This window comes from Mesorhizobium sp. M1163, assembly GCF_040318415.1.
GTDB lineage: Bacteria > Pseudomonadota > Alphaproteobacteria > Rhizobiales > Rhizobiaceae > Mesorhizobium.
Window position 1 is genome coordinate 1 of the sequence record NZ_JAMYMF010000037.1, and the last position, 57,671, is coordinate 57,671.

Genomic DNA, 57,671 nt, shown 5'->3' on the forward strand with positions numbered 1-57,671 from the left:
GGGCAAAAAGAGGGGCTATGAAACTGGGAGCAAACGATGACTGTCCAAAAAGAAGACTATCGAACCAACAGAGCCGACTACGCCATAGCTGCGATGCATAGCCGAGCGACCGCTGAGGGCGATCGTGACGATTTGGTGGCGAGGAAAAAGTCCCTGTGGGTAACAGATCGGCGATCTGCAAAATTGGCTGCAAACCCCTCCGAAAGCTCGCCAGAACCCAAGGCAAAACCGCGCGGTAAGTGAATCGGACGCCAGCCACTTTCTTACCGCCGCGTACTTCGTTCGCATGGTTCGATTATATTAGATTTATCTAAAATACTAACCGGCCAGTCGAGCATTCCCGAACGCTCGCTGGTCAGGCCCAGCGGCCCCCCTAACCCAAGCTGCTGGGCCGCCACTCAGAGCAAAGCGCGATGTATGAGCATACCTAGCATAACGGTGATCGTCTCCACCTTGCCGGCCTTGCTTAGCACCACCTGAAAATCAGCTTCGAATCCCCGAATGTGCGGGGTCCCAGTGGCCATCACTAGACATTTCGAGATTTGCGGTTCAAGCCTCCCTTCATCGGCATGAGCGGTGACGGAGTACATCATCTTGCCAAATCAACACAGCCGACATCCTCGTCCCCTCGTTCGGTCGAAAGCCAGGTGGAACAATCAGGGTGCGCAACTTGTCATGACTGATATTGCCGCTTCACCCCAGCTTTGAGCGTGCGCCCTTCCGCCTGTGCGTGGTTCACCGTTTTTTACATTATTAGCGCACGTTTATAAACGGACATGTTGGTGTAGCTTGTACGTGCCCAAAGCCTCGGCGCAACGACCCAGCGCCGAGGCTTTTTTGCGGTATCCTTGCTCAGCATGTGCCAGATGATCATTGCAAGCTTGCGCGCAGTGGCGACGGCCGCGATGTGCTTCCCGCGGCGCGAGGCGATCCGCTTGTGGGAGGCGCGAAGAGGTCCTGGCGATCGCACAGCCGCCCATGCCGCCTCGACCAGCATCCCCCGCGCATGGCCGCGGCCCTGCTTCGTGATGCGCCCGTCATAGGCTGGCCCCTCACCGGACTGCCGCACGCTCGGATTGAGGCCAAGATAGTCAACGAGCTTCTGTGGATCGCTGAAGCGCCGTATGTCGCCGATTGCCGCGGCAACGCTCGCAGCCACGGTGACGTCGAGGCCGGGCAACGTCATCAGGCGGCGGATTGTCGGATCCTGAAGGGCATGTACGGCGATATCCGCCTCGACCACCGTCAACGTCTCGTTGATCTGGTTAATCAAGCCGAGGTGGCGCTCGATGGCGGCGCGCTCATCCGCAGGCAATATTTGCCTCGTCAGCCATTTGCGCCCGCTGATCCCGACGAGGTTCCCATGCGGACACGGCGGGATCAGGTGGGCGTGGAGGATTGACTGGATCAGGTTCTTCAGCCGCGAACGCTGGCGAACCAGCTGTGTCCGCCTGGTGACCTGTCTTCGGAGGGCAAGGGTCCCCGGATCCGGAACCCAGACCTCCGGCAGAAAGCCCGAGGCGTAGAGCTTCGCAAGGACAGTGCGTCGATCGTGTCAGTCTTCACCTTCGCGTGCGCGATCATGTGCACCTGCTTGGGATTGGCGATCACGATCCGATGGACGTAGGGCGACAGCACTTCAGCGACGGCAGCAGCATTGCCTGTCGCCTCGATCACCACATGATCATCGTGGGTGAGTTCCTTCCTGGCGAACTCCTCGAGCTTATTGCGCAGCATTTGAACGCGGCCGAGCTTGACGATCTCGCCATCAAGCAACGACACGACCTCGGCGGTTACGCGGTGTATGTCCATGCCGATAATACGCACGGTTCCCTCCATCGTTGGTCACGAACAGGGAGCGAGCGGGCAACACGACAAATACGGATCCGCACTCGCAGCGCATCCGGGCGAGTCGTAGGGGCGGCCAGATAATGTGCTCGAACTCGCAGTTCATCTGCATACGCCGGCCTGCCCGCACTTGCGTGCTCCCGGTGCCCCGTGGCCCGGATGCGCCAAGCTTAACGAACCTGACGTACCGAACAAACGATGGCACCAAGAACATCATGCCGGATACGGCTTCATCGAGAGCTTCAACGGCAAGGAAGGCGCGTCAACACTCTACGCTACGATTGCTGGCCGCCCGTCGTCACGGCGCATATGCGACGTTCCGTTAGCCGCCGATCGCGTTCCTATCCACGACAATCGCGTGGTGGTACATTCGGTTGATTTGGCGAATGTTTTTTGTCGTCAACTCACCGGGAAACCGGGAAGGTGGTCATGAGAATTATTACCGCTCTAGCATGCGTCGCCCTCCTTGCAGGTTGCACAACGGCAGGCCCCCCAGGGCCCCAAGGGCCTGTCGGTCCACAAGGTCTTCCCGGCAAGCAGGGACCTAGAGGTGCAATGGGGGCTGAGGGTCCGGCGGGGAAGGACGGCGTCGGCGGTTGGGAAATCACCCAGTATGCAAGCGCGAGTGATACAAGCCCAGACAAATCCGCACAGGCTTGGTGTCCCAAGCCAAAAGTCGTCATAGGTGGCGGTGCCAGCGCGTCAAATTCAAATGCTCTAATTTCTAGGAGCTTGCCGGTTACTTCCCCAGCTCCAGGGTGGGTAGCACAAGCGCATGTAGCCGCTACGTCCCCAACAGCTTGGACGCTGACAGCATACGCCATTTGCGCGCTTGTCAAATAGTCGGCGCTTGGCCGGGCCGGTGAACTTTGCGTTGTCGCGTCTTGGAGACACAAACGGCGTTCTAGTCTTCATCCCAAAAATCCTGCAGCGAGGCGTGCCGAAGGTCTTCCTCGCCCCGGAGGTGCTTCACGCGGACCTTGATGCCCGCTTGCGAAGGCCATAGTTGAGACGGTTGAAAGGCTGAGCCGGTGCCCCCCGCGTTGACCAGTTGCCGACCGGCTAGTGCAGCTTCTGGACTCTCGCCCGGAATGGCGGCATTCTCTCTTCCGGGAGAGCGGGCGTGGGCAAAGGCCACCGTTATCAAGGCGCCAATCAGGCTGACCGCTGGCGAAGGCGCGCCGGCAGAAGAATGCCGTTACGGCGGCTGCCGCGACCCCTCTTGGGGCTGATCTTCCTCGGCGCCGGCACGCTTGCCGCCGCAGTCACCCAATTCGCGATCCAGAGCACCGCCGGCCAACAGAGCACGATAACAAACTGGACAGAACCATTGCCTGGCCACATGGAAGGCCGCGCCTCGGTGATCGATGGCGACACAGTAGAGATTGCAGGCCAAAGGATTCGTTTCAATGGCATCGACGCGCCCGAGAGCCGTCAGCACTGCGACGACGCCAAGGGCTTTGACTACCCATGCGGGCGCCGCGCTGCCCAAGCCTTGGACAAGTTCCTGGCAGCTTCGCGACCGCTGCATTGCAGTTTTGTCGATCGTGATCGGTACGGGCGTCTTGTCGGGAACTGCGATCGGGCGGGCGGTCGTAGCGTTCAGCGCTGGCTTGTCGAGCAGGGCTTGGCACTGGACTGGCCCCTCTACAGCCACGGCGCCTATGCGGGGCAGCAGGCGAAGGCAGAGGCGGCAAAGCTCGGTCTGTGGGCCGGAACTTTTCAGGCGCCTTGGGTGTGGCGTCTAGCGCATGCCGACAACCGGCCGCTTTCTAACCAGCCGCTTGGCTTAATCAACCGCCATCAGGTCGCACAAAGCGGCTATTCATGCGAGCCGCGGCGCACCTGTTCCCAAATCAGCTCGTGCGATGAAGCAAGTTGGTACCCAGCCAACTGCTCTTGGGGCCGCAAGCTAGACCGCGACAAAGACGGCATCGCCTGCGAAAGCCAGTGTTGAACCTGCAGGTGCTGCCGCTTCACGGTCGCACGCACGTCGGTGTTGGCGCCGCGGCGCGTTGGGGTGGGTTTGGTCATGTGGAGGGGTTCCTAATGAAAGGGCCGCCTCGACGGGTGGCTTTTGAACGGTGACGGACTGCCGTTCCAAGCGGACCAGCTATTGTCGACTAAATGAAAGCGGGAAGATCCAACGATGCCTCCAAAATACGTGCAGCCCTCCGTTCATGAGACAGCTTTCAGCGGCATTCCAAATCGGCAGGGAGTTCGGCAGAGCCGAGGCCGAAGTTATGTTGCCCCGCCCATCGATTATGATCGCCACCCATCGACAACGAGCGATGCAGAACACGGCGAGCCGACCTGACGTTATCATTCGCTGGCATCAAGTCCGGCCTGATTTTCCAGAACTCGTTGCAACTGATGCGGCGAACTTTGACGCTGCCGTCTCAACAATGACCGTGCGAGATGTGGTCATATGGCGTCTTCGGGAAGGGCGCTCGCTGCGCGGTTCCGGCAAGGCCGGTCTTCATCATCGCCAACGCGGCGAAGGTCTTCTATCACGCTATATAGGAACGGAGTGCGTCAAAATTGACACGGGCTCGGCACGAGCTGCTCAAGTGCGGACGATGATGGGAGCCACGGCCGGCTGGCTGCTTTTTGCCGCGCGCGAGATGGGAGGAGGCGGCTGGAGTGATGTTTGGGCTCCGGCGACCTGATTCCGTTCTTTCGGATACGGAACGGAAACTTTGCCACATTTTTGGTTTCGACGCACGCTACGTCAGGAAGCAGCTAGGGCAATGAAGAGCGATTGTCCTTGCCTGTTTATGCCCAACAGAATGGGCTTGTGCTGCTGCCGGGATCTTGCCCACTCCTCCTGGATATCTGACGGCTGTGCCACATCCCGGTTGTTGGCCGAGACAATCACGTCGCCAGGTCGAAGGCCGTTCTCGGCGGCGGGGCTATTCGGCGCCACTTCCTGGATAAACACGCCGGTGGTACCCGGCTGCAGACCGAGTTGCTGGCGGGCTTCGTCCGGAATGGTGCTGAGCGACAGCCCGAGGCGTTGGTCCGCCGCTTCCGGACTCGGAACGGCACCGGTCTGCACCTCCTCGTCCTTGCGTTGGCCGACGGTCAGCTCCACCTCCTGCTGGGAGCCGCCGCGGTTCCTTGTCAGCGTCGCTTTCGACCCTGGCTTTTCGTTCGCTGCCGCCAGTGTCAAGTCATGGACGCCCTGGATGTCCTTGCCGCTGAACCGGGTGATTACATCGCCCGATTGTAGGCCGGCCTTCTCCGCCGGACTGCCGGGCTCGACCGAGGCGACCAGCGCTCCCTTGGTGCTCGATATCCCAAGCGCTTGGGCAAGCGACGGCGTCACCTCCTGGAGACGCACTCCGATGAAGCCGCGGTCGATCCGGCCGGTACGGATCAGCTGATCGGCGACGCTTCGTGCAGTTCGGGACGGCACGGCGAAACCGATGCCGATGCTGCCGCCCGATGGCGAGACGATGGCCGTGTTGACGCCGATCACTTCGCCGCGCGCGTTAAACAGCGGGCCGCCGGAATTGCCTCTGTTGATCGAGGCGTCTGTCTGGAGGAAATCGTCGTAAGGGCCGGCCTGGATGTCGCGCGAGCGGGCGGAAAGAACGCCGACGGTCACGGTTCCCCCGAGCCCGAAGGGACTGCCAATCGCGATCGTCCAGGCACCCGGCTGCATTGCGTCAGAGTCACCCCAGGCGGTGGTCGTCATGTTGGGGCGTGGATCGACCTTCAGCACCGCGATGTCGGTTGCTGGATCGCGGCCCACAAGTCGCGCGCGCGAAGTCTTCTTATCGGAGAATACGACGTGGATTTCGGTGGAGTCGGCCACGACATGATTGTTGGTGACGATGTAGCCCTCCGGACTGACCACGAAGCCGGAGCCGAGAGCTTCTCGCACCTGCGGCTGGGCAGGCCCGCGGCTGTCGAAGGGGTTGAGAAAATCGTCGAGCATCGTTTGGTCCTGGATGATCTGCCTCGTCGTGATCGCGACCACGGCCGGCAGCTTCTGACGCAGGATTGCGCTGAAGTCGTTCGGGATTTCCTGTGCTGAAACCGGAGCAAAGCCGCCAGCCGAGAGCATCAAGATTCCTGCGACGAGGCCCATGCTCAGTCGCTTCCTGGCAATGTAAGACATGATTGATTCTCCTGCCCGACCGCCCTGGCGCTGCCGCGCGACTTTTCCCAGACGCAACAACTGACATTCACGCCGATTGTTTCACCGGTTCGAAAAAATGTTGATCGTGGGCTGAACTGCGAGGATTTGGCCTTGTCGGGCCATTGAAATTTGCTCGAAACTCTCCAAAATTTTGGCTGGTGAAAATCGCGAGAGCCACCAAAGATGACATCAACAAAGGAGACTATTCAAAGCGGAGGACCATCGATGGAAGGAGCCATTTCGACGAGTTTTCCCCCAATCGGGCCCGAGGGTCCTGATGTTTTTCTTGACCGGTTGCTCCATCCAGCACGGCATTTCGAGCGACCTCAGGACGTGCTGACTGACGCGACGCTGGACGTCCAGGAGAAGCGTGCAATCCTTTCGTCCTGGGCATCGGATGCCTGTGCGGTGGAATCGGTGCCGGCGCTACGCATGCCGCCGGGAGCAACCGAACCGGTCAGCTCCATGTTGGGGACAAGACGATGCCTCCGTCCACTTGCTATGCATCGGAATGTGCATATATTGTGCATATGAGAGGTCGGAGATTTGTCATGGCCCACGCACAGCTCGCACATTCCACGGTGATTTCCGGCTTTGTCGATAGCCTGCAGGAGCCGCGCACGCCTTATATCTCGCCGAAGCGCCTGTCGCAGGCGCTGGGCGTGAAGGTGGCCAACTTGGCCCAGCTGACCGGTGTCCACCGCAACACGCTCCGCAATCCCTCATCGGAGCGCCTGCAGGGCCGGATGCGCGAGATGGTGAAAGTGATCTCGGCGGCGACGGAACTCACCGGCGACGTCAACAAGGCGATCTTTTGGTACCGCAATGAACCGATCGCCGACTATGGCCATCGTACCGCAGCCGAGCTCGTCGCGGGCGGCCAGGTCGAGGCGGTTCTGGCCTTTATCCGGGATCTCGAGAATGGTGCGCGCGGGTGAGGATCACCCGCATCGGTCCAGACGAAATCTTCCATCGCTATCTGACTCCCAAATGGGCTTTCCTGCCCACCAGCGGTGCAGGCGCAGCGATGGACGGCGGTCGTTTCAACCGGCCAGGCATCGAAGCGCTTTATCTGTCGCGTGCGACCCAGACGGCGCTTGATGAATACAAGCAGGGAGCCAGCATCACCCCGCCCGCCACCCTTGCCGCTTACAAGATCACGCTCGCCGAGGTAGCCGACCTTTCGCAGGGTTTCGACCCGGACATCTGGGACGGCCCGTGGAAGGAGTGGGATTGTGCCTGGCGCCAGGTCGCTCGCATCGACAAGAAGATCCCGCCATCGTGGAAGCTCGCGGATCTGGTCATCACCGCCGGACTTCGCGGCATCCTGTTTCCGTCGCTGCGTCACGCCGGCGGCACCAATCTGGTGATCTTTCCGGCCAATCTTGTCGACGGCGACCATGTCGCGGTTCACGATCCCGATCAACGGTTGCCGCACGACCAGTCGTCCTGGTGCTGAGTTATCGACCGTCTCTGGGATCGCAACGCGACGACGTCCCCCGTCACGGCGCTTGGTCCCCAACGACATCGTCCTCGCCGTCGCCCTCCCCGCTCGCCAGCCCGGCTGGAATATCGCCGGCCAGCAGCTTCTCCTTCGACAGCAGCCCTGCGTCCTCAAGCGCCTCGAAATCCGGTAGCTGGCGCAGCGTGTCGAGCCCGAACTGCGAGAGAAAAGTTTTCGTCGTCACATAAGTATAGGGCGCGCCAGGTTGCGGCGAGCGCGGACCCGAAGCGATAAGATCCTGCGCGCGCAGCACGCCGATCAGGTCGCGCGACACCTCCTTGCCGAAGAAAGAAGACAGCTCGCCACGCGTGATCGGCTGGAAGTATGCAATGCACATCAGCACGAGCGCCTCCGACTGCGACAGTTCTTTCGGCCCCTGCCCCGCGGCCGTGCCGAAGGCTGCGTGAATGGCATCGCCAAAAACCTTTCTGGTCCGGTGCTGCCAGCCGCCAGCGACTGACACCAGCTCATAGGGGCGGCCGGCGAGTTCGGCGCGGATGTCATCGATGATCAGCTCGAGATTGCAATTTCTCCCAACAACCCGCGCCAGCACCTCTCGCTGCACCGGTTCATTTGCGGCAAAGATCGCCGCTTCGACGCGTCCCATCCACTCGCGCCAGCGCAATTCCGCCGGCAGATGTTCCAGCTCGGTGTCGAGCAACGCCGGCTGATCGTTTGCCTTGCGGCGGGCGGACGCTTCGCTCATCGCTAAAGTCCAAACAGGCGGAAGGTGGGGCGGCCGGACAGCTCACGCACGGCGTCGAGCTGTTGCAGCCGCTCGAACAGGCGGCGCGCCGCAAACCGCGACAGGTTTTTCGTCGTCAGCGAGCCCGAGACGGCGTCTTCACTGAGCAGCAGAAAGATCACGTCGCCGGCGCCTTTGGCGCGCAGTTTTGGTGCCGCCGCCAGCAGCTTTTCGGCGCGGCGCAACAGCTCGGTCGCCAACCGGCAGGCCTCCGTCGCAGCATGAACCAGCGCAATGCAGACCGCGCGCTCAAACCCCTTTTCGCCGGGCCGGATCCGTTTGCCGCCGCCGGCCTCGCCGCGAAAAGCCGGACCAAAGGCCTGAGCCAGCAGCAGCGGCAGCGGCCGCGGCCAGCGCAGGTTTTGCGCCAGTACCAGGTCGGCGAGCCACCAGGCAAAAAGCTCGGCATCGGGCCGCATGGCAACGACGTGAGCGGCGATCGCTGCCGCGGCGAACGGCGCCGGCCGCCCCGAGCGCGCCAGGTCGTCGATGTGTTCACAAAGCGCGGTCAGCGCCTCGACGTCTCGATGGAGACCCAGTTGCTCGGTGACCCGTGCCAGGCGATCGACAGCGGCGGCTGGCGGCATGAGCGCGAGCTGCCGCCAAGCGCCGAAGATGGCGCCGGCAGGACCAGGATCGGCTCCAGCCGGGCGCAGGTGCCACGCGTCGCGCAGGGCGGCCTCATCCTCCGCGCGCCCGGCCAGCCGCATGCTGGCGGCGGCGCATTTCAGCGCCAGCCGCTGGCGCCAGGCGCCGGACCAGGCAGGCTGCGCGCGGGCGAGGCTATCGAGCGAAGCCAAGGCGGCGCCGGCCTGGAAAGCGGCGTCGGCGTCGCAAGCGTTACGGCCGGGCGCGAGCGCCCAGGCCGGAAGGGCAGGGGGCGCGGCTGGGGCGGCGGTCGCGGGATTGAGGCGAATCATGATTTCGAGGGTAAAGCGCCGGTGCGCTTTGCGCTAGAATTTTCGCGCCAAAACGCACAACCTGTCGGCGTAATAAAACGAACGATAATTGCATTATCGTTCGTGTTTGTCATTACGTTAGAAATGGCCGCTGTCGCCCGCGGTTCAACGGTCGCAGGAGAGTGTCAGCGACCTTTTTGAAGACTGGTGGTCATTAAAGGAGGTTGGACGATCACGGTGCACGGGCATCTGCCACAGACGCTTTCAACCCTGCGGGCGCAAGTCTGTCACCGGCCGGTAGAAGATCACACGCACCGACGGAACAAGCTGGTTGAGGTAATCGAAATCCCCAACATTGCCGGTCAGGACCGTCGCGCCCAGCAGACCGGCCTGGTGAAAGATCAGCGCATCGTTGAGGAAGCGGCGTGCATGGCCCTCCCCTTTCGGCAGACGGCTCAGCCGGAACAGCAGGCCGGCAAGCATGCCGGCGCGTCCCCAGGCGGTGGCGTCGGGTGCATGCAGCCGGTGCACTGGAATGTCTTCAATCGTGCCTGCAACCACTTTCAGGACCGACTTCGTCGTGGGGTGCGCTGGGTCGAGCCGGCCGAACAGGTGGCTGAGCTCGGCAAGGCAGACGGCCGAGTGCTGACAGAGCCTATAGATCAGAAGGTCATCGACCACTTTGGGCGTGCGCCCCTGAAGGACATCCAGATAGACGCTCGTGTCGAGAAGCAATGCACCGCCGACAGGCGGCTGGTCCCCTGCCCAGGACAGAGCGGAATCCGGCCGCCGTTCCAGCCCGCCGGCACGCCGCTGTGGTTTGAGGGAACGCAGTGCGCTCCCGAGATCAAACGCCAAGATCAATGTCTGCGGAGATGCTGCCCTTGCGGCGGACGAGCTGGGCGCCAAAATCGTCCTCGAGGGCCAGCCGCGACAAGGCGAGCTCCAGCAGTTCAGTGTCGGAGGTCACATGAGCGCGCTTTTTTGCCGCCTCGATCAATTCCGACGGCACCCTCCCGGAAAGGCGTGTGTTCTTGGCCGCGCCGAGAAGGCCGACCGCCCTCGCCTGCTCAAGCACCAGACGGTTCCGGGTGTGGGCGATCCGCTCCTCGCTTTCGGCTGCCGTTGCGCCACGTACGCTCATCCTGGATTCTCCTGTTGAACGAAACATAAGGGATGTTGAACATGAAGGCAAGGATCGGCACTGAGAAAGAGGGCCCTAGGAGGGTCAACACTGGATCGGACATGGTCCGTCGCCCGGTCATGCTAAAGCACGACCCAGCGTGTGGTCGTACGCGACCGGCGCAAATCTCGGGAGCTACTGGTCAAGCACCTCGCGGTGGACAATTGGGCGCTTTGGTCGCACGTTGGGGCTCTCAGAATCGCACCACTGTGACATTCAAATGATCGAGAGTTTCGATGGGCAGTCCCCGTAATTTCATGACGCCCATCGACGCGGTCGACACCAGCGACCTGCCTGACATTGTCGACGTCGTCATGGAAATGGGGCATCCGGATGAGGCTCCCGCTCCTCCCACGCAGGTCCTCGACTCGCGACGAGCATCACTGCCTGCCCATCTCGAAAAGCTGGCCGACCGCGCGCGCGATTACGTCGAGGCGGCGAGTTCGGCAAACACCCGTCGCGCCTATGCCGCCGACTGGAAGCATTTTTGCGCCTGGTGCCGGCGCCAGGCGTTTGATCCGCTGCCGCCAGATCCACAAGTCGTCGGCCTCTACATCACGGCCCAGGCCTCAGGATCGGAACGGGACAAAAAGTCTGTGTCGACCATTGAGCGCCGCCTGTCGTCGCTGACCTGGAACTATACGCAACGCGGTCAACCGCTCGACCGGAAGGACCGGCATATCGCCACCGTGCTCGCCGGCATCCGCAATAAACACGCCTCCCCTCCCCGTCAAAAGGAAGCCATCCTGCGCGACGATCTTGTCGCCATGCTGGAAACGCTCGATCGTGGCACGCTGCGCGGTCTGCGCGGCCGCGCCATGTTGCTTTTGGGCTTCGCCGGCGGCTTGCGCCGCTCCGAAATCGTGGGCCTCGATGTTGCGCGCGATCAAACCGAGGACGGCTGCGGCTGGATTGAATTTTTCCCGGACAAGGGCGTGCTGGTTACGCTGCGAGGCAAGACCGGCTGGCGCGAGGTCGAGATTGGCCGCGGCTCGTCCGATGCCACCTGCCCGGTCGTCGCCCTGCAGACCTGGCTGAAGCTGGCCCGCATCGCGCATGGCCCCCTCTTCCGCCGCGTCACGGGGCAGGGCAAAGCTGTGGGCGCCGAGCGGCTCAACGATCAGGAGGTGGCGCGGCTGGTCAAACGCGCGGCCTTGGCCGCCGGCGTGCGCGGTGATCTTTCCGAGGGCGAGCGCGGCCAAAAGTTTTCCGGCCATTCGCTGCGCGCTGGCCTCGCCTCCTCTGCCGAGGTTGACGAGCGCTACGTGCAGAAGCAGCTTGGTCACGCCTCGGCAGAGATGACACGCAAATACCAGCGCCGGCGCGATCGCTTCCGCGTCAATCTAACTAAGGCGTCAGGATTGTAGAGTGCGGTACGCCCCCCAGCCGCAGGTGCCTCTGGATGCGCCAATCCACCCCGGCGCCACAGATCCAACCATCAAGTTGATGGGTTTCTAAGGTTTATTGGTGCGGGCGCAAGCCTCCAACTTGAAGAGCTGTTCCCAGCTGGGAACTCAAAATACGGGTTGTGCGAGAAGTTGCTTCTCGATGAGTTCTCCAGGATCCTTCGCCGACACTTGGACTAGCCCCCGAGGGAAGTTGCCTGGCGACTGCAGGAGCCTCTTGCTCGACGCTGGAGGAAAGTGCGCGTGGACAGGACGCCCACGTGCCAAACGGTGCTGATTGCTGTCAAATCGCGTGGGACGCCTGGCGATAGATCCTAGCCGCTGAGTTGCCATTCGCGAGAGTCGCTCGGCCCGGAAGGAATGCCTCGTTGCAGGGTAGGGGCCGTGGGGCGTCTAACTTGTCTGCCTGGGGGCGTTCACCGAAGTGACATCGGAAGCGGCGCGGCATGGCTGCATTACAAACACAACCCATCGTCCCCGACGCAAAGGATGGTGACTTCCCTAGGACTGCGCGAGCTCAGTGCCTCCGTCACAACGGGAATTTCGCCGCCGCGCCAAAGTGGGGGGAGGGGGTATCTCTCCATGCGCCGAAACCTACCTGCGCTTTTGTAGGTCGCTCGCGGCCGTACGCGGAAGCCAGAGGCCAACCGGTACACCAACGTCGACTATCTACGAGAACAAAACGGGCAACGGGGCCCGCCCGTGCCCCCATGCTGCGTAACCAACTTCATAGCTGTCTTTTTCAATGCCTGATGCGCAACTTTGACGGCACAGGGAAGCCAGCGATAGCGAAAAGTTCCCAGCTGGGAACTGCCCTGTGTCCATTTGCTCGAATTCTCCGAATCGGGCATACCTCCAGTAACGGAAAAACCGCGTAATTCGAAAAGTTGGCGTAGTTGGCGTGGCGTTAACAGCTTGTTAACCACAGTCGCTATCAATAGGCGCTGGGTGCAAGAGGAGAATCTGGGTGACGCGGCATCTAAGTAGCCTTCAGTTCATGAATACCTTTTCGACGAAACTCGAGAAGGCACTCAACAATCTTTCGCTGGCTCAGTATCCTCCAGATGCGATTCGTACGATGCGCAAATTCACTTCGACGGAAGTGGCAGCATTGCTAGGAGTGACTGAAGCTTACATACGGCAGGTCTCCTTAAAAGGGCAGGGGCCTGAGCCAGAGACAACGACCACCGGAAAGCGCTTATATTCTGTGGAGCAGGTGCTGGACCTTCGGATGCACCTGGCGGAAAAGGCACGGAAGAAATGGATCAATCCTCGTCGTGTTAAAGGCGAGGATTGCCAGATCATCGCGATCACGAACTTCAAAGGTGGATCGTCCAAGACAGCGACCACTATTCACTTGGGTCATTGGTTGGCACTACGTGGATATCGCGTTCTCGCAGTCGACATGGATCCCCAGGCGTCGTTGACAAGTCTGCAAGGAGCGTTACCCGGATTTGACTACCGAGAAGGTGACACCCTTTACTCAGCGATTCGGTTTGATGATCCGGTGCCAACGGAAAAGATTATTCATCAGACGCATATCATCGGATTCGACGTCATCTGCGCCGGTCTTGAGCTGACAGAATTCGAGACGGCCGTCACCCTTGAGATGCGCAAGAGCGGTGGAACCAGTTTTCTGCTTCGAGTGTCACAGGCGCTCGAACAGATCGTCGATAACTACGACATCGTCCTTCTCGACTGTGCGCCGTCACTCAATTTCCTGACACTTTCGTCGCTCACTGCCGCTACCGGAGTCCTAATCCCAGTTCCAGCGCACATGCTCGATGTCGACTCCACAGGGAAGTTTTTGGAGCTGGCCGCATCTTATATGCAAATCCTGGATGAGGCTGGTGCAGGCGCACGTTGGGATTTCGCCAAATTCCTCATCACAAAGTTTGAGGCCAACGACCACCCGCAAGCCAACATGCAGGCCCTAATGCGCCAAGTGTTTGGCGAGGATTTACTTCTGAATTCAGTCTCCAAATCCACTGCGGTTGCGGACGCTCTCACTTGGAAGCAGAGCCTCTATGAAGTGCAACGATCGAGGTTTTCGGCACCTAAAACTTATGATCGTGCAATCGAATCGATCAATGCCGCGAACGCGGAAATAGAAAGCCTCATCACAATGGCATGGAGGCGTGAACAGTGAGCCGTAAAGATTCTAAGGGCATGTTTGCTGCTGTTTTGGGGCAACTCGGGGAGGACAATTCGGAGGAGGGCGTCAGCCGCCGCACGTCATCGCCGCACCTGATGAAGGTGGCGGCTGGTGTTCGCCAAATGCAAGAACGTAGCGATATCGCCGACAAGTTACTGAAGTCAGGCGAACAGATCATTGAACTCGATCCCGACAAAATACGGCCGTCGTCTATTACCGATCGATATGATGACGCCTACGAGATTTCCGCCATTGCTGAGATCACTGAATCCATGCGGGAGCGCGGTCAGATTGTGCCTGGACTGGTTCGGCCAGTACAAGGCAAGGATGGCGAGTTTCAAATCGTCTATGGTCGCAGAAGATTAGCGGCAGCTAAGCAGCTTGGGATCGGATTCAAAGCGGCCGTCCGCGAGTTAACTGATGAACAAGCAGTCATTTTCCAAGGCGAAGAAAACACCGCTCGAGAGGATCTTTCATACATTGAGAAGTGCGCTTTTGCGCTTGCGCAGCAGGAAGCGGGATACAAACGGGACACCATCTGCGCTTCGCTGTCGACAGGAAAATCGCATGTCTCCGAGATGATCAAAATCGCCTCATCGGTCGACAAGGAGATACTGCAATCGATTGGTAAAGCTCCCGGGATTGGTCGAGGACGATGGCAGGAATTCTCGAACCGCTATTCCATAGACGGCTTACCCGCAAAAGCTTTCGATCTTATTCGCAAAAACAAATTCCGCGAGGCAACGTCCGACGACAGATTCATTATTCTGCTTGAGACGCTTCCATCGGATCATAATGCGATCAAAGAACCTGCGGGTCCGGCCAAGCCATCAAAGCCCAAGATTGCTATGAAATCCTGGGCTGCTCCAGACAAAACAGTCAGCGTCAGCCTCAAAGACAACGGAAAAACTACCATGATTGCGGTGGGAGAGGCTGAAGGATCGCGTTTCGCAGCGTTTATCGCCGGACAACTGGACGACCTGTTTGAGGCCTTTCGGAAGTCCATCACGAAACAAGGAGTCTGAAACCGCAAAAGAAAAAGGCCCCCGAACGGCAAGCCGTGGAAGCCTCTCTCTGAACTAAGCACTCTGAGAATCGCATCTCCACGAATCACTGTCAAGAGTCATTGGCGTCGTTTTGGCGAGCAGGTTTCTTTTGCCTAATCGAGGGTGAAAGAAAATGGAGACGAATATTGCGACGACGCCCTTTGGGCGGCGGCCGATGACGCTTGGCATGATTTCAAGCCAAGTCACCGCAAGGGCCGTGCCGAAGGACGCGATCGTCCACAAATGGCATGTCTTCCAAGATATCAAGGATGCCAGGATCGCTCTGGGCGCCACTGATCGCGCTTTGGCTATTCTCGACGCGCTGTTGTCGTTCCATCCGGACACGGCACTTTATGGCGACAGTGAACTGGTTGTATGGCCATCCAACGAGCAGCTGATCCGCCGCGCCAATGGCATGCCCCCAACGACCTTACGGCGACACCTGGCCGTTCTGGTCGAGTGTGGATTGATCATCCGTCGGGACAGCCCAAACGGCAAGCGCTTCGCCCGGAAAGGGCAGGCGGGCGAGATCGAGCAAGCCTATGGCTTTGACATCTCGCCGATCGTGGCGCGCGCTGAGGAGTTCAAGGATCTTGCGGAAGCGGTCAGATCTGAGAAGAAGGCCTTTCGTCTCGTTAAGGAGCGGCTAACCATATGCCGCCGTGACATCGTCAAGATGATCGACGCGGGGATTGAGGAAGGCGTTCCGGCGAACTGGGGCAGGGTCCAGCAGGCCTACCAGGCGATTGTTGGTCAGATACCACGCACTGCACCTAGGCAGACTCTCGAGGTGATTGCCGAAGAACTTGAAGGCCTTTGGGCTGAAGTGCGTGAAGCATTGGAATCATTTGTAAAAACACAGAAAGTGGACGCCAATGAGTCCCAAAATGGGCGCCACATACAGAATTCAAAACCAGACTCTAAATTTGAATCTGAAAGCGGCTCAGGAAATAAAGATGAAGCGGGCGGAAACGTTGCGGACACCGACAACGTACGGAGCCTACCGAAACGCGAACTGCCGCTAGGGATCGTGCTGGATGCCTGCCCGAACATGCTTTGGCTGGTGAAGGGCGGCGGCGGAATCCGCAACTGGCGTGAATTTCTGGCCGCGGCCGAGGTTGCCCGACCGTCCATGGGCGTCAGCCCGAGCGCCTGGGAGGAAGCGCGAACGGCAATGGGTGAGCAGCAGGCGGCAATTTCCATTGCCGCGATCTACCAGCGGCAGGACCAGATCAACAGCGCCGGCGGCTATTTGCGCAGCCTGACAGATCGAGCAAAGGTCGGAAAGTTCTCGGTCTGGCCGATGGTGATGGCCTTGTTGCGGGCCAAGCTTGACGCGTCGAAAATGACCGGAACCGGAGCTGAAGCCGCTGCCGTCGATTTGGAGATGGCGGGCAAGGTCGTGCGCACCGAATCCCGGCTGGAAATCAGCAATGCGTTGCGCCGCAGCCTCGACAAGCCGGGGCGCGGATCATGATGAGGTGGGCGGGTTTCGATCCGCTTTATGAGCTTGGGCGGGTCGCTGCGGCGCTTGTCGGGACGAGCGTCTTATGCGAGCATCGAAGGTATGAGAAAAGAACATGACCCGCAACCGACGCCCGATGAAACCGCCGGGATGGTGTGGTGGAATTCGCTTACCGAATCCGATCGTGCGGCTTGGCTGGCGCGGGCCGGCAGCGCCGTTCCAGCTGATGCCTGGGCCGCGTACAAGCGGCTCGGGAACGTTGAGCGTCAGCCACAGACCGTAAACTGAGGACTGTTCTGCAGCGGGATGGCGGTCAGTTCGCAGGTAGTTCGGCGACGAGTCCAAGCCGTCGGGCTCGATCGAGCAGGTTCTTGACTGAGGAGGCAGACCATTTTGCGCTTCCTCGTGGGGTTCGCTCATGCAGACGCTCGAGCTGGCCAGCGATGTCGCGGAGCGACAGGTTTGGGTTAGACTGCGAAATCCCTGCCACGAGAGTCATCAGGCGATCTTCGGGAGACAGAGGAGACGCCCGCTTTAGCAGTGTGGAGTCGGCCAGGTGCTCTGTGACGAGCCACCTCACTGCCCGCCGCAGTCGTTCAGGCGTCCAGTCGAGGCCGCGCTGCTTCAAGACCCGAACGATGTCGTCCCAGTTGTGGTCGGGTCGCATCCGGCGGACCGTCGGAAGCCACTGGTTCATCGTTGATTGTAGCCGTCGGCCATAGGCTGCCTTTTGTACCGCTGTCATCTTCGCCAGGGCTTCGGGCCTGCGCTCCCGGATACCAGGATTGCCTGGCAGCCGCCCCTTCGATCGTGCAGCGATAATGCCGGCCTTGGTCCGCTCTGAAATCAGCGCACGCTCGAGTTGGGCAACGGCGCCGAGTACCTGTAGCGAAAACATGCCCTGTGGCGTCGACGTGTCGATCGGATCTCGGAGAGATCGGAAATGCGCGCCCTTCTCAGTCAGATCCTCGATCACCTGAAGAAGATGGCTTACCGAGCGCGCGAGGCGATCGAGGCGCACCACGACCAGGACATCGCCGGCGCCGATATCGCTCATCAACCGCAGTAGGGCAGGGCGAGCTCTTGAGGCCCCGGATCCATGTTCCTGAACGACCACGTCGCAGCCAGCCGACCGCAGCTCAATTTCCTGCGCTTCCGTCGCTTGTTCGTCCGTCGACACGCGCGCGTACCCGATTTGTCGGCCCTGTGGTCGTCCGGAGCGTCGATCTTGCGCTTCACGGGCCATTTGCGGCGTCTCTCAGCTTAGGAAAGGGCGTTTGTACAAACACCGAAGATATCAACAAACGATCGTTTGTAAACGTCTCTAGTGGCCCTTTGGGTAGCTCCTACGGCTTCGATGAGGCTGAAAATCAACCATTTCTAGCCTCCTGACCGCCCCAGGGCGTGGTGCTGTACAGTCCCGATATGAGGTCATTATCGATAGTGAGCTTTCTTGCCGAAGATATCGCCTGTGACTGTCGCTTTTATTTCCCGATTTCAATTGAAGTCGTAAGCTGAAGTTCAGTACCGCCGTTTACACCTTACGGCTTCAAGCGCGGGGAGGGGACCTTCAGAGCCTTTGGTGAGGTCGACGCGGAACCGATCGCGCCACCGCCGATCTCGCCCTGCGGCTTCGTAAGGGCGAGACGTGCCGGAGTCGTGCTTCCGAAGATCAGTTCGCAGCTGGCCGAATGCCGCTCGATCCCGCGCGCGTCTGTAGCTCGTCCGTTTACGCGCGCATGGCCGCTCAGGCGTCACTGTGGTCGACGGAAGGACGATTGTGAGTCTCGCGAGCCATTTGCAGTGCCCGAGTCTCGCAGCTTGTGCCCCATCCACGAATTGACTATTTTGCATGACTATGAGTGAGCATCTGGCCTTGGTTCTGACGACAGTGAACGCGCCCTACAGCGAACAGCTCGACGGGGTGGCGCTGGCTCATTGTCTTTCGGATCTAGATCTGGCGAAGCAGTATCCTGGGCAGGTCAGTGCCTTCCTTGGAGAAGTACCGGTCGAGCAGCAGATGGAGTTCGCCGCCGCGCACCAGATAGCGGTTGATGATCTGAAGGCTTTCGCGGCCCATTTCTCTGCCTGGTCCGGCGAGAGCTATCAACTCGCTGCCTGATGATCGAGGTCCATAGCCGTCGTCCGTCCGAATGGCGGCGGCTTTTCGCCATTGCTGCCGATCTGATCGACCAGCTCCGGGAGAAGGCCGGAGGTTTTGAATTCGAATGGTCGTTTGGCGGCGGCACGGCGATGATGATCCACATCAACCATCGCGAAAGCCACGACGTCGATATCTTCCTCGACGACCCTCAGCTACTCGGCTTCATTGACCCATCCAAGAGCCAACTGAGCTTCAGCACGGGTCCTGCCGCATATGACGGCGACGGGACGAGGTTTCAGAAATTCGCGTTCGAGGGCTTGGGCGAGATTGACTTCATCGTGGCCGGGGCCTTGACCGGGACACCTTTCGAAAAGCGAGAGGTAGAAGGTCGTTCGGTATGGCTTGAGACCATTCCCGAGATCATTGCCAAGAAGGTTTATTACCGAGGCGCGGAGCCCAGACCGCGGGACATCTTCGATATCGCAGCCGCCGCGCGATCGCATCGAGCCGGCGTTGTCGGAGCCCTCCGGGCATTTCCGGATCGTGTCGCTCGAACAAGGGAGCGGCTTGCAGAGCTGAATCCGGAGTTCGTCAGACGGACGATTGCACAGCTCATGATCATGCCAGACTACGAGGAGATGGCTGCTGATAGCCTTGCCACTGCAACAGCCCTGCTCGAAGAGGTGCTGTCGCCAGCGACATCATCCTGACCAACGCCGGCAGCCGGCTTCAAGCGGGGGAGGGGCTTTCAGAGCCCAGACGCCTTGGTGAGATTGACGCGGAACCGATCCCGCCGCCGCTGATATTTGCGCGTCATCTCGGCCGAGGCGTGGCCAAGCTGCTTCTGGACGTAACGCTCCTCGATGTCGGCCGAGGAGGCAAGGCCGGCGCGCAGCGAATGTCCTGAGAACAGCAGTTTCCGTTCCCCTTCCGGAAGATCCGAGCGGACGCCGGCGGCGAGTGCGGTCTGCTTGACCAGGCGCGCGACATGCTTGTCGGAGAGCCGCTCGACGTCGACGGTCTTGTTGTCCTTGAAGATGCGCCGGAAGAGCGGGCCTCTCGCGATGCGGCCGAAGCGGATCCAGCTCTCGAGGGCAGCGACGGGGCAGGTCTGGTCGGAGGCGCCGCGGCCGACCTCGACCTCGCGCCAGCCGGTCTTGCCGCGCAGCGTCACCAGGACGCCCTGGTCAGGAAAAATCTCGATCCAGCCGGCGCCGTCGCTGTGGTTGCCATCGAGATGGTCGTCGCGCGCGACGTCGAGGCCGACGATTTCCGAGCGCCGCAGCCCGCCGGCGAAGCCAAGCAGCAAAATAGCGCGGTCGCGCAGGCCGCGCAGATCATGGCCGAGCGTCGCGATCATGGCGATGAGATCGTCGCCGAGCACGGCCTCTTTTTGCCGCGGTGGCTTTGCGTGCTTGCGGCGAATGCCGGCGAGCACGGTGGCAATATGCCGATCGGCGCGATCCATTGGCACGCCGCGCTGGGTAAAGTTCCAGGCAAGACCGGAGAGGCGCCGCTCGATCGTCGCGACAGAAAGTGGGGGGAGGCCGCGTCTCGGATCCCCGGCGGCGCAGGCGCCAATATAGAGGCCGATGACCTGGCTCGACGGCGGCATCGGATCGAATCCCTCCCGGCGGCACCAGCTGGTGAAATGCCGCCAATCCTTGGCGTAAGCGTCTCTCGTGTTGTCGGAGCTGGCCGCCTTGGCGTAGGCCGTCGCGGTCTCGACGAGGGCTTCCAGACGCGCCGGCGCCCGCGAGGCGGGGGGTGAGGAGCCCATTTCCAGCACAAGGTCGACGATGTCGGGCAAATCGTCGTGGGTCGGTTCGTCGGTTATGGCCCTGTTTTCCGGGGGATTTTGCATGATTTGGGAGGCTATCAGAATACGTCCGATAAGGCAAGCTTATCGGACATAAAACACTAGCGACATGCTGTGCGGAAAACGGCGAAGCATCTGGTCGCAACCGCACATCCCGTTTACGCTGCCGGAGATGAGTCGGCAGCCCGCACCCGCATCGCAAGTCTGCTTCCCGGTCCCGCGCGTGCCGGCGTGGGCGACGCCGCGCGCCCGTTCCGGGGACCCGGTGGAAGGCACCTTCATGGCTGGCAGCGCCTTGAATGCGCTCGACAACCTCGTGCAGGCCGAACCCGAATGGAGCGGGGCGTGGCGGCATCGCCTGGCGTTGAGAGCAGCAAGCGCCTGCATAAAGCTGATCGGTCGCTCCGAGGACGAAGCGGCGTTGCGAGACGCCTGGTTGGTACGTCGGTCCGGCGACGAGCCGGGGCCTGCCGGCAATGTGCTTGCCGCGTGGCGCCGGCTGGCCGGCCGCACGCTGCCGCCTGCCACCGGCGATCTGCAGGCGGTCGCCGCCCTGCTCGGCGTCGGCTGGTCGGACGGTTTCGGCGACCTGATCGACGTCACGCGCGATGAGGTGCGCAGCGGCACGCTCGCCCCCGTGATTGCGGCGCGCATCGCAGCCGCCGTCGTGCGGGATGACCCGAAGGCCGAAATCCTGGCCTGGTGGCTGGCCGATTGCGCGCTGTCCTGGCGCATGGGCTGGCGCCACGCCGTGCCGATCCTCAGCTCGCAGATCCACACGCCGCTTCTGCGTTCGGGGTCGGAGGGCCGGCGCGCCCAGCCGGGCAGCGATGCGTTTGAGCAGGCCGCCTTCATCGCCGCGGCCCTCGGAGCGGCCGAGGCCTGCCGGCTGGCGGCGGACATGGCGGCGCGGGCCGAACGGCTTCGGGCGGTGGTGCCGAAGCTGCGATCCAAGGCGGCCGGCGACGTCGTTGACCGGCTGATCGGCGATGATGCTGTGTCGGGAACGGTGACCAGCAAGAACCTGTCACGCTGGGCCAGCCGGCGGCTGTTCGATCGTCTGGTCGAGCTCGGCGCCGTCCGCGAGCTCAGCGGCCGCACGACCTTCCGCATCTACGGGATCTGAGGTCGATGGCGGAAGCAGCGCGCGCGAAACGAGCGACGGGCCGACCAGGCGACGGTCTGTTTGATCGGGAGCTGGATCACTTGCCGCCGGAGGCGCGATGGCGGGAATGGATGCATCGCGTCGAGGCAACGATTTTCGCGGCCAGCAAACCGGTCGGCCGCGAGACGTTGGCGCGGATCGTCGGCAAGACCTGCAGCATCGACCTTTTGATCGACGACATCCGCGAGGAGTTGCGCGGTCGCCCCTACGATCTGGTCGCCGTCGCCGGCGGCTGGAAGCACCTGACCCGACCAGCCTATGCCGACGCCATCCGCACGGCCGTCGGCGAAAGCGAACGATCGGTCGACCTCACGCAGTCCGAATTGCTGGTGTTGATGTGCATCGCCTACTTCCAGCCGATTACCCGTGCAGAACTGTCGAGCTTCTTCGGCAAGGAGATCAGCCGCGACTTGATCGGCAATCTGCGCTCCTTCGGGTTCATCGCATCCGGCCCGCGCGCGCCGCAGCCGGGCGCGCCGTACACCTACGTCACCACGCAGGCATTCCTGCTGGAGTTCGGGCTCGGCACCCTGCGCGATCTGCCTGACTTCGAGGCACTTGAAGACGCGGGCCTGCTCAGCAAGGAAAAGCTGCTGGCCGGCGACATCATGTCAAGGTTCACCGATGGGGACGACCCTGGCGCCGGCACCGTTATAGACGAATAGTACCCGCGGCAGGGGCGCCACCAATCATTGGGGCTGTGGAACTCCAAGATCGCGGTGACGCTTTGACGTGGTCCGATCGCCGGCCACGCGCAGATAGGCCGTCAGCACGTCGGCAAGCCCGGCACGGGGCAGGGTTTGGCGCATGGATCTCGGCCGCGTCTGGTGCTTGTCGAGGAAGTCGGCGAAGCGGGCGATCAGTTCATCATGGCCGCCCGCCGCAAGGATCATCCGACGCCGATGCGCGGTCGCGGCGTCTTTGTCGGTCACAAGCCAGTCGAGAGATTTTGCGGCGAGCAACTCGAAGCAGCGAATGCGCGCGGCCGTCGAGAGATTCCTAAGAGTGCCCGTGGAGCCGATATCGACGACGGCCGGTGCGGACAGCACGCGCGAGACAACATCGCTGGTTGCCGCCGAACCCGTTCCCGATTCCACCCGGCATATATCCGCGATCGCACGTTCCAGTCGGCGCGCGGACGCCTTGACCGCGGTCTTGGGAGCAGCGCGCAAGTCGAAGCCGCATCGCGCACAATAGTGCTGCGCGACAACCTCGCCCTGGTCGAAGGTCGCGATGGGGGCTCGGCAGGCGGGGCAGCGATCGCGAAGGCCACAGCCATGCGCGAAACACGACGCACGCAACGCCAGCCGCCACTGCCGGCGGAAATACGGCGCCTCGTCCGCTGCAAGGCACTGCGGGCAATACTGCAGCCAGGTCGAACGCCTCCGGTGCGTGTTGTCCCGCAACGGCAGCAGGAGCGCGGCCATCGCAAAGCCGCTCATCATCATCGCCGAGATCTCCTCGGTCGCCCGGCCGGTCTGATGACAGAGCAACGTGGCGACGCGGCGCGGCAGTCGAAGGTCGAGACGCGGCGACCACATCCTCTCACTGAGGCCCAGGACGCCGGCGAACGACCGCGGCGCGATGCCGTTCGCGAGCGCGAGACGGTGGAGCCAGCTCGACAACAGCTCGTCCGGAAGCGGGTCGACGGAAACCGGCCACCGATTCCCGGCGACGTCGCCATATCGCTCGCGGATCTCGATCGTGAAGGCCGCCCGTGCTGCATTCGCTGTCACAGCAGATCCTCGCGCACCGGCGCCCGACGCCGCTTCGAGACCGGAACGTAGCGCAGCGCCTCGATGCCCGATTTCGTAATTCGCTCCTCGCCGGACCTCACTGCGGCTGAGGCCGCTGCGGAGATGATCGCCACGATCTCGCCGATCAGTCCCTCGGAGAGCTGGAATATCCTTCGCGCCAAGGGTTCATCCGAGAGATCGGACGCACGGACAAGCGGCAAGGCGCTCTTCAGGCTGTCGAGCAGCGCAAGAAACTCCTCGCCATATTGCCATCGCGGCACGGCGTGTAGGTCGAACCTGGTCGCCATTTCAGCGGTCTGGTTGACGAAGTCATAGACTGTGACCTCACCGATCAGAACCGGAGAGATGTCGAACTGGCGGCCGATCCTCCGCAGGAAGGCAAGCACGGCCTCGACGTCGCGGGCACGGCCGCGCAGCGCATTGTGGAACTCATCGAAGATCAGGATTCTGGGCTTCAGCCTGTCGAGCAGATGATCGACCTGTTCGGCTTTGCGGCCAACGTTCCGGCTGCTGCCCGTCGGCGCGCGCAAGGCCTGCAGGATGCTCCCGTAGAAATGGGCGAGACCGGCCCCCTCGCGCGTCTGCACCACCCATACCCGCTGCTGCTCAGCTGTTCTCAGATGCCGGACGGCGAACCGCTCGGCGATCATCGTCTTGCCGTTGGCATAGGGGCCGACGAGCATCAGTCCTCGGGTCCGCAACGATGGCGGCCGCGACAGAAGTTCGGCAAGGCGTTCATGCGCCGTGACCGCCACCTGATGTCCAATCCATCGCGGCGCCTGAATGTAGGTGATCCGCTCTTCCGTGCTGCGGTCGAGGTGAGGACGAACGTGATCGAGAAGATGACCCGTCATCTCACCAATCCTCCACCGGCAGGCGGCGCTTCGGGCGAGAGGGATGATCGGCGGGCGCCGGCGGCTCCGGCCGCATCGCGTCGTAGGGCTTGGGCGCGTCAGCGGCGTGGGATTTGCGCACGGCATTGCGCAGCTCGGCCTTCGACGGCTTCGATCCGCCGCTAATCTCCGCGATCCGCCGGCGCAGCGTTACCTTCTCGACATCCGTGCGCGCGTTCGCGGCGCGTCGCTGCAGGCGGTCGGCCTCGTGCTCCCACAACGTCATCGGAGCAAGCATGCCGTCGCGCCGCTCCACGGATCGAAACTCCCTGGTTTCGGGATCGCGGGCATAGACATGGCTGATGTCGCGAGGATCGTATCGAAGCTCGAGCTTGCCCAGCCGATCTCGCTGCGGAACAAGCTCGCCCAGCCAAGGTGAGTAATAGTCGAGCGCGAACATGCTGACGCCCTGCGGTGAGATGCGGCGCTCCGTTCCGGGCATGAATGCCAGCAGCACCCGCATGGCATCATCGTCGAAACGCGCAAGGTCGTGCGCCTGCCGGTTCCATTCCGACGCCGGCACCTTCAGGGTCCTCGCGTTTTGCTGCAGGTTGTGGTCGATCACCGCGAGCACGACGCATCGCTCAAGATCGGCGAAGCTGAGACGCGCCCGCCGCTCTGCGGGATATTGGTCGCGGTTCGCCACGGATCGGCCCGTTGAGCCGGGCTGCGTTGCAAGAACCCCGTTGAGCTTCCCAAGCAGCCTTTCGACCACGCCGCCGTGATGGACCCGGCCGCGATCTCGGTAGCGGATGCGGATGCCGTAGTCCTCGCACCCGCGCTGGAAGGCATTGCCCTTGAACTCCTTGGCGGAGTCGGTGACTAGCGATCGCGGTCGACCGAACATCGGCCACCCATGTTCGATACCCCGCGCAGCCAGCCATTCCTCCTTCGGACACATCGCCTGCGCCAGGCACAATGCGACCGACAGCGCCGACGGCTTTTCGAGCGTGAGGCAGAACCCGAGAATACAGCGCGTTGCCACGTCGGTGACGAGCGTCAGGTAGGCCCTGCCGACGAACGTCCCGCCGCCCTCGACAACCTCGACGAAATTGATGTCGGTCGGCGTGTGATCGATCTGGCAGACATCCAGAGGGTACGCCGCGTGGATGTATCCAGGCCGGGCCTTGAGCCGATAGAGATGTTTCGGGTTCGCAGATCGCTTCTTTGCGATTTCCTCGGCGCCAAACAATGCTGGTATTCGGCGAGCGACTGTGAGGTAGGATGGAGGAGCCAGGCCGGCCTCCTCGCAGCGGGCGCGGATCTCGGCCACGACCGGAGCGAGGGGCGGAGCCTCCAGCACCAGCCACTGCTCTCGCAGTGTCGTCGCGATGATCTTCTCGATGTCCTGCTGAAGTCGCTTCTTCCGTGTCCGATCCCGGTCCGGCAAGAGCGATGTCACGGTCCGATCGACACGGTAGCGTGTGAGCAGATTGTAGACCTGCCGTGTCGAAAGGCGCAGTTCGGCTGCGGCCCGAACGATCGCGGCCCGTCGGGGACCCGAGCCGTCCAAAATCCTGTCGAGCTCGCGCGCAACCCGGCGCGCCGTCGACCATGCTTCTTCGGAATGTGACGCTGCAGGCGCCGGTTTCAGGCTGTGCAATCGGTTCGGCAAAACGAGCGGTCAGTGAAATCATTAGCGAAAAATCATCACCATCGTAGCGCCAAAACCTAACAAGCACATGACTATTGCGCGATTGAAATCGGGAAGTGAAAGCGACAGCGACCGAGGCTTTGGCGCGGCTTGACGAGCGACTGGCGCGTTCCCCCGTCCGCGACGGTTTTGTCGAGCGCCAGCACTTCGCCGACGCAGCCGCCGCGCTCTGGCTCGCGGGCGAACTCGTCCACCTCGAGGACCTCGTCCTGCACGACGCCCATATGGACATTCGCACCCCGACCCACGAGCTCACCCGCGCCCATGCGGTGCTGCGAACCCGCCGTCGAATTTTGTCGCAGAAGCCGGACTGGGCGCTCAGCCGCGACGGTTTTTTGGCGCTGACCGGCCGGGGCGGCGCGACGCCGGCATCGGGACAAAAAAGCCGGGACGGGGAGGGGGCTGGAAGCAGCACCGTTGAAACCGACGGTCGCGATGACGCTGAGGCCGACCTGCTGGCCGAAGAATTTGCCGAGATCGATGCCGTCCTGGCCCGCTCGTCGAAGATTCTCAGCGACGCCGACGTGCCTGGTCGAAAGGAGGAAACGTCACGACGAGACCGGCCGGAGCCGCAAAACGGCCTGATCTACGATCTCGACTGGAGAAGAAGAACGGCTGGCCGAATGGCAGGCCGTTATCGCCGGGACGCGCGATCTGCCGGTCGTCCTGCGAGCGGCGATCCTGCTCGAGGCCTGGTCCGACATCGAGGTGCTGCAGCATGCCGCCTGGCTCGGGCCTCTGCTGATTGCCGCGCTGCTGCGGCAGGAAGGTCTTGCCGCCAACCATCTGGCCAGCCTGCATCTCGGCGCCAAAAACATTCCGCGGGAGCGGCGACGGGCGCGCAATCGCTCCGATCGGTTGCTGGCCTCCGTCGATGCTATCCACGACGCCGCGTTGGTCGGCCTGAAGGAACACGATCGGCTGACGATGGCGAAAAGCCAGATGGAACGTCGGTTGCGCGAACGCCGCGCCAACTCGAAGCTGCCTGACTTCCTCGAATTCGTGCTGTCGCGGCCGATCGTCTCGACTGGCATGATCCAGGAGAGGCTAAAGGTGACAAAGCAGGGGGCGCTCAACCTGGTCGGTGATCTCAATCTGCGCGAGATGACGGGGAGGAGAAGGTTTCGGGCATGGGGAATTGTTTAGTTGAACAACGTGATTGTCGAGCACGTGACCTGCCACTGAACTGTCATCCAGTGGCGATTAGAGCCTTGGCCGTTTCTGTTACGCCTCTTGGCGCGGGTTGAGCAACCGGCGGAGGCGCGGAGCCTTCCATCAGCACGACGGTGATGCCTCATTTTTGTGTCGGCGGCCTGCGGATTTCGAGAACAGTTATTCGCATGCTCGCCATTTACGTGAAGCTCGGCCAGATGCGGTATCCTCTATATAGCCAACCTCCATACAAGTCTACTTTTTGCAAATGTGGCAGTCGGTATACTCTACTTTTGGATTCTTATCGCCAAGCCAATCAACATCGCTGACCCCTTTAGCCTTATCAGTTATAGTCTCAGTTGCCGCCTGTCCGTTAGCCGCATATTCGACAATCGCGCATTGTCCAGGGGGTGCCGTCACATGGATAGTACTATCGCCAACAAGCTTTGCGCTGCCCGTGCATGTTCCTTTGAACGGAGCAGTGCAATCACATGCAAACGACACATTAGTCGCTGCTGCCGACGCGACAAATATTAGTATTGCGAGCGCCATTTTCATAGCTTTTCCTCCCTCGTTGTTAGACCGCCTTTAGGTGATCTTAAAACATTACAGTACGAATAAGAATACGGTCCCGAGTCGCAAGTTCACCCCTCACGTGCTGATGTTTGTAGGCATACGATCGTCCATCAACATTGCTTTTTCAACCTCTAGTACGGGGCAGGGGGCATAAATGTCTCCTTTGATTTATGCATCGAGAACTTAACCCCCCTCGCGAACTTTGTCACTGCATACTGAGTCGGATGGCTACGGAGGGGCTGTCAAAATATGAGCGTCACATGGCGACGAGAAAAAGCTCGAGACATGTGGTCGTACACAGCTAGGTCCAAGAAGAGGCTGGTCTTGCAAATGCGTAAGTCGCTTGACTTCAAGTTTGCAGGAAATCAAACGCGAGGTGATGTCGGTGGTGACACGTGTGTCGAGCTTGGCAATGATGAAGTTGACGCATCGATTGTTCCGGGTTCCTTTGCTATTCGCTATTCTAGGCCACAGGCAGGTAAAGACGTTATCTTGGAACCACTTCCCAATAAAACTCTTGCAAAGATCGATGAGAACGAACGTAGTCATCACGGCAAAGCTTTTGGAGGCGCCTTGGGGTCGAAGTCCCCTCTTTACATCTAGTCTACTTTGGCATCGCGTTCTCCTCTTGTGGGACCGCACTCACTTCGAGCCGGATGCTGTTCCTCTTGATTCGGTGCATTTGGCCGCATTCTGAGATGGACCGCAGAGACGTCGCGTGAGATTTTTAAGGTCTGGTCGGTGCCGTCGATCTTACTCGCGTCCGCCCATTTGCTCGGCTCCTCGAAGTCGCTGTTGTTTGTCCGGTTGGATCCAAAGGTTTTGAGGAAGTTGTCTGCCACATAGTGCTCGCTTTCCGTCACCAACACGGAAATGTGTTCACGTACGCAATCGGCCGGGAGGAAGAGTTCCTTGAGATTGGGATCCTTTACTGCCCCGTCGGCAAAGCGCCCCACAACCCATTCCACCAGTCCGTCGGATGTTCGCGGCTCCAGGAGGTCAATATGTGCCAACCCGTCCGGTTCGACGCCGGGGGCCAGCGGCCGAATCAGTGCTGGCGCGCCACTCACGCCATCGACAGGAGTGCGCATCACAGTGACGCTCAGGGTTGAGGTTGAGAGCGGCGCACCGTTGCTGTTATGGTGAAGAATGCGCGGAATGTAGGCGCCATGATAGCCGACCCCGCTGTACCGTAGCGAAATGCGTCCGTCGTCGGCCACTTCTAGTTCAAGTTGGCGGTCGGCCGGCACGCGAACCTGATTGCGCGTTGGCAATGAACACTCAACGCCTTCAATACTATGCTCCTGATAACGGACCAGCCCAAGGTTGATGTGAGGTTCGTAGGTTTCGTGCTGGTCAATTTCGATATCGACGTAGAAGCGCCCAGTGTCCGGGTCGAGTTTCGGATCGTAAAGAGCGAGTGAGACGTTGAGCGTCGAATTGGATGCCTTGTCAGGATTGGTGCTGCCAGGCTTCTTGTCCGCCGGTAACGGCATCACCGTCTTTACTGATTTCACACAATTGCGGAACGCCGATGCAGGAATCAGCGCGGGCAGGTCGCCGGAATCGTGGATTGGATCGCGGCCCCAGCGCGTCACATAGCGGGCCGCCCCCTTCGGGGGCATCCCGCTCCCGTTTGTATCTACAAGCATGGCGATTTCAGCATCGATCTCCTCGACGACCATCTGCCGGACTTCAGGGATCTCAGGCGCATCGAACAGATGCGGCGGCCAACAGACCACGCCTACGCGCTCCTTAATTCCCCGCTCGAAAAATCTGTCGCCGACGTCGCAACGGAGTCGGACAGTGCGCCTATGTCGAACGCCGCTTTTGTCCCGAATCGTCAAATCCTCCGGGTCGTAATTCTCGATCTCGTAGTGCAGGCTCGGTGCGCAAAAGATCGATGGTAGCTGCTTCGGGCGTTCGGTCGAGCGGACGATCAGCGTTCGGCTACCACTCGCTGCTCCGTCGGAACTTAGGGCGAACCGTTCGTCCAATGAATCTTCGTTAGCGTCGAACTGGCCGCGGAAGCGGCTAACGGCGCGGGCGTTGACGGTGATCGATCTGGCACGCGTGTCTTTGAACGTGTATCCCACGAACGTGGGTTTCAGCGTGGGACCATGTCCGAAGGCAAGCCCGACTACGTCGCCATCGCCTGTTGTGGGACGGTAGTCGATATCGTTCATCGACATCAGCGTCTCAGCGTGCGGTTCCGGGATGAAGCAGAACTTGCCGGTCGTTTTGTCTTTGCGCGGCGCGATGTCGTCGCGCCAGTCTTCCCAGACTCCTGTCAGGTCGAGTCTCGACGTTGATTTGCGGTGGAATCTGACACGACCGCCGAAGAAGATGCGATTGGAGCCTTGAGTAAGCTTTTTTTCAGCGTCGGCGGATTGTGATGTCGGGTTTTCTTCCGGTCCGATGCCCCAAGCGATGAGGTTGCGAGTCCAAGCCACACGGATACCGGTTTCATGATCCTTTTGACTGGGGTGCGGGTCTGGACTATGCACCGCCCAAAGCACCTCAAGGGCCGGCGCAGCCAGCGGGCGTTCGACCGCGTGTACGAGGCGCAAGGTTTGATAGCTGCTGAGCGCCGGGATCGGGAGACGCCGGAGGGCGCGCAGCAACCGATCGGCGTCGGTTTGAGTGGCGGCTAGCTCATCCATCCGCCGGCCACGGAAGTTTGGCTTTTTCTCGAAACTCTTAAGGATCTCGGCAAGCTGGCCGGCTTCACTTATATTCGCAATAGCATTGGCCGCCATGGCCGAATAATTTTGAGCGAAGTGAACCGTCGCCGCCATCGGTGCCTGTGTCGCCAAGTCCGCGACCGTCTCGGGCAGAGACCAAATGGTCAGATCGATTTGTTCAGCTGGTGCGAGCCGGACTTTTACAAGGGCTAGGCCGCTGCGATCAGGGCCGATATCCTGAGTGTCGAAAGTGCCTACAATCCGATTATGGAGCGGCAGGGCCTCTAGGGGCACTGCCACAAGCTCCAACGACAACCCCGCCATATCGGGCCAGTGGCGATCGCGCCCTCGCGAGTCAGGCGCAAGCAGATCGACAATCACCGGAGGCGAAAAGCCGAACTGCTCGGCCGGCTGACCGTTCTCGGTAAAAGCCATAGTCATAAACCGCGCCTTCGGATCAGGGTAGCTTAGCACGCTGTCCTGCGGAGTGACCAAATCCTGCATCACTGGAAGTTTTGCGGCTGTGCCGAGTTTTGGCGAGAGGGTCAATTGCTGGTAGGGCGGCTCGGGAAGATCTTCGAAGTCATCGAGTGCGCCGTGCAACTCGGCCATGTCGAACGTCGTTTCACCGGGGAGGATCACTCGCTCCTCCCGCGCATCCCTGACCTTACCGTCGTAGCCGGTGCGCACGACGACGTTCCGCGCGTCGTCGGCCTCGTCCTTTTCCTCAGGGGGTGGCTTGTGTTTGAACAGTCGTGGCGTTGGCAACGGCTCATGCCGCAGAATCGGGAAACCGTCCTCGCCAAGCGGGACACCTGGCCCCTGCGCGAGAACATATACCGAGGAATTACCCTCGTAGATTTCTGCGGCGTCCTTGAGCCTCACGCTGGAGCCGTTTATTAGCATGCAGCGAGCGCCCAACTTAACTAAACTGTCAAACCGGAAGCTTGGCAGCGAGCCCCGCTTCGGTGCGATGGTACGCTCCAGTTGGATTTCGCCGTCGCCCGAATTGGTGTTGGCGCCGTGGGCTGGAACCGCAAGGCTCCAGTTGCGCCAGCAGGCGAGCGTCTCATAGACGACGGCAAGGGGCGGTTGATTTTCATCGGAGACCTGCACGTCCCTATGCATGGTCTGCACGCTGCCACCAAAGCGGTCTACTGGCCAGACTGGCGGTGCGGCGAGCGCCGTCGGATGCTTCAGTTTGCCTTCCACTTCGGGAAAGTTGACCTCGCGGTCCATCAGACTGAGCCATCTCCATTTGTGCTCACGACCCATCTGCGTCGCCACGTCGATACGATAACCCGCGATCAGATCCTCGAGGTAGAGGACACGCTCGCTTGGTTGCAGCGTATGGCCGTCGGGCCGGTTTTCCGAGGTCAGCTCGTTGGCCCCGGCCTCGCGCCGAAACCGATCGACTATAGACAAGCCAACGCCGTGCTGACCCGACACGCCCGAGGCAAGATCTGAGCGCCGGGCGCCATCTTCGCGGGCCTGCCGATCGCTGCGTGCAGCACTCATCCAACCATCGACGGCGGCATTCACGTTGAGCGATACTATGTCAAACCGCTTCGTGTCGCCGAGGTGGAGCAAGCCAAAGCTGCATTGCGAGTCCGGCCCTTGTACATTACTTGCCCTAACCTGCAAGGTGCCGTCGCTCTGTGGGTCAATAGCGGTCCAGACCGGCGCATTGAGCACCCCACCCCCACCTCCGAAATCGGCGCGCATAAACCTCGCGTTGTTTGGCACGTTCTGAGCCGGGATAGTCACGTCGATGATCAGGCCGAAGAAGGCGGCGAGTTGCGGATACGCGTACATTCCGCCGACCACGCCCATTGTGTTGAGGGCCTTGTCGTTGTCGCTCGGACTTCGCTGCGAATCCCGGTTCCGGGCTACTTTCTCCTCGTCGTCCGGCTGCATGCCAAGCAGATAGTCGGCATAGTCGTCCCGGAGCTGCGCAGCGAAGGCTCTGGTCTCTGCGGAGGCGGAAGCCCGATTGGCTTCTGCCTTTGCAGGATCCCCGGCTATGGCGCGCCATGCGGCGTCGTAATACATCGCCGCAATTGGCGGCTTGTGTCGGTTCTCGGGTCCAAAGTTTGGAGTCTTGCGGTCACGCGACTTGCCATCGGCGCGCGCTTCACCAAGGCGCGTCGCGATGCTTTTTCCAAGTGCCGCGGAAATGCGACCGACGCGCTGGTAGCCGCGTTCGCCGTCATAAGATTCCCGCTCGACTTTGGCGCCCCCTGGAAAAAAAGGTTGCACACGGCTGGGTGCGTCGGCATAGACCTTGCCATAGTTTTCGATCCGGCGGACAGTCTCGTTTGCGAGCCCCTGGAGACCTTCGATGTTGAATGTTCTTTCAATGGGACTGTCGTCACCGCGGCTGTCCGTCGGCTGGTCTGGCCGCGTACCAGGAAACATCTCGAAAATAGCCTGGCTCTGCTGCGTCGAAGGCGCGAGCGGATTGAGGCGAGTTGCGAGACGCTCGAAGTCGTCGGTGAAATGCATCGCCACCTGGCCGAAGACGGACGCGGCTGTCATGGCGATTGCGGACATTGCCAGCCGGTCCACTGGACTCCCTAGCACGTATGTCGCGGAGCGCCGGCCCGCCTGAACCGCGAGGGCACTTTCACCTTTAACCAACGTGCCCGGGGATGTACGTGCAGTCGCATCGAGCAGGTCGCGGCCGACCGCCTGCACCCAAAGTTCATCGCGATCGGTGGTATTGGCCGGCCGAGGAATCCACTCGAGGAGCGTTGCCTTTTGGCGAAAACCTGTATCGAAGACGATGTCGACGCTGTCCGGCGTAAGGCGACTAAAGATTTCCGACGGCCACCGTGAGAGATCCACGTTCCGTGCGCCAGAGCTTTCAACGCTGTCGTCGGGCTGCAACACCAGCGAGATGACGAGATCGCCATTGTCAAGCACCTTACATGGTTCCGGGACCGCCCGGACGAGCACACGAACTTGCTTACCCATCAGTTCAACTCTTTGGCGAGCGCTGAAAAATACTGCCGGTATCTCTTCCAATTAGTGACGCGATTCGCGACGTCGACCTTGATGACCTTACCCTCGGCAAGGAGGCTCTGTCCGCCGCTGCCTCCGCCCGAGAACTGGTACTGCGCGGTGTAGCTGTAACTGATCTTGACGAAACCTACCTTAAAGCTGACCGTCACTGTGAGTTGACCGGTGACGTTGCTGCCAACTTGCCGAATGCGAACTTCAAAGAAAACGGCGATAGTGAAGCAAACGATAGTACCTTCGCCAATGGCACGCACGAAGCCTTCAAGGATCAGATCCTGCCCCTTGTGCTTCTCGATATAAATGCCTGCGCTGACAAAGCCATTCGCATTGAGCGGCCCGAAGGTTATCGCCACCGCTCCGCCGAACTCGAGCTGCATCTGGAAGTCGACAATGTCGGAGGCAACGGTCTGCAGCGATAGGTAGCCGGCACCGCCGTACGGCGTGCAAATGATCGTGAGTGGCTTGTTGCGCGCAGCCAGCGCGAAGCGAAATGCAACTGGCGAACCATCAAAAGTGAGTTCAATCGAGATATCGATCGCAAAGTTTAGGAGTGCCAGCGTGCCGAGCGGAATTCGTTCTTGTTCGTAATGGTAACCAATGACAATGCCCAGCGGATTAAAGATCAGATGTAGATAGATGCCGCTCTTGCCGCCGAGGAAACCCGACATGGCTTGAATAAACTGGACAACCGGCCCGAACGTCACCGCATCCTTGGCAAGGATCACGTGGAAGTTCGATCCGGTTTCATCCAAGGTGAAACGCAGCTGGTCAAACCTCACTGTAACAACGTCGAATGATGGGCTGAAGAGATTGATGTTGAAAAAACGAATATCGCCTTCAGCCTGAAAAATTGGCTTTGGCTTAGCGGGATCGCGGAGGTCCACGCCAGCGCGCGCGTAGAGCGTTAGATCGTTCGAGTCCTTTCGCGTCGCCAGCTTGTCTTTGAACGCATCCGAGCTCGGGAAGTTGGGCTTATTCTTCCTGCGGGTCTGGTCAATCCAGAAGATCTTAGAGGACTCGGAAGGGAAAGATTTGAGTGGGACGCCCCACTCATAATCAAAGCTCACCTGCGCTGGGATGAAGGAGCGCAGCGCATCCTCGAGTTCTCGCGACAGACCGTCGAGATCGACGAGGTCGGCTATCTTGCCGTGCAGCAGCAGATCAGCCAGCTGCCGGGCCGGCTCGAGCGCTCGCGCTGGCGCGGGAATTGCTGTTGTTTTGATCCAGCTTTCGGACAACTTGATCAAAGCGTTGATCTGTGTGTTGCGTGGGCCTGCGCCAGGCGGAAGCGCGAAATCGAAAAGGCTGGTTGCGCTCTCGATGGCTGCACGCGCCTCATCGATCATTTTGCGCTCGCTTATGATCGCGTCGCCGATCGTGGGATCGGCGAGGAGGTCAAACAGCTTTTTGTCTAGGAAGAGCTTAAGCGTCTTGACGGCAGTGGCATCCCACGTAGCCGGATTGAGCTTACTGTTCACATCGTGGGCGAGACCGTAGAGGCTTGTCGTATTAGGCCCGGCGATAAAAGTCAGGGCCTTGACTAGAATCGGTTGCAATCTCGGGAAAATAACCTTGTCGGCGGCGTTGAGCGCATCCAGTCCCAGCGTCATGCCGCGAGTGGCGAGGCCCATAATGGAGCTCGCAGTGTCGGTCACTTTGGCAAACGCATCCGTTGCCAAGGTGAGGAAGGACAATCCCTCGCCCAACAGGGTCGTTACCTCGTCCTCAGTAGGTGGGTTACTCAGCGGGAGCCTAGCTGCATTGACGGCCGCATCGAGCACCTTGTCGGTCAAAGCCATCAGGCTGCCTGCCGCCGTGTCGAGCTGCGCATCAATCTCCTGGTCGACCTTGTCGAGAATGTGTTTGGCAGGGGATACGAGCGTGCCGGTCTTGTTGTAGTCAACGATGAGGCTGCCGACGAAGCGCAATGCACTCTGTTCGGCCGCAGCCAGCGTGCCGGCAAGTTTTTGCAGAACGACCCAGCTCACATCGTTCCCAGCGCTGTCATGGACGATCGTCAGCGCTTCCTGGGCGGCGGCAATGGTGTCCTTCAACGCTTCCAAAGCAACGGCTTGCAACGCGGTGAATTTGCCGAGAGCGGCAGCGACATTGGCGCTCACGCCGGCGAGACTCGCGGGTGTGGCATTCTTCACGATCACGCTAGGTGCCGTAGCGGCGAATTCCTTGCGCAGAACCTCGAAATCATCGAGCGTCGCGTCGAGCCGCTGGCGCAGCTTCGCCACGCGCACCCGGGCCTGGCTGATCGCTGATCGCATTCCCGGTGGAACACGCGGATCATCGAGCACGAGATCCAGCGCGTCGATTACATTGCCAAGCGCCAAGTTTACGTTATCTGCCTGCGTTGTGAAGGACGGTAGTTTGACCAGCGGGTCGGCGTAGGTCTTGAGAACATCTGAGAGCAGACCTTGTGGGTCGGCCTCGGCGAGGAATTCGTGAGCCAGAGCATACACGCGCTCCAGCCCCATGACGCCGACGGCCCAACTGATCAGTGCCACGGTAAGTTGTCGCGGCAATTCGCGCAGATGCCGCTCGATGTCGCCCGCATCCTTTTCGAAAGTCTGGGCGATGCGCGACAGCGATACATAGCCGTCGATCAAAGGCTTGGTCACCCTCTTATTGAGTAGGGAGTGCTCGAGCGTCTGCTCGCCGACCTGCAGTGCCTGTGTCGGATCGAGTGTGCCAAATTTGGTGATGTCGAATCTGACGACTTGGCGCCCCACCTGGTCTCCATCGCCATCAACGATCTGCCAGTTGTCGGGCCGGCCCACTAGGATCGCGATCAGGAAGGGATAAAGCGTGTGTTGAAGATCGGTGTTCGGCGGATCAATAACGGTGACGTTGAGGCCGGGTTTGCCATCTACCAGATCGCATTGCAGCGTGACGCTGAAGATCAATGCGGCATTGAGTTCGGAGACGTAGCTGCGGATTTCTGCGAGGACGGCGTCCCTCAGTGACTCTCCGAGCATCTTTAGGGCGTCGTTTAGTTTGGTGATAAATGTGTCGACGATTGCAGGGGTAGGACTCTTAGCAACGGCCTTGATCTCCGCCAGCGTCTTGCGGATGGCAGACGCGGTAGCACCCAAAGCCGCAAATGCCTTGCTCGCCTCGTTGGGCTGGAATTGGCTCGCAGCCGCTTGGAGCTTTGCCAAGGATGTGCGCAACTCTACGAAGGCGCCCGCGAGGCGCGGATAAAGGTCTGCAAACTTGATGGCGGGCGCGATACCGAGTTGGGCCGAATAGTCAGCAAGGTTGTGATCCAGTTGGCCCGTGGCGCCGTCGACGGCCGCCGTGATCCGACTGGCGACGTTCGCAGCTTCGTCGGCGAACTCCTCAACGTTCTCGGTGATCTTGTAGGTGGTCGATTCGATCATCTCCGGAGCGCCGTCGATGAAGCTCAGGATGGGGACTACTGACTGCAGCGGGATGATGGCGAAGAGCTTGGGTAGCTTCAGCGCACCGACTAGCGCTTCCAGCCCGTCGAACTGGCCCGCCTGCGCGGTACTAAGTTCGAAATTGTCGCTTCCCGTGTCGCCGGCGCCGGCTGTCATACTGCCATCGCCGAGCGCACTGTTAAGATCCATCGTGGCCGTCTTACCGCCGACTGGCCCCTGTAGGCTCAGCGCCACTGACTTGATATTGGGGGTCACAAACCCACCCGCAACGGCGGTGTTGCCGTCAACGACCAAGTCCGTGGGTCGCCTGCCGGTGGTTTCGTTCAGCAGCGACAAGAAAATCCCGGATGGGTTCTTAGCCGGTGAGAAGCCGTAATGGAGGTAGTTGAGGTCGTAGCCAGCAGCCGTGAAGCCTCTCGACTGACCGTTCATGTAGTTGAGTGATTGCACCTCGACCTGGGCTTCGGCGACAACCGGGTAGAAAGGCGGCTGGTCGGCGCCTTCCATCACGGCGTTCATGGTGAACTGAAAGCTAGGATCGGCCGAGGTTCCAACAGGACTGCTGACCTCGCGGCCCTGCGCGCCCAGCAACCAATCGCGGGTGGCGAACTCGGTGCTACCGGCTTTGCTGTCGTCGGCGTAGCGCATGCGCTGGTTCGCCGTATCTACCCGGCGGCCAGCGTCAGTGACTTCCCCGGCCGGCATGAGGCCGTTGTAGAAGGCGACGAGTTTCGAAACACCCAAGGGGTCGTGCGCAAGAGTGTTGTCGACGACAATCAGGGGGCTCTTGAGTTTGCGCTTGTCGCCGTTCGAATATTCAACCTCATACTCAAACTGGATAACGCCTTCGAGCTTATTGCCTGGTTGCGTCTTTGGAAAGAACGCCGCTCCTCCCATTTCTCCAAACGTGCCTGGCATATTCCCCTTGTCGAAGGGATCGACGATGTCAGGCGACGTTGTCGTCAACACCGTAATGGCGGTGGTGTAGAAGGCACGCCCGCCATAGCGCTGGCTGACTGCCGGGAACGATTTACGAGGTTCACCGACGACCACGAAATAACGCTGTATGAGATAGGCGACCGGCGCCTTGCCCGATCTATCCCTGGGGTCGGCGCGGAACTTCCGCTCTGTCGACTTGATTACCGAGCAGCGGTGTCCAAGCGGGAAAAGAAAGCCTTTGTACACCACTTCCACGAACACATCGCGGCCAAGGAAGGCTTGATGTTGCCACCGTTCGATTGTGAGAGCTGGCCAAAGCGGCTGAACGTCCTCGCGCATAGTGAAGCCGGAGGGCGGCTCCCATTGCCCCTGGAGATTGACGGTCGCGCCGAGGCTGGAGAGCGCGATGTCGGCGCTGCTCAAAGCCTGCGGCGCGAATATGCCCTCGTCGCCCAAGAGGCCTGTCGCGGCTATATAGTCCTTTGGCAGCGGAAAGACGGTAGATTCCGCGCGCTTTTCGTCGTCGGTGCTGCTGGGGTTTTGGAAGAGCACCGGGTCGGGGACTGGCAGCAAGGCGGGGAGACCATAGACCGAACTCAGCAAGACTAGTTCGTGCCGATCGCGTGCGTCCAGGGACATGCGCATGGAATGAGGGGCAAGCCAGTCGCATGCGGATTCCCAGATGTTGCGCGGCGGGTCGCGCCAAGGCGCTTCGTTGGAATGGGATGGGTGCTTCCTGTTGCTAAAGAAGCCGGGACGTGCCTTGTCGAAATCGGGCGACCACAACGCACGTACGCTCTTTCCACCCAGATCGGGATCGAGACGTGCCGACCACAGCATGATACCGGCGGCAATCCGCTCGTCCGTCAACTCCGGCGGTGTGTGCCATCGCGCATCGTTGGCGGTTGAGAGCTGCAGGCGATAGGGGATCTCCATTGCCGAGTCCTCAGCGGTGGGCCGGGTCAGCGCGCGATCGATTGCGTAGGTCTTGTCGCGAATCTCAGTATCAACAGTAACACCAGAGATACGCAACTGCTCGGCGAGCGAAGCATCGCGCCGCAAAGCACGGGCAGCCACTTTGGCTTTGAGGCCGCGCCAGTAGGACAATGCGCGGACCGTATACGGACGCGGCAGGAATGGTGTTCCGCGTGTCGCCGGGTCAGCCTCGTGCGCCTCGGGGCTAAAGGCGAAGACAAGACGGGTCGGACCGGCGCTGCGGGCTTCTGTTACATGATCGAGCGATTTTAATAGCTCGTCGACGACCATCGACGCGGTTTTCAGATCCTTGTCGCGTTCGTTTTGAGCCGCCGCTAGATTTTCCGTTTTTATTTTGTCGACAACCGGCGGCGCCGCGTTTCGAAGGTTCCGTGCCGCGTTTGCAAGCTCGGCGTTTCCATTACCCCCGGTGGTTTCGTAGAGACGCGTGGTTCCAAGTCGCACGTCTTTGCTGGTGCGGTCTTCGTTTTCGACTACTAGATAGGCCTTCTCCGTAATGTGCTGCGGCGGAAAGCGCACGATCATCAGCGGATCCCGGCCAACGGGCAATTTGAATCCCGGCAGACAATTCTCGCAGCTGTCTAGGTATGCATCGCCGGGTTTACTGACGAGATAGAGGTCCCGGAACGAGTATTTCAAGCTCAGAAGATCGGCAGTCCTCAACACCCGGACCATGGCTCTCTCGCCCATTACAGCAGAGAACAGCGGCGGGCTGCCGAGCATGTAACCTGCAGCGACCAGCGTCGCCTTCCGATCGGGCTGCAGTTCCTCGAGGGCGTAGTCGATTTGCGTCTGCTCGAAATCGATCCGACTGTAGTCGGCTCCTGGCAAGGGTACGAATGCGTGGTGGAGGTTGGCTTTCGCGGTGAAGGCCGTTAGCGCGTCGTCTGCGCTTTCGGCCCAGAGTCCAAGCTCAGGGCCGCCTGAGATAGTCAGCGGGACGTGACCGCGTGCCTTGTAGGCAGGATTTGACCGAAAGTTCCCCGTGAGCCAGGAGTGAGAATGCTTGCCCCAAACGATCTCGTTCAGCCTGGCCATCTCCAATTTGAAGTCCGGCCACTCGCGAACATGGCGCTCGGCAGCGTCCTTTCTTGCAGAGAAAGCGGCTACCGCCTCGAAATTGAACGACTTGGCGACGACACAGGTGCGAGAGGTCGGCGAAAGGTCGGCCAGAACCATCGAAAGATGCGGTTCCTCAGGATCGGACGCTTCAAACATGAAGGCGTCGAGTTCGAGATCCGCGGTCTTGGAACTCGCAAAGCGCCCGCCGGCCCCGTCGCTCATCGGCCCTTCGGCCCACAGCACGGTGACGCGATCGTCTGCCTCATAGCCCGGGATACGGCTGCTTCGCGCGGCAAGCAGTTCGAGGGCGGGAACGCGCGACGGCAGTGCCGTTTTGCCGATTGCAAGGCGCAGCGTGCGTACAGGGATCCGGACCCCGTTGGCTCTGAAGCTGATCGGCGTCTCAAGACCGTGCAGAGCGAAGCGTCCGTTTGGGGCAAACGAGAACACAGCGGGTCCGCCGGCCGCCAAAGAGCGATGATCTAGAGCCTTGGCAATGGAAGCGGCGCGCGCGGCACTGATGTTACCGCTGAGGTCGCGCGCATTTGACAGCCAATCGATCAGATCGACCTCGTCCCTGATCCTGAGTTCCGGAATCGTGAGCGCCAGAGCCGCGCGCCCGTCCACGAAACGCACTGTCAGGGTTAGGTTAAAGCTCAGCTCACTGCCGGAAAACGAGACCGGCTTTATCGCAATCTCGACCGGATCGCTGGATGGCGAGACGTCGGCATCGCGCCCGAGCGAGTGACGAGCAAGCGGACCGAACCAGGCCAGTAGGCAGGTCCAGTCGCCGGTTCCATACTGAATTCTGAACGACGCGTCGGTGCGAGTCAGATGGATGCTGTCATCGGCTGCGGCGAAAACGTTGGCCACCGGCATGGCCGCTAGAGTCGACCCTATTTTCAGAATGCCGCGTCGTGTGACGAGAGGTCCTCGAAACCGAGCCGCTAAGTAATCACTTCCGCCGGGGGTGTGGTCCCCCTGGTCCTGCGCCCCCCCTTGTGGGGCTTTAGCCATTCTGCTTCAGGCCGAGCAGTAAAACTGCGCCTGATAAACCGACATAAGACACTGCTGGAAAGCAATACTCAACCAACTCTGCCCCCCCGGGAAAAGGACGACGTCTCAGGATTGGGCCTTAGAATTCCTCCTTATTCTTCAAATTGTCAAGGGTTCCTTCGGCAGGATCTGCGGCATCCGAAGTCTTATGACTTACCATTGGTTAACCGTCGCGCGTATATTGCGTCCCGCCCGCTAATATCATCTTTGGTAAGTTTGCGTCGTTCTTCACCCGGCGACAACACTTCCAGCATGACAGGTCGGGGGTTTAACGTACGATCTCTTACATCTGCCAGTCCGATGCAATGACCCATCTCGTGAAGCGCAACGCTGGCGAGATCCCACTCAATGTGCGTCGGCGCTTTTTCTCCAACATTCCAGCTGAGCGCGGCATTGAAGCGGACGTCGCATTCGGCAATTCGACCATTTTTCCACTTCAGCTCGGAACGCCCAGGGGCCGCATACTGTTCAAGTGGACCGAAATCAATGCGGTTGCGCCCATCCCTGATCGGGAATAATCCATTCAAGGGACCACAGTCCTTAGTCACGGCGCGCAATCTCAATGATGGTGAATTCCACTTGGAGGCGGCGTTCTGAACAATCGCGACCGCTCCCTGCGGGAGCTTATGACTGCAAATCTCGAAGAGTATTTCGATTGGATGATGCCGGTAAGTCCAATCAGCACCAACGAGTTCGAACCCAAGGGCGGATTCGACTTGGATCGTACAAAACATTAGAGCCACGATTAGCCTGCAGGTCAGAAGCGTGAGCCCCCATTACCGATCTCGACAAAGGTTGTCAGTACGAAAGCGCAAAGGCCATTGTCAGGCAACTAGTGCGATCAGCCTCACAGCCATGACCGCCGAAATGACTCAAATACTTTCGTTATTTACTTGTCATTTACCTAACACAGTATTACAGTCGCCGCCAGCGAAAGTTGGTCGAGCTTTTGCAGAAAGTTAAAGGCGAAGGAGTTGAAACGTGAGGAAGCTTTTGTTTGCGCTTGGATTGCTCGCCAATGCTTCGTTCTGTTCGATCGCCAAAGCGGACGATTGGGTACTTCGAGTAGAGAAAGACTTTCGAGTTTGTCATGTTCAAAAGACGACAGCTTCTAAACTCGGCGAGGACTTTAAGGGACCTTTTGCGACCCGAAAGGCTGCATGCACCGAGGGCAAGAATCAGTACGATTCGACATCCAGTGACACCACTAAATGCTGGACATATGGGCTAGGATCAGTCGATGGTTGCAAAATTGAACATGTCGACTTGCCTCACTAGTGAAGGGCTTAGAGGCCCGCCGCTGCGTACGGCGCCACCATCGGATAGTCCCTCACAAGGCTCCATTTGCTCGGTTAGTCGTCAGGCTGTCGTAGTGGACGCCAAGATGCCTCTTAAGCGATTTGAATTTCTTACCGTCTTCCAGACAAACGATGTAGTCAGGAAATACTGATCAAATTAAGTTTGCATTCTCAGATTAGCTGCACAGCTAAGCTACGGAAATCATTGACTCCGCATTCTCACAATTTACTGCCAAGCGACAGCAGCCTAAACCGTCGCCAGGCCCCCGAGACAGTGGTAACCCTATAGAAAGGGCATCGTCTTCGGTTGACGTTGCTTAGGGGGGAATATGGCAACTTACTTTAACGAGTATTTTAACGTCAGTCGTGATCAGGTTGATGATTACGGCGCATTCAACGTGTCGATAATCAACGATCTGCCTTTGTTCATCGACCCATTCTTGCTGTTCCACAGCGCGGATGCACGCTACAAGACCCTACATGCGGAGATTCTGAAGTACATAAAATTTCTGCGTGACGCGGTTATCCGCGGCAAAATCAACAAGGACCTAATAGCGGCGTGGTTTTTCTTCTCCGAGGTGAAGCAGAACTGGCTGGGTTTCTCGCTCGTCGGCAACGGTGGCTCGGGACTTGGCGAGGGATTTGCGAACGCTCTCAGCGGCAATCTGGCCGATTTGTTTGCTGATTTCGGTGATGAGAAAATCACCAATGGAAGCCATGTCGAGAAGGTGTGCCTGGTTCAGGGCGGTGTAGGTCGAGACAATATCAGCGACTTCACGACCAATCTGATCAAGGACTTTTTGTGCACCTACACGGAAGCGTTCACTTTGGCCCATATAGCGCCCGGACTGCGTAAAAAGGTCTGGGTCGGCAAGGCGCGGTTCAATTATGAAACCCACTCGTGGGAGCGGCGGCAGTACGAGCTGCCATGGCTAGCCCGCGACCAGGATTTCGTGCTGTTGACGCCCAAAGACATTCTCACTCGCGACGAAAACTGGATCAATCGCACGGATATGATTCGCGACTTTGAGAGTATCCCAACCGCGATCGCAGACGATGAGCTAAGGGGGCAGGTGTTCGCCTATTTCGAGAGCGTGCTAACAAGACACGAAGACCGGGAGCCGAGCCAGCGAGAGCATGACGAGGCAGCGGTTAAGACGATTATCAAGTTCCCCGCACTGGTCGATTATTACATCCGGAGCAAAGAGCTCAACGGCGACCAGGCCGTTGATTTGAGTACTGAGCGCGTGTTGCTCACGCGTCAGATATTCGAAGAGCAGGTGCGCTTGCTCCAGAAGGACCTAGCCAATTTCACACCGTTCTACGTGATCGCCGGCAGCACCTATGAGGAAACCCACCAGCGGCTCGCCTATCTGAAGGATGTCATCGAGAACAAAGGTGGTCACCGCATTTTCTGGCGCGACGGTAAAGCCATTCAACGGGAGAACGATCTGCACGTGCTCGCGCGACTCGTGTGGTTCGGGTCCCCGTCGGACGTAGGTGCGGAGGCAAACGACGGCCGTGGGCCAGTCGATTACAAAATCACCAGGGGAGCATTCGATAAGACTCTGATTGAGATGAAGCTCGCGAAAAACACCTCGCTGAAGCGGAATCTTGAGAAGCAGTTGCCGATCTACCAAGCGGCTAGCGACGCGAAGGAAGGCATCAAGGCCATCATTTATTTCAGCTTAGAAGAGAAGATCCGCGTCGACGCTATATTAGACGAGCTAAAGCTTACCGGGCACAAGGACGTCGTTCTGATCGACGCACGCGCCGATAACAAGCCATCGGGATCTAAGGCTTAATACGCTTCGACCGAAGTCTCAGTATTCAATGCGCCAACCAATCCCCGCGCTTTGCCAAGATGCGCTCGGCATTAAGCACTTTGCCTGGCGGACGTATCCGGACTCCACCGCGGCAAGCTCGAGAACGGTACTCCTCGCCGGGGGCAGTCGGTCCCGCGTCTCGCCTTTGGCGCCGCAATGGCTGACGCTCCTTCGGCTGCCTTTTTCTACAGCGCTGCTTCGCACGCGTGGCGCTTTTGCGTGCCTTTTTTGTCTGTTCCAGCGATGCTCGCGCGTTTCGGCACTGACGCTGCACGACTTTCCGATTTTCGTACCAACTTCACGGAAGGATCATATACTGCCATTGCCAGTAACGGGGCAGGCGACTTTGGGGAGGACCACATGAAATATGGGCGTTTCGCGGCTGCCGCAAGCGTGGCGGTTTTCTTCTCGCAGGCCGCGATCGCGGACGAGCTGCGCATTGCAAGCTGGAACATTGCCAACCTTGCAAGCGGGCCAGGTGTCGATCTTCGCGGGCAAACCAGAACGCAGGACGACTACGACTATCTCAGGAACCAAGTTCGCATTCTCGGCGCCGACATTATCGCCCTTCAGGAAATCGGCAGTCTTCCGGGCGCGCGTGCCGTGCTCGGAGATGGCTATGAGATCACCTTTGAGACACGCTGCACGGCACATGAAACCAGATGCCTTTCCGATCACGATGATATCTATACCGCCATCGCCTACCGGAAGGGGCTCGCCGGCAGAGTGGAGATCTTTCAGATTGACAGTCTCGGGATCGATCATGCCGACGAATGCGGCGTTACGCGGCCTGTGCGGGGCGGCGTTTGCGTGAAGCTCGATATCGGCTGGCAGATGACGTGGATTCCGTCTGTCCACATGAAGGCAAGTTGCAAAGATGACATTATCGAGGAAGGCGCCGAGGATGATTGCCGAACGCAGCGGGCTCAGTATGAGGAACTCGCAAAGTGGATCAAGAGCCGACCCGAAGGCGAGGCCGTGATCGTCACGGGCGATATGAACAGAACCCTTCTCAAGCCCCCAGATTCAGTTCGCAAGGAAATATTTCTGGACCAGTTCTCAGGCGTGCTGTCGCTTGGCACTTAATTGTAAGAATGCGCCGGCTTGGTTCAGGATTGGCATTTAATCGTGGGAATCTTGGACGTCAGAGTCTCAAATTAACTGCATTTGAGAAGAGGCTCTCGACCTGCGCGCTCGGGCTATTATGTTCTCGGCGGCGTCGGTGAATCTCACCCTGTTGTCACCCATCATATGCCCACGCAGCATTCGCAGCATCTCCGGTCCGGCACGCTCGACGATAGCTACCCCTGCCAGCAGAGCCGGCCGCAGGTGAAGCGGCAGGATCGGCTTTGCAGGTGTGGGCAGATTCTCCTGTTGCTCGGCAATGACATGGTCGAGATCGGGGATGATTGCGCCGAGCACCCGGAAGCGCCAGAGATCGTGCTCACGGGGTATAGGTATTGGAATGCGTCGCATCAGGAGAAGCCGGGCGATTTCGGTTGCCGATGTCCAGGTTCGGATGCCGCGTTCGGCTTCATCGTCGAGCAGCTTTTCACCCCGCAGAGCCGCACGGTGATATTGCCGGAAAGGGGAGGGGAGTTCACCATCGCCGAGCCCTCGCAACAATGTTCCGCAATGCGGGCAGGTGATCCGCCATCCCGCCAACTGGCTTCGCAGGATTGGCGACAGTTCCGCGCCACGAGGGCTGCAACTCGCACAGGTCTGAGCCGGTCTCGCGGCGATGAGCCGATGCGATAACCTCGGCGCACCGGTGAAGGCCATGCGACGCAAGACGGCCGGTCCGATGGCGAACATGTTGGCCAGCCTGATCTGGTGAGCGCCGCTCAGATGGAGATCGGCGCTGCGCAGCGACGGCACCTCTGGAAGGCAGTGCCGAAGCATGACAAGCGGAGGGACCGCGTAGAAGGCTGCATGGCGGTTGATCCAAGAGGACAGGAGTTCGTCGGCGACAGGTGACAACCGCACCGGCAACTGCCGTGACGGCGTGTTCTCAATCATGCGAATGCCGCCTCGGCATCGAACTCTGGCTCCCAGTTCTCAATCGATGCATCGGTGATGCATTCGTGGCCGCTTTCGATGGCCTCGATGGCCAGGCTGTTGATCATGTGGAAGATGCTGGCGGTGATACCCTCAGTGATCTGCAGGATCCGGCGCAGCGATTTCGGCGTGAGCACCGAGGGCCGACGCAGCGGCGTATTGCGCAGGATCGACACGACCAGGGTTTCGAACTGTTCGTTCGCAGCCCACCGGCTCAAGGTGAACTGCTCGAACCGGCGCGCAAGCTGAACGTCGCCGCTGATGGCCTCCCGCGCCTCGTTGACGCCGAAGCAGACCAGCGATATCTGCAGACGATTGCTGAGGAACCGCAGCGTGTTCAGGACGATGCGCTGCTCGCGATAAGTTCCGGCGAGGATGTTGTGCACCTCGTCGATGACCAGAACCTGCACGCCGATGGCCTCCATAATGCGTAGCGCGGCCTGTTCCATCTGGGCGATGTCGGCGCGCGGCCGCTGTGGCGCGCCGAGAAGGGTGAGCAGTTCGGCGTAGAACCGTCGCTCGCCGGGGCGGCTGGTCATTTCCATGGCCAGGACCGGTGTCTTCAGTGTGCCCGTCAGAGGATTGAAGCTTGGCGGGTGCTCGTCCCGGAACCGCTTCATGATCATCGTCTTGCCCATGCCGCTGTCGCCGTAGATCGCGACCGAGGGCATACGCGTGCCTCGCGGTTGGACGAGGAGCGCGCTCAACCGGTCGAGTGCCTGCTTGGCGCGCGGATAGAGTACCCAGCGGCGTGATCGTATCGCGCGAACGCGTTGCTCATCCGTCTCGGCGAGCAGCGCTGCAGCGCCGGCGGTCAGGTGGGAGACTTCATCGTTCATTTTCACTCCAGCTCAATCTGTATCCTCGACAAAGGGTACAGGTTTGCTGGAGTCTACACCGCGGAGCGAGCCCCATCCTCGGTCATCCACTTTCGATTTCGAAGAAGCCTTCCCGCGTCGCGCCGCTGCGGTCTTCTTGGTTGCCGTCTCGACCAGTTCTCGCTGTGCGATGGCGGCGCGGACGATGGCGCGGGTGTCGACTTCACTGCGGCCTTTCGCCAGCAGGGAGCGTCGCGCGGTCACCGCCTCATGCAGGGTGATCGAAGGCAACGTCACGTCGGCATAGCGGGCGTCCACGAAGTTTCCTGAAGGCCGTCGAACGAAGATGCGGGCCATGTCGCGTGGATCGTATTTGACAAGCAGGCGCCGGTCAGAACGCCCGACGTCGGCGCTTAGCGCCGCCGACCAATAGCGCAGGCCGAACAGATGAATGCCGGTCGGCCGCAAGGTGCGCTCCTGCTCGGGCAAGAAGGTCAGCCAGAAGCGCATTCGATCTTGTGGCAGTCGAAGTGGAATCTCACCCTCATGGTCTCGCCAGACAGCAATCGGCGGACGGCCCAGTCCACCGTGGATCGATTGATGATAGGAGCCGACGATGTCGAGTGCGATATACCGTTCGAGCTCACGCAGTGTCAGTGCCGCGTGCCGCTTCGAGTCGTAGTCTCCCAGATCCTGTTCGTTGCTGAATGTGGTGCCCGGGAGCAGGTGCAGCCTTCCCATCTGTGTGCCGATCAGGCGCTCGATGTGACCGCCGAAGCGGGGTTCACCCGGTGGCCGCCACTCAATGGCGATGCCGGCGTCTTGGCATCCGCGCTTGAACGCCCGGCTGCGGAAGTCGGCACCGTTGTCGACATGCACCGTGTCCGGCAGCCCGGCAACGGGCCAAGGGTCCGTGATCTCGCGTTCTCTCAACCATGCCGACTTGTCGAAGACGGAGTGTAACAGGCACAGACTGGTCGACAGCCGGGACGGCGCGTCCATGGTGAGATAGAAACCGGTGACCATCCGGCTGCACACGTCCATCGCCAGGGTCAGCCACGGTCGACCGACCGGCTGCCGGGTCTCCTCGTCAACAACGAAGACGTCGGCTTTCGTATGGTCGATCTGGACCACCTCCAGGGGGCGGGAGGCACCGAACGCCCCGGGAACGGGCGTCGTCGCCTTGACGATCTTCTGTTCACCGCGTCGCTTGGCACGCTTCTGGAGGTCAATCTCGTTAAGGCGAGCCACTATCGTCCGGCGATGCGGTGGCTTGAGCCCCGCCGATGTGCAGTTCGTCTGCACGTCGCGGACCAGCTGCGAAACCGTCGGCCGGGTCCGCTTCAGGTAATATGCGTTGATCGTGGCGCGGATGATCTCTTCTCGCTTATCGTCCAGTACGCGGTGCCCCTGTGGTCGCCCACGTTTACGATCGACCAGCGACAGGATGGTCCCGCCGGCGCGGAACAGCTTTATCAGCCGGTATGCTGTCGCTTGGCTCAGGCCGAGCCTGGCCGCGAGTTCCGCAACATCTGCGGCCGTCGCGCTGGCAGGATTGCGCTTCAGGAAGCTGCGGATCGCATCTGCCCGTCTGCACGCTTCGTCCCAAAGCGCCTCATCAATCTCGTCGGGGAAGGGGTCAGTCATCGCAGGCTCGCGAGAAAAAACATCGCGAGCGTCATTCTCACATAAAGTGACAAAAGCCAATGTGCATTATCAAATTAGCTGCTCATTCTCAAATTAAGTGCGCCGGCAACATGCTGAAATCGTTGAGATCGGATTCGCAGAATTAAATGGAAAACGACATATCCACCGCGTGTGCCTGCCACTCGGTAAGCGGCACTTTTAGCGTCTTGGCGTTCTCCTGGAGATTGTGATCGACGACAGCAAGCGCGACGCAACGCTCGAGATCGGCAAAGCTCAGGCAAGCACGTTTCTCAGACGGATATTCGTCACGGTCGGCCACCGATCGTCCGGTCGATCCCGGGTGCGTAGCAAGCACGGCATTGAGCTTGCCCAGCAGACGCTCGACCACACCACCCTGATGGACGCGGCCGCGGTCACGATATCGGATGCCGATGCCGTATTCCTCGCAGCCGCGCTGAAACGCCCGCCCCTTGAACTCCTTGGCCGAGTCCGTGACGAGTCGGCGTGGTCGGCCGAGCATTGGCCAGTCATGGTCAAGGCCGCGTGCGGCCATCCACTGCTCCTTCGGGCACATTGCGTGCGCAAGACAGAGTGCGACGGAGAGGGAAGACGGCTTTTCCAGGGACAGGCAGAAACCCAGAATGCAGCGCGAGAACACGTCGGTGAGGATGGTCAGGTAGGCGCGGCCGACGAAAATGCCGGCACCGTCGACCACCTCGACGAAGTTGATGTCGGTCGGCGTGTGATCGATCTGACAGACGTCGAGCGGGCGCGGGGCATGGATATAGCCCGGCCGCGGCTTGAGGCGACGAAGGTGCTTCGGGTTGGCTGACCGCCCCTTGGCAATCTCTTCCGGCGTGAACAAAGCCGGGATGCGGCGCGCGGCGGCAATGTAGGACGGCGGTCGAAGGCCGGCCTCCTCGCAACGCGCGCGGATTTCGGCGACGACAGGGGCAAGCGGCGGCGCTTCCAGAACAAGCCACTGCTCGCGCAATGTCGCAGCAATGATTTCCTCGATCTTCGACGGCAACCGCTTCCGGCGTGTGTTGCCCGTTTTCGGCAAGAGCACCGTTACTGTTCGGTCGTCACGATAGCGCGCCAGGAGATTGTAGATCTGACGGGTCGACAACTGCAGCTCAGCCGCTACGCGAGCAATCGCCGATCGGCGCGGCGCGGAACCATCGAGGACCTTGTCGAGTTCGCTCGCTATCCGCCGCGCCTGCGACCAGTGGTCGTCGGTCGCAGTTCGGGACGCGGCCGAAGGCCCCTTTTGCACCAGCTTCTGCAAGGCGGCACCCCATGATTGAAATTCTTAGCGAGAAATCAGTCGCGCAATACCACCCAAAGCCAACGCGGATATGACATTCGCAGGATTGAAATCCGCAAGTAAAAGCCACAACCGCGGCACTGACCCGCCTCGACGAGCGGCTGGCCCGCTCGCCCGTCCGCGACGGCTTTGTCGAACGCCAGAACTTTGCAGATGCCGCCGCCGCGCTGTGGATCGAGGGCGAGCTCGTGCACCTTGAGGATCTCGTCCTGCACGACGCCCATATGGACATCCGCACCCCGACCCATGAGCTCACCCGGGCACATGCGGTGCTGCGCGCCCGCCGCCACATTTTTGCGAACAAGCCGAACTGGGCGCTCGGCCGCGACGGGCTTTTGGCGCTGACTGGCCGCGGCGGCGCAGCTGCGGAGCCGGCGCAAAAAGGCCGCGACGGCGAGGGTGCCTGGCCTTCTGAAGAGGGCGTCGATGAGGGGGGGTCGTCGGCCGAGCAGGACGCGTTGGCGCACGAGTTCGCCGAAATCGACGCCTTGCTCGCCCGATCGACAAAGGTGCTCGCCGGCATCGAGGCCGGTCCAAAAAGGCCGATCGCGAACGACCGGCCGGCGCTGGTCTACGACCTCGACTGGGATGAGGATGCACGGCTGGTTGAATGGCAGGCAGTGCTGCAGGCAACAATCGACCTGCCCGCCGTGCTGCGCGTCGCGTTGCTTATCGACGCCTGGACCGAGATCGAGGTCTTGCAGCACGCGCCATGGCTCGGGCCGCTTTTGGCCGCGGCGCTGCTGCGTCAGACCGGCACGACCGCCAACCATCTCGCCAGTCTCTCTGTCGGCTTGCGCGCTATCCAAAGGGACCGGCGGCGCGCCCGTGAGAAAAGTGTGCGGCTGCTCGCTGTCCTCGAGACCATCCACGCGGCGGCATCGGCCGGGCTGAAAGAACATGACCGGCTGGTGCTGGCGCGGTGCCAGCTGGAGCGGCGCTTGCGGTCGCGGCGGACGAACTCGCAACTGCCGCGGCTGATAGACTTGGTCCTGGCGCGGCCGCTGGTGTGGACGGCCATGGTCCAGAAGGAACTGGAGGTCAGCCGGCAGGGTGCGCAGGATCTTGTAGGTGCGCTCAATCTGCGCGAAATCACCGGCCGAAAGCGGTTCCAGGCCTGGGCCGTTGTCTGATGACCGGGAATGCAGCGCGTTCTCGGCGTCCGTGCGTCGCCGCCGGCCCGTCGGGCCCTCGATCACCTCCAGCCGACCGGCATAGCCGTCGCTTGAGGCGTCCAATTGGACGCCCATTTTGCCGTCTCTATCCATGCAGTCACCTCCGTCCAAATCAGAGGATTCTTCGCATGGTCAGGCCAGGCTGAGCAGGGCCGGAATCGAGGGGGTCGGATGAGCGCTTACAGGCGTTCACACACGAGAAAGAATGGTTCGCTGCCATCGTGCGGGCGGCGACGGCTGCGGAAAGCTGCCTGGAAGCCAATCTTTGAATCTGGCGACATGTAACGCCTGGCACCGGATACTCAGATCAGGCCGCAGGCGGAGTAGCATTCGCCGTCGGCGAAAACCGTTGTCGAGAATTTCGGAGCGGGATTTCTGCGCCGATCTGCAGGGCTTCCTTGATCAGGCCACCCGGACTTTGAAGAACGACGGATATCCGCTCCTTTTTCTCTACCAGCTCGTGGAACCGATCGGTGGCGCCATCGGTGATCTCGCCCTTGATGCTGATAATTTCGAGGTCGCCCGGGAGATCGAGAAGTTCGACTTCGGCGGCTATCGCTGAACTTGAAAAGATTGCCAGCCCCATCATCGCGCAGACGGCTGCCCAACGCATCATAAAATTCAAGAACCCCCGTTGCCCAGCCTATTCTCTACCAAAGCGGTGGCGCTGATCAATGGTCAGTCTTTGGTAAACCCACGTCTGCTACAGGTCTGTACCTTCACGGGGGATGGGCATGACCGGATGATGGACCAATCGTCTAACGCAGGCACATGGCAGGTCACTCGCCTCCTGGTTCTCAAACGCGACAACTACCGCTGCGTGGCCTGCTCGACACCCGTGAAATCCGCCGAGGCTGATGTTCACCATCTCCTGCCGCGGTCAATGGGCGGAAGTGACGAACTCTCGAACCTCATCACCCTCTGCGATGGGTGCCACGCATCTCATCATCCAAATCTTGCAGGCGGACTAGCACGCAGGGTTATCGAAAGATGGGCGGTCAGGCTGGCCAGATGGCTGGATACTGACGGTCAGTATTCGGAAGCGGTCGCGAATTTCGGCCCGGCTCTCCGTCTCTTCGGGTTGGATCGGTTCCGCCAAGGGCAACTGCCGATCGTTCTGGCTGCCCTGTCAGGCAAATCCGTTCTCGTCGTCAGCCCAACCGGATCCGGCAAGACGCTGTGCTTCCAACTTCCTGCGGTTCTCCGTTGCGGTCTCACCATGGTTGTCAGTCCGCTGAAGACCCTGATGGCGGAGCAGGTATCGGACCTACTCGCCAAAAAGATTCCGGCCACCTTCATCAATAGCGATCTGAATGCAGAAGAGAAGCAAACGCGGTTTTCGTTGCTCGGCCAATCCGCGATCAAATTGCTGTATCTCGCACCCGAGCGGTTTTTCGTCCGCAGCGAGGAAGAGCGACAGCGCCTCAAGCAAACGAAGCCAACATTCCTGGTCGTCGACGAAGCCCATTGCGTCGACCAATGGGGTCGCGATTTCCGAACTGAATACGGCCGCCTACGTGAGGTCAGGGAGAAATTGGGATCGCCACCCGTGCTCGCATTTACTGCGACGGCAGGGAGGGAGATGCAGGAACGCATCCTGGCTTCGCTTGGTGTTGACGATGCCGTAGTTTTCGTCCGGGACGTAGACCGCCCCAACATCGCGCTCGCCCGTTGGAGGTGTGCGACCGAACACAGGGCAACGGAAATCGCTACTCTGCTCAGATTGCCTCAGCTCCGCGGCCAGAAGGCGATGATCTTCGTGCCGTCGGTAGCAGTCGGCGAGCACTTGCAGCAGGCACTACGCGATGGCGGGCTTGATGTCCCGTTGTACCATTCGAAGCTGGGAACCTCTTGGGATCGTCAGGAACTCGTGAAAAGATTCCTCGGGCAGAGCAGACCGTCAGTCGACCAGATCATTTGCACGAACGCGTTTGGGATGGGTCTCGATGTCCCGAACGTCCGCCTGGTGATCCACTGGCAGCAGTCGGCCTCTGTCGAGGATCAACTGCAAGAATTCGGCCGCGCGGGCCGGGACGGAAGGCCCTCTGTGGCTGTCATGTTCCACAATGGCTCAAGTGTAAACCGCGACGTCTCGCGTCTTCGATTCATGGCCGAGAAAACAGTCGCATCGACTGATGTCTTGATTGTCGATCGCGAACACAGGCTTGAACAACGCTTCCGCCAGATCGACCAGGTGAACGAGATGATGAGGTCGCAGAGCTGTATGAGAGAGGCGATCTCGACCTACTTCCAAGGCCCGAAATCCAGGGAACGTCCGAGTCTGTCAGTCAGAATTCTCGACTGGGTATTCGGGAGCCGCTCGCCCACAATGGGATTTCGAGCTTGCTGTGATCATTGCGACCGGGCCGAAATCAAGAGGCGTGGCATGAGCGGATACGTTGCCGGGGTTCTCAGCTAGCGATCTATGCGCCCTAGCCGATCTCGATCGTCTACAGATTTGTCAGCCGCCCGGATGATGCCTTTGGCAACCGGACGCTGCCCGATCCAGCTCACGGGTATCTTTGCCAAGGCCACCTTCTCGGGGCCCTTGAAGATGACCTCACCCTTGAGGCTGTCGAAATCGATGTCGAAAAGCAGCAGGTGATCAGTACTCGTGTCCATATGCCGAAAGACCGGTCCGCGTCCGTACCGGTTGCCTTCACCTGAACGGATCGCCCGTCAGCCGCATGGCAAACGATGACATGCCGCCTTGGATGACCGGGAAAGCGGCTGTCCGATTGGCAAGCTGACGGCCGACACGTACCAAATCGTGGTGAAAAAGGGGCTTCTCGAGTGAAGCAACGGGAAAGCTGTACGGCTTCATAATTCTGTTGCCGGGGCTCAGATAGATGTGATTGTGTCGACGAAGGGTCGGGCTTGGGGATGGCGAATGCTTCGGACAGTAGCGATGTATCTGGTTTTGATGCCGGTTCCGCTTTCGCACAATCCGCAGAGACTGCCGCCTTTCTCTTTAGCGGGATCTCCGACACCGGGAGTGAACCCGTCACTGAAATGTTTAGGGCACGCAACCTCGAGCGATTGTCGGAAGAACCACTAACCCTCCAGACGCAGATCGACATGATCAATCGGCAAACCCAAGAGACTGTCTATCCGCCTCTCAGCTCGAGCACGGTCTATTGGCCACAGAAGGACGGCGTACCTTACGAGTATCGGCAGGATCCCGGCTTCGGATGCGGTGCTCGGGAGGGTGGATACATCAAGTGCAACAGCGACAGTATGCACGGTTCGATCCTGCGGGAACCGTCCCGGATTATTGCTGCTGTAAGCTACTTCAACGCCAATTTCTGCAAAACCAAGGCATTCTAGAGGTAAAAGGGCCGATTGTCGGCCTGGAAGATCAGGCATGTACCCGCTGAGCGCCATGAATGGTGCTTGAATTCCCTTCCTCTTTGTCCGAGTGTCGCCGCGGTCGTGGAGGGGCATGATGACAATCAGAACAGTGTTAATAGCGTCGTTTCTCATCGTGTCGACGTTGTACGCGCACGCGCAGGAGATCCCAAGGTATGACCCGGCGGGGTACGGCAAGGACGTTTCCGATGTGAGCGGCGGATCAGCGATGATCTACAACGGATGCATGAAAATGGAACAAGAGGCTTACGACGATCTCAGGCCTGTGTGGTCTGGCGTTCCATCACAGACTCGCAGCTATTGTGACGAAGTCGCCAATGTCAGTGGAAGTTCCTACTCAATCCTGAAGGGCTGCGTCGAAATGGAAGCGAACGCGTCGGCATCAAGACCAGAGTTCAAATTCTAATGGCGCGTCGTTTCCTCGCGTCCGCCTGGCTCTTACTGCTGCCAACCATGGCGACAGCCGCCGAACCCACCGTCGTCAGTTGCCAGTTCGAGAAGATGCCTCCCATGATCCTGACATTCCGCGGTGGCATGGGTGCCGACGACAACTCGCTTCAAGTTGGCCAGACTAAGCCCGTTCCTATGAGTGTAGGATCGAATTTGATGACAGCAGCCTACGGCGCTCAAGAATTCACATTTTCCCTAAGGCTCCCTGCGAACGTAAGCGTCAGCGCTCCCGGTCAGGACACCCAGACGTTCTATGGCGAGTGCATAAGCTCGCTGCAGCAGTGAACGAAAAAGCCTTCCGGTTGCACAAGAGGTGCGAACGGTGAATGGTGTGATCGGTTTGACGGGGCGGATACTGTATTGCTCGAATTATTTTCGCGGATAGCGCGGCGGAACGACAAGCGGACGGAATCGGAAATCCAGGCGGACGTGCGACAGTTTATTCTGTCTGCACCGTTCGAACTAGAGGATGACGATGTCCGCATCGTAAATCTTGAAGCCCAGGTGGGTGACGGCAAGCGGATTGACGTCGAGGTCGGCTCCACCGTCATCGAGGTGAAGCGAGATCTTCGTCGTGAGAAAGCGAAGCGCGAAGCGGAAGAACAGCTGGCGGACTATGTTGCCCGCCGCATGACACAGACGGGGCTTCGATATGTCGGCGTGCTGACCGACGGCACCGAGTGGATTTGCTACAACCTCGTTGATGACCGCCTCCATCTGGTATCCGCGATAACGCTCGTCGCTGGCGAGGTCGAGAGGCTCGTCGTCTGGCTTGAGGGTGTCTTGGCGACTGCCCACGACATCGCGCCGACCGCACAGAACATTGAAATGCGCCTTGGTGCCGGCAGCAGTTCCTATGCGCTCGATCGGGCAACGCTGTCCTCACTCTACGAACGGAACAAGACGAACCCGAGCGTAATCATGAAGCGGACGCTTTGGGCCCGCCTTTTGACATCGGCACTCGGGACCCAGTTCGAAGATACCGATGACCTCTTTATTGAGCACACGCTGCTGGTAAATTCGGCGGAGATCATCGCGCACGCCGTTCTCGGGCTTCATCTCGAATCCATTTCGCCTGCTGCCCTCCTTGCTGGCGATAAATTCGATGAGAGCGGCATCTACGGCGTTGTCGAACCAGATTTCTTCGATTGGGTTGTAGAGGTTGAGGAAGGCGACACATTCGTCAGGACGCTTGCCAAGAGACTGGCGCGGTTCGACTGGAGCGCTGTTGAGCAGGACGTTCTCAAGGTGCTCTACGAAAGCGTCATTGGCGCTGAAACCCGAAAGCGGCTGGGGGAATACTACACCCCCGACTGGCTGGCTCATGTGATCGTTGCCGAGACGGTCACTGATCCATTGGAATCACGAGTGCTAGATGCCGCCTGCGGATCGGGAACATTCCTGTTTCACGCGATCCGAAAATATGTCGCGGCCGCGGAATCTGCTGGCATCGGCATTCGGGAAATGATCGATGGGATTACCAAGCACGTGGTTGGCATGGATTTGCATCCTGTCGCCGTCACGCTTGCCCGCGTCACCTATCTTCTGGCGATCGGGCGCGAAAGGCTCACCGACGAGGATCGCGGCGTAATCCAGATTCCTGTCTACCTTGGTGACTCCCTGCAGTTTCAGGAACAGGGTGTCGATCTTTGGTCGGCAGGAAATCTTGTCATCCGTGCAGACGACGAGCGCGAGTTGTTCGATTCCGAACTCCGCTTTCCCGATGCTCTGCTCGAAGACGCGGCCAGGTTTGACCTTCTTGTGAACGAAATGGCCAACAAGGCGGCAGGCAGGAAAGCGGGTGATCCCATCCCTTCGCTGAACCCTGTGTTCAACCGGTTGGCTATTCCGGAGCAGCACCGCGCGGTTATCAATGGTACCTTCAAAACGATGTGCCGCCTTCACGACGAAGGACGAGACCATATCTGGGGCTACTATGTGCGGAACCTGGCGAGGCCGCTCTGGATGTCGCGTCCAGGCAACCGCGTGGACGTGCTTATCGGGAATCCGCCATGGCTTGCTTACCGACATATGCCAGCAAACATGCAGGCGACTTTTCGTAAGATGAGCGAGGCCCGTGGTCTTTGGGCTGGCGCAGAAATCGCGACCCATCAGGATTTGGCGGGTCTCTTTGTCGTAAGGGCTAGCGAACTCTATCTTCGCAAAGACGGCAAATTCGGTCTCGTGCTGCCAAATGCGGCAATCGACCGGGATCATTATGATGGTTTCCGGCGCGGGCATTATGGCGACGGAGCTGGAGGACTTGCGCTTTCATTCGGCCCTTCATGGGATCTCCGGCGCATACGACCCCACTTTTTCCCGAGGGCGGCGAGTGTGGTATTCGGAACGAGGTCGGAAGTCAGCCGACCGATGCCTGAAGAAGCGGAAATCTGGTCTGGCCGCTTGCGGACACCCAACAGCCACTGGGAAGAAGCCCGCCTTTCTCTCGTGCGGGCTGACGGCAAAGTCCGCCGGGTCGGGCAGATTACGAAATCGCCATATGCTCCGGCGTTTACGCAAGGGGCGACCTTCACGCCGCGAGTTGCTTTTGTTGTCGAGAAACAAGAGGTGTCACCACTTGGACGGGTTCAGGGCACCGTTGCGGTGAAATCGTCGCGAAGCGTTCAAGAAAAGAAGCCGTGGAAGGACTCGCCCGCGATAGAGGGCGTGATTGAGTCGGAATTCGTGCGGCCGTATTTTACGGGCGACAACGTGTTTCCTTACCGGGTTGGCAATCCGCTTCTTTCGGTGATCCCATGCAGTGCGCGAGAACTTCTCGACCAAAGCCAGATCGAAATGCACCCCGGCCTGCATCAATGGTGGTCTCGAGCCGTCGAGTTGTGGGACAGCAATCGCTCAAGCGATCGGATGACACTTGCCGATCGGCTCGACTATCAAACGACCCTTTCCAAGCAGCTTCCGATCCCCCCGCTTCGGGTGGTCTACAACCGTGCTGGTATGCATGTCGCCGCAGCTAAAATCGATAACCGCAGAGCCATTGTCGCCAACGGGCT

At 60.0% G+C, this 57,671-nt stretch carries 43 protein-coding genes and 4 pseudogenes (1 of these 47 running past the window's edge); 22 read left to right on the forward strand and 25 right to left on the reverse strand.

What is annotated here, in order from left to right; all coding sequences use genetic code 11:
- Positions 1–847: 847 nt before the first annotated feature.
- Positions 848–1,827, reverse strand: a pseudogene (locus tag NKH43_RS28405) (IS110 family RNA-guided transposase); the annotation flags it as partial.
- A gap of 1,243 nt (positions 1,828–3,070) precedes the next feature.
- On the opposite strand from NKH43_RS28405, the gene NKH43_RS28410 reads away from it, so the two are divergent.
- Both NKH43_RS28410 and NKH43_RS28415 read left to right on the forward strand, forming a co-directional pair.
- Positions 3,071–3,805 (forward strand): thermonuclease family protein, encoded by a 735-nt coding sequence (locus NKH43_RS28410; RefSeq protein WP_352496426.1) that lies wholly within the window; start codon positions 3,071–3,073, stop codon positions 3,803–3,805.
- A gap of 223 nt (positions 3,806–4,028) precedes the next feature.
- A complete protein-coding gene (locus NKH43_RS28415; RefSeq protein WP_156937504.1) occupies positions 4,029–4,517 on the forward strand; it encodes a hypothetical protein in 489 nt (162 codons plus the stop codon).
- Positions 4,518–4,579: 62 nt separating this feature from the next.
- Here NKH43_RS28415 and NKH43_RS28420 read toward each other — a convergent pair whose 3' ends face one another.
- Positions 4,580–5,974, reverse strand: coding sequence for a Do family serine endopeptidase (locus tag NKH43_RS28420; RefSeq protein WP_352620122.1), 1,395 nt, complete (start codon positions 5,972–5,974; stop codon positions 4,580–4,582).
- 246 nt (positions 5,975–6,220) lie between these two features.
- Here NKH43_RS28420 and NKH43_RS28425 point away from each other — a divergent pair.
- The 3 genes and pseudogenes from NKH43_RS28425 to NKH43_RS28435 form a co-directional block, all read left to right on the forward strand.
- Positions 6,221–6,457 (forward strand): annotated as a pseudogene (locus NKH43_RS28425) (hypothetical protein); the annotation flags it as partial.
- An 89-nt stretch (positions 6,458–6,546) separates the two neighbouring features.
- Positions 6,547–6,933: a hypothetical protein gene (locus tag NKH43_RS28430; protein ID WP_023680933.1), complete on the forward strand. Its 387-nt coding sequence runs from the start codon at positions 6,547–6,549 to the stop codon at positions 6,931–6,933.
- Positions 6,930–7,454, forward strand: coding sequence for an RES family NAD+ phosphorylase (locus NKH43_RS28435; RefSeq protein WP_352620120.1), 525 nt, complete (start codon positions 6,930–6,932; stop codon positions 7,452–7,454). Before NKH43_RS28430 ends, NKH43_RS28435 begins: the two co-directional genes overlap by 4 nt.
- Before the next feature lie 43 nt (positions 7,455–7,497).
- On the opposite strand, the gene scpB (NKH43_RS28440) is transcribed toward NKH43_RS28435, so the two are convergent.
- The 4 genes from scpB (NKH43_RS28440) to NKH43_RS28455 form a co-directional block, all read right to left on the reverse strand.
- Positions 7,498–8,205 (reverse strand): SMC-Scp complex subunit ScpB, encoded by a 708-nt coding sequence (gene scpB, locus NKH43_RS28440; protein WP_352620119.1) that lies wholly within the window; start codon positions 8,203–8,205, stop codon positions 7,498–7,500.
- A gap of 2 nt (positions 8,206–8,207) precedes the next feature.
- Complete coding sequence (locus tag NKH43_RS28445) at positions 8,208–9,164, reverse strand: DUF1403 family protein (RefSeq protein WP_352620118.1); 957 nt, start codon at positions 9,162–9,164, stop codon at positions 8,208–8,210.
- A 243-nt stretch (positions 9,165–9,407) separates the two neighbouring features.
- Positions 9,408–10,001 (reverse strand): type II toxin-antitoxin system VapC family toxin, encoded by a 594-nt coding sequence (locus NKH43_RS28450; protein ID WP_352620117.1) that lies wholly within the window; start codon positions 9,999–10,001, stop codon positions 9,408–9,410.
- The gene (locus NKH43_RS28455; RefSeq protein WP_352468047.1) at positions 9,991–10,287 is read right to left on the reverse strand and encodes a hypothetical protein; all 297 of its coding nucleotides are present in this window, start codon (positions 10,285–10,287) and stop codon (positions 9,991–9,993) included. Before NKH43_RS28455 ends, NKH43_RS28450 begins: the two co-directional genes overlap by 11 nt.
- A 275-nt stretch (positions 10,288–10,562) precedes the next feature.
- Here NKH43_RS28455 and NKH43_RS28460 point away from each other — a divergent pair, with 275 nt between their 5' ends.
- From NKH43_RS28460 to repC, 4 genes are all read left to right on the forward strand, one after another.
- Positions 10,563–11,693, forward strand: a complete 1,131-nt coding sequence (locus tag NKH43_RS28460) for a site-specific integrase (protein WP_051409794.1) — start codon at positions 10,563–10,565, stop codon at positions 11,691–11,693.
- Positions 11,694–12,699: 1,006 nt separating this feature from the next.
- Positions 12,700–13,881: a plasmid partitioning protein RepA gene (gene repA / locus NKH43_RS28465; RefSeq protein ID WP_023749471.1), complete on the forward strand. Its 1,182-nt coding sequence runs from the start codon at positions 12,700–12,702 to the stop codon at positions 13,879–13,881.
- Positions 13,878–14,912 carry a plasmid partitioning protein RepB gene (gene repB, locus NKH43_RS28470; protein ID WP_352620116.1) on the forward strand — a complete coding sequence of 345 codons (1,035 nt, stop codon included), beginning with the start codon at positions 13,878–13,880 and terminating at the stop codon, positions 14,910–14,912. The genes repA and repB overlap by 4 nt, the downstream gene beginning before the upstream one ends.
- A 154-nt stretch (positions 14,913–15,066) precedes the next feature.
- Complete coding sequence (gene repC, locus NKH43_RS28475; protein ID WP_023723128.1) at positions 15,067–16,410, forward strand: plasmid replication protein RepC; 1,344 nt, start codon at positions 15,067–15,069, stop codon at positions 16,408–16,410.
- 301 nt (positions 16,411–16,711) lie between these two features.
- Here repC and NKH43_RS28480 read toward each other — a convergent pair whose 3' ends face one another.
- Positions 16,712–17,644, reverse strand: coding sequence for a recombinase family protein (locus tag NKH43_RS28480; protein WP_031195486.1), 933 nt, complete (start codon positions 17,642–17,644; stop codon positions 16,712–16,714).
- A gap of 612 nt (positions 17,645–18,256) precedes the next feature.
- Between NKH43_RS28480 and NKH43_RS28485 the strand changes: the two genes are divergently transcribed.
- A complete protein-coding gene (locus NKH43_RS28485) occupies positions 18,257–18,520 on the forward strand; it encodes a hypothetical protein (protein WP_084643174.1) in 264 nt (87 codons plus the stop codon).
- A complete protein-coding gene (locus NKH43_RS28490) occupies positions 18,520–19,212 on the forward strand; it encodes a nucleotidyl transferase AbiEii/AbiGii toxin family protein (RefSeq protein ID WP_023723131.1) in 693 nt (230 codons plus the stop codon). Before NKH43_RS28485 ends, NKH43_RS28490 begins: the two co-directional genes overlap by 1 nt.
- A 38-nt stretch (positions 19,213–19,250) precedes the next feature.
- On the opposite strand, the gene NKH43_RS28495 is transcribed toward NKH43_RS28490, so the two are convergent.
- On the reverse strand, positions 19,251–20,366 hold the full coding sequence (locus tag NKH43_RS28495) for a tyrosine-type recombinase/integrase (protein ID WP_023723132.1): 1,116 nt from the start codon (positions 20,364–20,366) through the stop codon (positions 19,251–19,253).
- A 127-nt stretch (positions 20,367–20,493) separates the two neighbouring features.
- Between NKH43_RS28495 and NKH43_RS28500 the strand changes: the two genes are divergently transcribed.
- Both NKH43_RS28500 and scpB (NKH43_RS28505) read left to right on the forward strand, forming a co-directional pair.
- Positions 20,494–21,447, forward strand: a complete 954-nt coding sequence (locus tag NKH43_RS28500) for a DUF1403 family protein (RefSeq protein ID WP_352620127.1) — start codon at positions 20,494–20,496, stop codon at positions 21,445–21,447.
- 5 nt (positions 21,448–21,452) lie between these two features.
- Positions 21,453–22,151, forward strand: coding sequence for an SMC-Scp complex subunit ScpB (gene scpB / locus NKH43_RS28505; protein ID WP_352620115.1), 699 nt, complete (start codon positions 21,453–21,455; stop codon positions 22,149–22,151).
- Positions 22,152–22,175: 24 nt separating this feature from the next.
- Here scpB (NKH43_RS28505) and NKH43_RS28510 read toward each other — a convergent pair whose 3' ends face one another.
- From NKH43_RS28510 to NKH43_RS28530, 5 genes are all read right to left on the reverse strand, one after another.
- Positions 22,176–23,222, reverse strand: a complete 1,047-nt coding sequence (locus tag NKH43_RS28510) for a TniQ family protein (RefSeq protein ID WP_352620114.1) — start codon at positions 23,220–23,222, stop codon at positions 22,176–22,178.
- Positions 23,219–24,097 carry a TniB family NTP-binding protein gene (locus NKH43_RS28515; RefSeq protein ID WP_352620113.1) on the reverse strand — a complete coding sequence of 293 codons (879 nt, stop codon included), beginning with the start codon at positions 24,095–24,097 and terminating at the stop codon, positions 23,219–23,221. Before NKH43_RS28515 ends, NKH43_RS28510 begins: the two co-directional genes overlap by 4 nt.
- A gap of 1 nt (position 24,098) precedes the next feature.
- Positions 24,099–25,751: a TnsB C-terminal domain-containing protein gene (locus NKH43_RS28520; protein ID WP_352813572.1), complete on the reverse strand. Its 1,653-nt coding sequence runs from the start codon at positions 25,749–25,751 to the stop codon at positions 24,099–24,101.
- Between the two features lie 71 nt (positions 25,752–25,822).
- Entirely contained in the window at positions 25,823–26,014 is a 192-nt protein-coding gene (locus NKH43_RS28525; protein ID WP_352620112.1) for a hypothetical protein, read from the reverse strand.
- Between the two features lie 286 nt (positions 26,015–26,300).
- Positions 26,301–26,510 (reverse strand): hypothetical protein, encoded by a 210-nt coding sequence (locus tag NKH43_RS28530; RefSeq protein ID WP_352620111.1) that lies wholly within the window; start codon positions 26,508–26,510, stop codon positions 26,301–26,303.
- Between NKH43_RS28530 and NKH43_RS28535 the strand changes: the two genes are divergently transcribed.
- A complete protein-coding gene (locus NKH43_RS28535) occupies positions 26,445–26,936 on the forward strand; it encodes a DUF1612 domain-containing protein (RefSeq protein ID WP_352803398.1) in 492 nt (163 codons plus the stop codon). The two genes, NKH43_RS28530 and NKH43_RS28535, sit on opposite strands and share 66 nt — an antisense overlap.
- Before the next feature lie 261 nt (positions 26,937–27,197).
- On the opposite strand, the gene NKH43_RS28540 is transcribed toward NKH43_RS28535, so the two are convergent.
- The gene (locus tag NKH43_RS28540) at positions 27,198–27,500 is read right to left on the reverse strand and encodes a hypothetical protein (protein ID WP_352620110.1); all 303 of its coding nucleotides are present in this window, start codon (positions 27,498–27,500) and stop codon (positions 27,198–27,200) included.
- 348 nt (positions 27,501–27,848) lie between these two features.
- Between NKH43_RS28540 and NKH43_RS28545 the strand changes: the two genes are divergently transcribed.
- Positions 27,849–28,121 carry a hypothetical protein gene (locus tag NKH43_RS28545; RefSeq protein WP_352860955.1) on the forward strand — a complete coding sequence of 91 codons (273 nt, stop codon included), beginning with the start codon at positions 27,849–27,851 and terminating at the stop codon, positions 28,119–28,121.
- On the opposite strand, the gene NKH43_RS28550 is transcribed toward NKH43_RS28545, so the two are convergent.
- The 4 genes and pseudogenes from NKH43_RS28550 to NKH43_RS35375 all read right to left on the reverse strand — a co-directional run.
- Positions 28,118–33,127, reverse strand: coding sequence for a hypothetical protein (locus NKH43_RS28550; RefSeq protein WP_352620108.1), 5,010 nt, complete (start codon positions 33,125–33,127; stop codon positions 28,118–28,120). The genes NKH43_RS28545 and NKH43_RS28550 overlap by 4 nt on opposite strands.
- A 50-nt stretch (positions 33,128–33,177) precedes the next feature.
- Positions 33,178–40,512 (reverse strand): hypothetical protein, encoded by a 7,335-nt coding sequence (locus NKH43_RS28555; RefSeq protein ID WP_352860957.1) that lies wholly within the window; start codon positions 40,510–40,512, stop codon positions 33,178–33,180.
- Between the two features lie 323 nt (positions 40,513–40,835).
- Complete coding sequence (locus tag NKH43_RS28560) at positions 40,836–41,423, reverse strand: matrixin family metalloprotease (RefSeq protein WP_352620106.1); 588 nt, start codon at positions 41,421–41,423, stop codon at positions 40,836–40,838.
- A 552-nt stretch (positions 41,424–41,975) separates the two neighbouring features.
- A pseudogene (locus NKH43_RS35375) lies at positions 41,976–42,139 on the reverse strand (MucR family transcriptional regulator); the annotation flags it as partial.
- 177 nt (positions 42,140–42,316) lie between these two features.
- Between NKH43_RS35375 and NKH43_RS28570 the strand changes: the two are divergent.
- Complete coding sequence (locus NKH43_RS28570; protein WP_352620105.1) at positions 42,317–43,792, forward strand: DUF8370 family protein; 1,476 nt, start codon at positions 42,317–42,319, stop codon at positions 43,790–43,792.
- A gap of 177 nt (positions 43,793–43,969) precedes the next feature.
- On the forward strand, positions 43,970–44,899 hold the full coding sequence (locus tag NKH43_RS28575) for an endonuclease/exonuclease/phosphatase family protein (protein WP_352620104.1): 930 nt from the start codon (positions 43,970–43,972) through the stop codon (positions 44,897–44,899).
- 66 nt (positions 44,900–44,965) lie between these two features.
- On the opposite strand, the gene NKH43_RS28580 is transcribed toward NKH43_RS28575, so the two are convergent.
- From NKH43_RS28580 to NKH43_RS28600, 5 genes and pseudogenes are all read right to left on the reverse strand, one after another.
- Complete coding sequence (locus NKH43_RS28580; protein WP_352620103.1) at positions 44,966–45,832, reverse strand: TniQ family protein; 867 nt, start codon at positions 45,830–45,832, stop codon at positions 44,966–44,968.
- Positions 45,829–46,710, reverse strand: a complete 882-nt coding sequence (locus tag NKH43_RS28585) for a TniB family NTP-binding protein (RefSeq protein WP_352620102.1) — start codon at positions 46,708–46,710, stop codon at positions 45,829–45,831. Before NKH43_RS28585 ends, NKH43_RS28580 begins: the two co-directional genes overlap by 4 nt.
- 12 nt (positions 46,711–46,722) lie before the next feature.
- Positions 46,723–48,336 (reverse strand): TnsB C-terminal domain-containing protein, encoded by a 1,614-nt coding sequence (locus tag NKH43_RS28590; protein ID WP_352620101.1) that lies wholly within the window; start codon positions 48,334–48,336, stop codon positions 46,723–46,725.
- A gap of 157 nt (positions 48,337–48,493) precedes the next feature.
- Positions 48,494–49,615 (reverse strand): annotated as a pseudogene (locus NKH43_RS28595) (TnsB C-terminal domain-containing protein); the annotation flags it as partial.
- Between the two features lie 44 nt (positions 49,616–49,659).
- The gene (locus NKH43_RS28600) at positions 49,660–49,857 is read right to left on the reverse strand and encodes a hypothetical protein (protein WP_031195293.1); all 198 of its coding nucleotides are present in this window, start codon (positions 49,855–49,857) and stop codon (positions 49,660–49,662) included.
- On the opposite strand from NKH43_RS28600, the gene NKH43_RS28605 reads away from it, so the two are divergent.
- Positions 49,765–50,796, forward strand: a complete 1,032-nt coding sequence (locus NKH43_RS28605; RefSeq protein WP_352620124.1) for an RHE_PE00001 family protein — start codon at positions 49,765–49,767, stop codon at positions 50,794–50,796. The two genes, NKH43_RS28600 and NKH43_RS28605, sit on opposite strands and share 93 nt — an antisense overlap.
- Positions 50,797–51,145: 349 nt before the next feature.
- Here NKH43_RS28605 and NKH43_RS28610 read toward each other — a convergent pair whose 3' ends face one another.
- Entirely contained in the window at positions 51,146–51,427 is a 282-nt protein-coding gene (locus NKH43_RS28610) for a hypothetical protein (protein WP_156948341.1), read from the reverse strand.
- Positions 51,428–51,472: 45 nt separating this feature from the next.
- Between NKH43_RS28610 and NKH43_RS28615 the strand changes: the two genes are divergently transcribed.
- The gene (locus NKH43_RS28615) at positions 51,473–53,257 is read left to right on the forward strand and encodes a RecQ family ATP-dependent DNA helicase (protein ID WP_352620100.1); all 1,785 of its coding nucleotides are present in this window, start codon (positions 51,473–51,475) and stop codon (positions 53,255–53,257) included.
- Here NKH43_RS28615 and NKH43_RS28620 read toward each other — a convergent pair.
- Positions 53,254–53,460: a hypothetical protein gene (locus tag NKH43_RS28620; RefSeq protein WP_023722835.1), complete on the reverse strand. Its 207-nt coding sequence runs from the start codon at positions 53,458–53,460 to the stop codon at positions 53,254–53,256. The genes NKH43_RS28615 and NKH43_RS28620 overlap by 4 nt on opposite strands.
- Before the next feature lie 261 nt (positions 53,461–53,721).
- Between NKH43_RS28620 and NKH43_RS28625 the strand changes: the two genes are divergently transcribed.
- From NKH43_RS28625 to NKH43_RS28635, 3 genes are all read left to right on the forward strand, one after another.
- A complete protein-coding gene (locus NKH43_RS28625; RefSeq protein WP_352620099.1) occupies positions 53,722–54,165 on the forward strand; it encodes a hypothetical protein in 444 nt (147 codons plus the stop codon).
- A 118-nt stretch (positions 54,166–54,283) separates the two neighbouring features.
- A complete protein-coding gene (locus NKH43_RS28630) occupies positions 54,284–54,613 on the forward strand; it encodes a hypothetical protein (RefSeq protein WP_051409787.1) in 330 nt (109 codons plus the stop codon).
- Between the two features lie 404 nt (positions 54,614–55,017).
- Positions 55,018–57,671: the 5' portion of an N-6 DNA methylase gene (locus NKH43_RS28635; RefSeq protein ID WP_352620098.1), read on the forward strand. It continues 343 nt past the right edge of the window; 2,654 of the gene's 2,997 nt are visible here — the first part of the coding sequence; the start codon lies at positions 55,018–55,020; its stop codon lies off the right edge, out of view.

What these genes read in the sequence shown, in the direction of transcription:
- NKH43_RS28495 (WP_023723132.1), bottom strand. Translation starts at nt 20,366, where the DNA reads ATGCAAAATCCCCCGGAAAACAGGGCCATAACCGACGAACCGACCCAC.
- NKH43_RS28575 (WP_352620104.1), top strand. Translation starts at nt 43,970, where the DNA reads ATGGCTGACGCTCCTTCGGCTGCCTTTTTCTACAGCGCTGCTTCGCAC.
- NKH43_RS28555 (WP_352860957.1), bottom strand. Translation starts at nt 40,512, where the DNA reads ATGCCGGTGGCCAACGTTTTCGCCGCAGCCGATGACAGCATCCATCTG.
- NKH43_RS28590 (WP_352620101.1), bottom strand. Translation starts at nt 48,336, where the DNA reads ATGACTGACCCCTTCCCCGACGAGATTGATGAGGCGCTTTGGGACGAA.
- NKH43_RS28500 (WP_352620127.1), top strand. Translation starts at nt 20,494, where the DNA reads ATGAGTCGGCAGCCCGCACCCGCATCGCAAGTCTGCTTCCCGGTCCCG.
- NKH43_RS28620 (WP_023722835.1), bottom strand. Translation starts at nt 53,460, where the DNA reads ATGGACACGAGTACTGATCACCTGCTGCTTTTCGACATCGATTTCGAC.
- NKH43_RS28585 (WP_352620102.1), bottom strand. Translation starts at nt 46,710, where the DNA reads ATGAACGATGAAGTCTCCCACCTGACCGCCGGCGCTGCAGCGCTGCTC.
- NKH43_RS28420 (WP_352620122.1), bottom strand. Translation starts at nt 5,974, where the DNA reads ATGTCTTACATTGCCAGGAAGCGACTGAGCATGGGCCTCGTCGCAGGA.
- NKH43_RS28570 (WP_352620105.1), top strand. Translation starts at nt 42,317, where the DNA reads ATGGCAACTTACTTTAACGAGTATTTTAACGTCAGTCGTGATCAGGTT.
- scpB (WP_352620115.1), top strand. Translation starts at nt 21,453, where the DNA reads ATGGCGGAAGCAGCGCGCGCGAAACGAGCGACGGGCCGACCAGGCGAC.
- NKH43_RS28515 (WP_352620113.1), bottom strand. Translation starts at nt 24,097, where the DNA reads ATGACGGGTCATCTTCTCGATCACGTTCGTCCTCACCTCGACCGCAGC.
- NKH43_RS28540 (WP_352620110.1), bottom strand. Translation starts at nt 27,500, where the DNA reads ATGAAAATGGCGCTCGCAATACTAATATTTGTCGCGTCGGCAGCAGCG.
- NKH43_RS28560 (WP_352620106.1), bottom strand. Translation starts at nt 41,423, where the DNA reads ATGTTTTGTACGATCCAAGTCGAATCCGCCCTTGGGTTCGAACTCGTT.
- NKH43_RS28430 (WP_023680933.1), top strand. Translation starts at nt 6,547, where the DNA reads ATGGCCCACGCACAGCTCGCACATTCCACGGTGATTTCCGGCTTTGTC.
- NKH43_RS28455 (WP_352468047.1), bottom strand. Translation starts at nt 10,287, where the DNA reads ATGAGCGTACGTGGCGCAACGGCAGCCGAAAGCGAGGAGCGGATCGCC.
- NKH43_RS28610 (WP_156948341.1), bottom strand. Translation starts at nt 51,427, where the DNA reads ATGATGGGGCTGGCAATCTTTTCAAGTTCAGCGATAGCCGCCGAAGTC.
- NKH43_RS28485 (WP_084643174.1), top strand. Translation starts at nt 18,257, where the DNA reads ATGAGTGAGCATCTGGCCTTGGTTCTGACGACAGTGAACGCGCCCTAC.
- repC (WP_023723128.1), top strand. Translation starts at nt 15,067, where the DNA reads ATGGAGACGAATATTGCGACGACGCCCTTTGGGCGGCGGCCGATGACG.
- NKH43_RS28545 (WP_352860955.1), top strand. Translation starts at nt 27,849, where the DNA reads ATGCGTAAGTCGCTTGACTTCAAGTTTGCAGGAAATCAAACGCGAGGT.
- NKH43_RS28630 (WP_051409787.1), top strand. Translation starts at nt 54,284, where the DNA reads ATGACAATCAGAACAGTGTTAATAGCGTCGTTTCTCATCGTGTCGACG.
- NKH43_RS28580 (WP_352620103.1), bottom strand. Translation starts at nt 45,832, where the DNA reads ATGATTGAGAACACGCCGTCACGGCAGTTGCCGGTGCGGTTGTCACCT.
- NKH43_RS28415 (WP_156937504.1), top strand. Translation starts at nt 4,029, where the DNA reads ATGAGACAGCTTTCAGCGGCATTCCAAATCGGCAGGGAGTTCGGCAGA.
- NKH43_RS28625 (WP_352620099.1), top strand. Translation starts at nt 53,722, where the DNA reads ATGGCGAATGCTTCGGACAGTAGCGATGTATCTGGTTTTGATGCCGGT.
- NKH43_RS28445 (WP_352620118.1), bottom strand. Translation starts at nt 9,164, where the DNA reads ATGATTCGCCTCAATCCCGCGACCGCCGCCCCAGCCGCGCCCCCTGCC.
- NKH43_RS28490 (WP_023723131.1), top strand. Translation starts at nt 18,520, where the DNA reads ATGATCGAGGTCCATAGCCGTCGTCCGTCCGAATGGCGGCGGCTTTTC.
- scpB (WP_352620119.1), bottom strand. Translation starts at nt 8,205, where the DNA reads ATGAGCGAAGCGTCCGCCCGCCGCAAGGCAAACGATCAGCCGGCGTTG.
- NKH43_RS28480 (WP_031195486.1), bottom strand. Translation starts at nt 17,644, where the DNA reads ATGGCCCGTGAAGCGCAAGATCGACGCTCCGGACGACCACAGGGCCGA.
- NKH43_RS28530 (WP_352620111.1), bottom strand. Translation starts at nt 26,510, where the DNA reads ATGCTGCAGCACCTCGATGTCGGACCAGGCCTCGAGCAGGATCGCCGC.
- NKH43_RS28460 (WP_051409794.1), top strand. Translation starts at nt 10,563, where the DNA reads ATGGGCAGTCCCCGTAATTTCATGACGCCCATCGACGCGGTCGACACC.
- NKH43_RS28525 (WP_352620112.1), bottom strand. Translation starts at nt 26,014, where the DNA reads ATGGGCGTCGTGCAGGACGAGGTCCTCGAGGTGGACGAGTTCGCCCGC.